Origin of the sequence: Novosphingobium sp. KA1 (assembly GCF_017309955.1) — a bacterium.
GTDB lineage: Bacteria > Pseudomonadota > Alphaproteobacteria > Sphingomonadales > Sphingomonadaceae > Novosphingobium.
The window spans coordinates 555427-613097 of record NZ_CP021247.1 but is presented as its reverse complement, the minus strand read 5'-3'; the positions used below and the strand labels follow the sequence as shown (position 1 = coordinate 613097).

Sequence of the window (57671 nt, the reverse complement as noted above, 5' to 3'; positions counted from 1 at the left end):
ACGCTGGATGCCTGGATGGCGCAGGACCCGTCCTTCGCGATCTATCAGGGCGCCCACCAGTTCGACGGCCGTCTGCCCGACTGGAGCGCTGCCGGCCTCAAGGCCCGGGCCGATTTCCTGCGCGGCGTGATCGCCGATGCCGGAAAGTTCACCGATCTTTCCGCCGCCGACCGGTTCGAGCGGGACTATCTGGTACAGGTTGCCAAGGGGCAGCTGTTCTGGCTGGTCGACGCCGACAAGCCGCATACCAATCCGGGCTACTACATCGAGAATGGCCTCGATCCCAACGTCTATGTCAGCCGTGACTATGCCGACAAGCCGACGCGGATGAAGGCGATGATCGCCTTTTTCAAGGCGGTGCCCAGGGCCGCGACGCAGATCCGCGGCAATCTCAAGACCGCTATGCCCGCCAGCTTCATCAAGCTGGGCACGGCCGGGTTTGCGGGTTTTGCCGAGTATTACCGGGGTGATGCCCGTGCGGCCTTTGCCGATGTGAAGGATGCAAGGCTCCAGGCCGAATTCAAGGCGAGTTCGGAAGCCGCCGCCACTGCCATGCAGGGGCTGGCCGATTGGCTGGCCAAGGCGACGCCGACGCAGGACTTCGCCATGGGCGCGGATCGTTTCTCGCGCATGTTGGCCGCGACCGAGGCGGTCGACGCGCCGCTGGACGAACTCGAAGCCGTTGGCCGCGCCGATCTCAAGCGCAACCAGGATCTGCTGAAGGCGGCCTGCGCCGACTATGCACCGGGCAAGGACATCCAGGGCTGCTTCGACAAGATGCGGGCCGACAAGCCGGAGGGCGGTCCGGTGCTGGCCGCGCGCAAGCAGATCCCCGATCTCACCGCTTTCGTGCGCCAGCATGACATCGTGACGATCCCCGGCACCGAACAGGCGAAAGTCGAGGAAAGCCCGCCCTACAACCGGCAGAACTCGGCCTATATCGATCCGGCGGGGCCGCTCGATAAGGGCATCGCCTCGGTCTATTACATTTCGCCGCCGGACCCCTCGTGGTCGCAGCAGATGCAGCAGGACTACATCCCGGGCAAGAACGACCTGCTGTTCACGTCCGTGCACGAAGTGATGCCGGGGCACTTCCTGCAGTTCCTCCATTCGAATCGCTCGCCTTCTTGGGTGGGCCGCCTGTTCGTCGGTTATGCCTTCGCCGAGGGCTGGGCGCACTATGCCGAGGAAATGATGTGGGATGCCGGCCTCGGGAATGGCGATGCCGGGGTCCACGTCGGCCAGCTGTCCAACGCACTGCTGCGCAATTGCCGTTATCTCTCGGCGATCGGCCTGCATGCGCGCGGCATGACGCAGGAGCAGTCGAAGCGCATGTTCATGACCGAATGCTACCAGGACGAGGGCACGGCCGAGCAGCAGGCTGCGCGCGGCACTTACGATCCGGCCTATCTCAACTACACGCTGGGCAAGCTGATGATCCGCAAGCTGCGCGACGACTGGACCGCCAAGCGCGGCGGCCGCGCCGGCTGGAAGGCGTTCCACGACGAATTCCTGAGCTACGGCGGCCCGCCGATCCCGCTGGTTCGCCAGGCGATGATGAAGGAAGACGCGCCGCACGCGGTGTTCTGATTAAAATGCTGGACCGGCGCCCCTGCCTCGCTGTAAGGGCGCCGGACTTGCTTTCGCGAGGGCCGGCTTAGCTCAGTTGGTAGAGCACCTGATTTGTAATCAGGGGGCCACGGGTTCGAATCCTGTAGCCGGCACCATCGCTTGTTCCCTTTCAGCTTCGTCCTATGCCGCCAGCATCGCCAGAAGGGCGAAGCTCGCCAGCCAGTGCTCGCCCATGTAGTCGCCCTCGATGTGTTCCAGCCCGGCGGCGAGGTGGGCTTCGGCGGCTTCACCGGCGATCTGTGCCAGTGCCGGGGTGGCCGAGGCGATTTCGCGCCAGGCCCAGCCGCGGCTCAGGTTGAGTCCGTCGAGATGGGCGATCTTGCCGTCGCTGCGGTCGCTGACATGGGCCGGGGTGAACAGCGAGGCCGGGCGGCGTTGGGCAAGGTTGGGCAGGAACTGCGCGAACCAGTCGGTGAAGGCGTCTTCACCCAGTGCGCGGCGCATCAGCAATGCTTCGCTGAGCGCCGAGGACAGGAATTCGTCGCCGCCGGGCTCCCAGGCCTGGCAGTCCGCATCGCCGGCGAACCAGGTTGCGGCCTTGGTGCGGATCTGGTCGGCCAGCGCAGGGTCGAACGCGTCGGCCCATTCCAGTGACAGCGCGAGCGCAAAGGCGCTGTTGAAGTGCGTGCCGGTACGGATCGGGTAGGTGAGGATCGTCAGGTAGTGGGCGAGCCGTGCTGCAAAGGCGCGGGCCAGCGGTTCGAGCCGCACCGCCCAGGGCTTGTCCGCATGACGACTTGCCTCGAGGTGCAGGTAGAGCAGCCAGGCCCAGCCGTAGGGGCGCTCGAAGCCGCCGGAAAGCGGGCGGTCGAGATAGGCCAGTTCGGCGGTGAGCTTGTCCTCGGTGAAAGTCTCGTCGGCACGGGCGATGGCCTGAGCGGCTTCGGGCAGGTCCGGGTGCAGGCGCGCGAGCGTGAGGATGGTCCACCAGCCGTGCACGCAGGAATGCCAGTCGTAGCTGCCGTGGAAGGCCGGATGCAGCACGCGCGGTGGCAGCACGTCGGCATCCGAGGACATCGTGTGGTCGAGCTTGTGCGGATATTCGCGGCCGACATGGCCCAGCGCGATGCGGATGAACCGGGCGGCGGTTTCAGGGGATGGGGTCACAGCAGGAATCCGGCGATGTAGAGGATGGCGATGTTGCAGGCGAGCAGGGGCAGGGCCGTGCCGACCTGGCGGCGGATCACCGCATGCTCGTCCTTCAGTTCGAGCAGGGCGGCGGGAACTATGTTGAAGTTGGCGGCCATCGGCGTCAGCAGCGTGCCGCAGAAACCCGCCAGCATGCCGACCGCGCCGACAACCGCCGGATCGCCGCCGTGGAGGCGGATGAGGATCGGCACGCCGACCGCGCTCGCCATCACCGGGAAGGCGGCAAAGGCATTGCCCATGACCACCGTGAACAGCGCCATGCCGAGGGCAAAGACGACAACCGCGAGGAATACGTTGCCGCTCGGCAGGATGCTCTGGGTAATGGCGCCGACCGCGGTGCCGACCCCGGCGGCGGTGAAGACGACGCCCAGTGCGGCAAGCATCTGCGGAAGCAGCGCGGCCCAGCCGATCGAGTCCATCAGGCGCCGGCCTTCCTCGACCGGCGCGGTGAGCGGCGGGCGCTGCCACAGCATCGTGACGGCCAGCGCGATCACGACGCCCAGCACCAGCAGGGCCAGCGTGATCCAGCGTGGATCGACCAGGCCGAGGCGCTCCAGCCCCGCGTAATTGAACAGCAGGGTGCCGCAAAACGCGGTCACCGGGACGATGAGGGCGGGCAGGAACAGGCGCGAGCCGAGCCGGGCGGCGCTGGCCTCGCGCTCGGCATTGCCGGTGGTGCGGGGGCTGCCGTGCCCGAGGCTGCGGGTTCCGGCGATGGCCACCAGCGCAAGGACCAGCAAGCCGTTGCCGAAGTCGCCGAGACGGTCGCCCAGCAGCAGGCTCGCCGCGATGAGCCCCCAGAACGCGCCGTTGCCCCAGCGCCTGGGATTGGTGCGGTCCCGCGCGCTGGCAAGGGCAAAGGCGGCAAAGACGATGCCGGCCAGCGCGTAGATCGTGCCGATGCCGATCATGCCTCGGTGTCCCGGGCAGCGGGGGCGGCGCGTAGGCGGCGGTCGAAGCGGTGCAGGCGGAAGGCGTGGATGGCAAAGGCGCAGATCGCGGTCGGGATCGCCCAGAGCGAGAGATGGATGGGCGCAATGTCGATGCCCTGGCTCTTGAGCACGCCCTGGATCAGCAGGATCGAGCCGATCGCGATGAACACGTCCTCTCCGAAGAACACGCCGACATTGTCGGTGGCGGCCGCCATGGCCTTGACCTCCTCGATGTCGTCTTCGGTAACCTCCGGGGCCTGCTTGCGCGCGGCCGCCTCGGCCATCGGGGCGACCAGCGGTCGTACGGTCTGCGCCGGGCCGGCGATCGAGGTCAGGCCGAGTGCCGCGAGGATCTGCCGGAACGCGAGATAGGATATGAGCAGCCGTCCCACGGTGGCGCCGCGCATGCCCTCGATCAGCGTGCGCGCGCGCTGCTGCAGGCCGAAGCGTTCGAGCAGGCCGATCACCGGCAGCACCACGTAGACGACGGTGACGAAGCGGTTGTCGTTGAAGCCCTTGCCGAGCAGCGCGATCACCTGGACGAGGCTCATGTGGCCCAGCAGGCCGGTAACCACGGCGGCAGCGGCCACGACAGCCAATGGATTGAATCGCAAAGCAAATCCTGCGATCACAACAAGAATTCCGGCCAGTGGCCCGTATTCGATCATCTGCCTGTCTGTTCCGGTTCCGATTGCGCCCGGACGAGAGGTCTAACGGCAAAGCGCAAACATGGAAGCATGGGGAAGATATTTTCGCGCAGGCCGGCGTCCATCGCGCAGCGCCGGCTCCCTATAATGAACTGCCGAAGGAACCCGTGGGGACGGGGCGTGTTTCCCATGGGCCCGGGCTGCGGCCAAGCCGGAGTGTCTAAGGCAGTTCCACTAGACCCGCGCAAACGTGTGGCTAGGCAAGACAATGGCAAGATTACACTATGACTGAAGTCCCCTCCGGTTCGCAATTCTCGTCAGGCGGCGTCCAGGGTGCCGATCGCGGGCGTCGGGCCCGAAGCCGGTTACGCGTGCGCCTGCCCGTTCGGGTGGTGACACGCACGCAGACCAAGGTGGGCATCCTTGCCGACCTGTCGCTGAGCGGCGCGAAGATCGCCACCGATGCATTGCTCAAGGTCGGGGGGGAAGTCCTGCTCGAATGGGGCAAGTTCGAGGCTTTCGGCGAAGTTGTGTGGACCCGCGGGCAATATTGCGGCGTGGCCTTCTTCGATCCGATTTCCGAGGGCATCCTGCTCGGCACACGCGCGCTGGACGATAATGCGCACCTGCCGCGCGATACCGACTTGCTGCGCCAGGCAGCGCGCAACTGGGTGCAGGGCGGCTCCAGCCTTTAACCCGCAAGATTCTTCAGACGTACAACAAAAAAACCCGCCGGATTGCGCCGGCGGGGTTTTTTGTTTCGGGATCAGGCGTCCTTCTTGCGGTTCGCCTTCTTGCGCTCGTGCGGATCGAGGATCGCCTTGCGCAGACGGACCGACTGCGGGGTCACTTCGACCATTTCGTCGTCGTCGATGTAGGCGATCGCCTGTTCCAGCGTCATGACCTTGGGGGGCGTGAGGCGGATGGCGTCGTCCTTGCCGGTCGAACGGAAGTTCGTCAGCTGCTTCGACTTCATCGGGTTCACTTCGAGATCGTCGGGCTTGGCGTTCTCGCCGATGATCATGCCCTCGTAGATCTTTTCCTGCGGCTTCACGAACAGGATGCCGCGATCTTCGAGGCTGTTCAGCGCGTAGCCGACGGCTTCACCGGTGCCGTTCGAGATCAGCACGCCGTTGAGGCGGCCTTCGATCGGGCCCTTGTGGCTGTCGTACTTCTCGAACAGGCGGTTCATGATGCCGGTGCCGCGGGTGTCCGAGAGGAACTCGCCGTGGTAGCCGATCAGACCGCGCGAGGGGGCCGAGAAAGTGATGCGGGTCTTGCCGGCGCCCGAAGGACGCATGTCGGTAAGCTCGGCCTTGCGGCGCTGCATCTTCTCGACGACGGTGCCCGAGAATTCGTCGTCCACGTCGATCACGACGGTTTCGTAAGGCTCGGTGCGGCCACCGTTCTCGTCGGTGCCGAACAGCACGCGCGGGCGGCTGATGCCCAGTTCGAAGCCTTCCCGGCGCATCGTCTCGATCACGACGCCCAGCTGCAGTTCGCCGCGGCCGGCAACTTCGAAGCTGTCCTTGTCGGCCGATTCGGTGACGCGGATGGCGACGTTGGTTTCCGCTTCGCGCATCAGGCGGTCGCGGATCATGCGGCTGGTCACCTTGTCGCCTTCACGGCCGGCGAGCGGCGAATCGTTGACCGCGAATCGCATCGCCAGGGTCGGCGGATCGATCGGCTGGGCCTTGATCGGCACGCTCACTTCGGGGGCGGCGATGGTGTTGGCGACGGTGGCCTTTTCGAGACCGGCCAGCGCGATGATGTCACCGGCGCGGGCTTCGTCGACCGGCACGCGGTCGAGGCCGCGGAAGGTCAGCACCTTGGAGGCGCGGCCCACTTCGATCACCTTGCCGTCGGCGTCGATGGCGCGGATCGGGTCGTTGACCTTGAGCGTGCCCGACTGGACGCGGCCGGTGAGGACGCGGCCCATGAAGTTGTCGCGGTCCAGCAGGGTGGCGAGGAACGAGAACGGCGCGTCGACGTCGAGGTTCGGCGCGGGGACGTGCTCGACGATCTTTTCGAACAGCGGGGTCAGCGTGCCTTCGCGCGCGTCCGGATCGTAGCTGGCGTAGCCGTTGCGGCCCGAGGCGTAGAGGGTCGGGAAGTCGAGCTGCTCGTCGTTGGCGTCGAGGCTGACGAAGAGGTCGAACACTTCGTCCAGCACTTCGGCGTGGCGGCCGTCGGGACGGTCGATCTTGTTGACGACGACGATCGGCTTGAGGCCGAGGCCGAGCGCCTTGCCGGTGACGAACTTGGTCTGCGGCATCGCGCCTTCCGACGAGTCGACCAGCAGGATCACGCCGTCGACCATCGAGAGGATGCGTTCCACTTCGGCGCCGAAGTCGGCGTGGCCGGGCGTGTCGACGATGTTGATGCGGTAGCCGTTCCACTCGATCGAGGTCGGCTTCGCAAGGATGGTGATCCCGCGTTCCTTTTCGAGGTCGTTCGAGTCCATGGCGCGTTCTTCGACGCGCTGGTTGTCACGGAAGGTGCCGGACTGGCGGAAAAGCTGGTCGACGAGGGTGGTCTTGCCGTGGTCGACGTGCGCAATGATTGCGATATTGCGCAAGGGAAGCGGGGCGGACATGCGTTGCCTATCGGTTCGAGGAGTTGGCCAGCAGCGCCTGCTGCGCCGCAAAATTGGCGCGCCCTTAACCGAAATGGTCTGTTTCGGCAAGCGGGGCGCGACGCGCCGACATGTGACATTCCCGTCACGCTGGCCGGAAAGTCTCCGAATCCGACTTTCGAGTGATTGTAAGCCTTGGGCAAACCGATAGAGTGGCGGCAACGAAAGAATAAGGCGGATCGGAACAGCGACAAGTTCCGGGCGTCGGTTGAGAGGAAGGCTGGGGTTCCCGCCAGAAGATCGGTCCGAAGATGTCGGACAGGTTCTGGCGGATCTTCTTCAGGCTTGCAAACATCAGGAGGAACCAGCCGTGTCCCACGACACGGCGGCGCGTTACCGGCATAAGTCCGGAACGTGAAAGCGGTTCGTGCGCTGCGGGGAGGAGACGCGCGGATTGCAGACTGACAAGGGGCGCGCAGCAATGTGCGCCCCATTTTGCTTGCCGCCACGATCCTGATGGGCAAGTATATCTTCCTGAATTTCAAGGGGGAATACATGCTTCAGAATATGATCCTGCCGTTCCGGCGCTTTGCCGATTTCAAGGGCAGGTCGGCGCGCGGCGAGTATTGGGCGTTCGCGCTTCTCAACTTTCTCGTGATGATGGTGCTGGGCGCGGTGTTCCTGGCCTTCGCATTCTCGTTTAATCTCTTCCAGGACATCGAGAACGGCGCCGGCCCTTCGGCCTTGTTCACCGCCAGCATGATCGTGCCGATGTCGATTCTGGGCATCTACTGGCTGGCGATCATCGTTCCGTCGCTGGCGGTGACGGTGCGTCGTTTCCATGACCGGGACATGAGCGGCTGGTGGTATCTGGGGTTCTTTCTCGCAGGCTTAATCCCGATGGTCGGCTGGATCGCCAGCATCGCCTCGCTGGTCATCATGTGCCTGCCTGGCACGCCCGGTCCCAACCGTTTCGGTGACGATCCCCTCGATCCCACCGGCGCCGACGTCTTTGCCTGAGGGCGCAAGCGAGGCGAAATAAAGGGAAGGCCCCGGGGTGGAATGATCCTCTCGGGGCCTTTTTTGTGGCCTATAGTTCCCTCAGCGCCCTTGCCGGTTTGGCCCGTAGCAGCGGCTGCGAACCGGCGAGGGCGAATGCCAGCACGAGGACAAGCCCGGCGCCCAGTACCGCCAGGATACGGGGCCAGTCGGGCAGCCAGTCGAATTCGAACAGCTTGACGATCACTGCCCAGGCCATAGCGCTGCCCAGAACTAGCGCGACCGTGGCCAGTACCAGCGACAGCAGACCATATTCGACCAGCTGGATCGTCAGCAGCTGGCCCCGGCTGGCGCCGAGCACGCGCAGGATCACGTTGTCGTACGTGCGGCTGGCCCGCGCGGCGGCGATGGCACCCAGCAGTACCGCCAGGCCTGCCAGCACCGCCACCGAGGCGGCGGCTAGGATCGCCACGCTCATCTGGTCGAGCAGGTCGCGCGCCTGGCCCAGCACGGTGCCGGTCTCGATCACCGAACTCGACGGGAACATGCGGGCGAGGCGCGGCAGCAACCGGGCGCCGTCGTGGCCCGGCGGCGCCTGGATGGTCGCGGCCAGCTTGTGCGGGGCATCGGCCAGCGTGTTGGGGGAGAACACCAGTACGAAGTTCAGCCCCATCGTGTCCCAGTCGATCCGGCGCAGCGCCGCCACTTTCGCGGTGCGTTCCACGCCGAGCAGGCTGACGGTCACATAGTCACCCACCTTGAGGCCAACCGACTGGGCGAATTTCTCGTCCAGCGAGACCAGCGGCTCGCCGCGCCAGATCGGCGGCCACCATTGGCCGGAGGTTACGGTGCTGCCTTCGGGAAGGTAGGCCGAATAGGTCAGGCCGCGTTCGCCCTTAAGCGCCCAGGCCTCGTCCGGGATGTCCTTCATGTCGGCGACGCGCGTCATGTGGTCCTTGGGGCCGAAGGCGAGGATGCGGCCGCGCAAGTTGGGGACGATGTGGGCCGTGGCGCCCGGAATCTCGCGCTCGACCAGATCGTGGAAGGCCTGGGCGCCGTCCTGCGGGATATCGAGCACGAAGTAGTCGGGCGCGCGGTCGGGCACGCTCTTGCGGATATTGGCGTCGAGGCTGGTCTGCACGCCCGCGATCAGCACGAACGCTGAAAGCCCGAAACCCAGCGCCGTCACCAGCGCGCCGGTCTGCGCGCCGGGGCGATGGAGATTGGCGAGCCCCGCCCGCAGCAGTGGGTCGCGCGGACGCGGCAGGCGCGCGGCCAGATGCCGGATGCCGCTGCCGAGCAGGGCCAGCAGGCCGAGCATGACCGAAGCGCCGCCCAGGAAGCCCGCCGTCACCAGCGGCTGTGCGGCATTGAGCATGGCCAGCGCGGCGATCGCGGCAAGGCCGAGTCCCACCGGCAGCGCCCATGCCATTCTTCGCGCCGCCAGCGGCGAGACGCGGGCGCGCATCAGCGCCATCGCCGGAAAACTGCGCGCGCGGGCCAGCGGCGGGGCGGCGAAGACCAACGCGACCAGCAGGCCATAGGCTGCCGCAGTCAGCAGGGCGAAGGGGGAGAATGTGAAACCCGCCTCCACCGGCAGCAAGGTGCCCAGCGCATGGGAGAGCAGCGGCGTCACCGCTACCCCCACGACGAGGCCGGCCAGGCTTCCCGCCAGCGCCGCCGCGCCGACCTGGAGGAGGTAGACACGGGCGATGTCACGGCTCGTCGCGCCCAGCACCTTGAGGGTGGCGATGCTGCTGCGCCGCGCTTCGAGGTAGGAGGACACTCCGCCGCCGATGCCGATCCCGGCAATCGCCAGCGCGGCAAGCCCCACCAGCGAGAGGAACTGGCCCATCCGGCTGACAAAGCGCTGCGTGGAAGGCGAGGCGGCCTTGCGGGTACGGGTTTCGAAAGCGGCATCGCCGAACTGATGCTTGAGTGTATCCACGACCGCGTCGGGATCGCGCGCGGGATCGGCGAACTTCACACGCACCGCGCTGCGATACATCGCGCCGGTGGCAGTCAACCCGGCGCGGTCGGGCAGGGACAGCGCCGTGATCGCGGTGTCGCCGAAGGAAAAGCCCTCGGAGAGCGTTTCGGGATCGCTGGCGATGATCCCGCCGACCTTCTGGGGCACTTCGGCCACCGTCACGGTGTCACCCGGCTTCACTTCGAGCCGCGCCGCGGTGCCCTCGGCCAGCCAGATCGTCCCCTCTGGCGGAGCGCCGACTTTGCGGCCGTCCTGCAGCGTCAGGCGGCCATAGAGCGGCCAGCCGGCATCCACCGATTTCAGCGCCACGGGCGCGGTAAGGTCTCCCTTGCGGACGATGGCCTGCAGGCGGTAGCCCCGCGAAACCGTGCCATAGGAGGCCAGCGCCTTCATCTCCGCCTCGGAGAGCGTGCGCTGCCATGTCCGCAGCTCAACGTCACCGCCCAGCACCTGCCGCCCGCGCGCGACCAGTTCGTGCTCGATCGATCCGGTGAGGCTGCCGATCGCCGCCAGCGCGCCGACGCCGAGGAACAGGCAGACCAGCAGCAGTCGCAGGCCCTTGAACCGTGCCGACAGGTCACGCCGGGCCAGCGTCCACGCGGTCCGCCAGGAGATCGTGCGTTCAGTCAGCAAGCGTGTCGCTCGCGATCCGGCCATCGGCCAGCGTCACCACGCGCTCGCAGCGGTGCGCGAGGCTTTTGTCGTGGGTGATGATCAGCAGGGTTGCCCCGGCTTCGGCGCGGCGGGCGAAGAGCAGGTCGACGATGGTATGGCCGGTCGCCGCATCGAGGTTGCCGGTCGGCTCGTCCGCGAAAACCAGCGAGGGGCGCGGCGCAAGCGCGCGGGCAATCGCCACGCGCTGCTGCTCGCCGCCCGAAAGCTGCGCCGGGTAATGGTGGAGGCGGTGGCCAAGCCCGACGGCGGCGAGTTCCGCCTCCGCCCGCTCACGCGCGCCGTCGATCCCGGCGAGTTCCAGCGGCGTCATCACGTTTTCCAGTGCGGTCATCGTCGGCAGCAAGTGGAAGGCCTGAAGCACCACGCCGATCCGGCCGCGCCGCGAACGGGCAAGAGCATCCTCGTCCATCGCCGAAAAGTTCTGTCCCGCGACATGCAGCGCGCCGGAGGAGGCCCGCTCCAGCCCGGACAGCACCGACATCAGCGACGACTTGCCCGAACCCGATGGCCCCAGCAGTGCCAGCGTCTGCCCCTGCGGCACCGCAAGGTCGATGCCTTTCAGGATTTCCACCGCACTGTCGCCGCTTCCTAACGTAAGCCGCAAGTCTTGCGCATGGACGGAGAGGGTGGCGGAGGGGGGCTGGGCAGGATCGGTCACGTACCCCATATGGGTGTGCAGCTTGCCGTTCCACAAGTCATTTCACCGGAGAAACCCTTGCGCGCCAAAGCGATCGTCCTTCTCGGGGCTGTGTCCATCCTGCCTCTCGCCCTGAGTGCCTGCGACAAGGGTGCCTCGCCTGCGTCCGAGCAGAGCACCAGCGCGCTTGACGCACCGCCATCGATCCCGGTGATGGGGCCGGAGCGGCCGATCCTGGCCTTCGGGGATTCGCTGCTGGCGGGCTATGGGCTGGAGGATGGCGAAAGCTACCCCGCGCGGCTGGAAAATGCCCTGCGGGCACGCGGGATCAACGCGCGGATCACCAACGCCGGTGTCTCGGGAGATACCACGGCGGCCGGGCTGGAGCGGCTGGACTTCACGCTCAAGAGCCAGCCGGTGAAGCCTGAACTGGCGATCATCAGCCTTGGCGGCAACGACATGCTGCGCTCGCTGCCGCCGGAACAGACGCGCCGGAACCTTGAGGCGATCCTGAAGCGGCTCAAGGACGAGGGCATCCGCGCCGTGCTGCTGGGGATGATGGCCGCGCCCAATCTGGGCAAGGACTATGCCGCGCAGTTCAACCCGATCTACCCGCAGCTTGCCCAGAAATACGGCGCCGTGCTGGTGCCGTTCTTCCTCCAGCCGGTGATCGACAAGCCGGACCTGCTGCAGAAGGACCACGTCCATCCCACCGCCATCGGGGTGGAGGAAATCGTCACGGCAACCGTCGACGACGTCGCGGATGCATTGCCTAAGAAGTCAGGGCCGAAGAAGTCCGGGCCGAAGCAGGCTGGTGCAGGCCGTTAATCCAGCCGTCGCACCGCGCCGCCGCTGACTTCCCATATCGCCGCTTCCGCGGCGATGGCCTCGAACGGGGCCAGTTCGGTGCCCGTCAGCCAGACTTGCGCCGATCCGGCGCGGAGGCGATCGAACAGGGCTTCGCGGCGCAGCGGGTCGAGGTGGGCGGCCACTTCGTCGAGCAGCAGCAGGCGCGGGCGTTGCTGCGTGCCGCCCTCCAGCAATTGCGAGTGCGCCAGCGTGATCGCGATCAGCATGGCTTTCTGCTCGCCGGTCGAGCATTCGGCGGCAGACTGGCCTTTGCCCGCCCCCTTGCCCGCCATCGTTACGAGCACTTCGTCGCGATGCGGGCCGGTTAGCGTACGCTGGGCGGCGCGTTCGCGGGGGCGGCCATCGCGCAAGGCGCGGGCGAGAGCTTCGGCCTCGATCGGTCCACCCGCCTGATAGGCCAGCGAGGGGCGTGCGAAAGGGGAGTCCGGCAGCGCGGCCAGTGTCCTTTCCAGCCGCTCCACCAGTTCGGCGCGGGCAGCGGCGACCATGGCACCGGCTTCGGAAAGCTGGCTCTCGATCGCGTCCAGCCAGCGCGGATCGGGGGCATATTCGCCCGAGAGCAGGCGGTTGCGTTCGCGCAGGGCGTTTTCGAGGCGGGTGGCGTGGCTGGCGTGGTCGGGGCGCATGGCCATGACCATCCGGTCAAGGAAGCGCCGCCGTGCCCCGGCGCCCTCGACAAAAAGGCGGTCCATCGCCGGGGTCAGCCAGCCGATCGAGAGCCATTCGGCCAGCCGCACTGCAGGAGCCTCGGCGCCGTTGACCTGCACCAGGCGCCGTCCGGGCCGCTCCGCCGTAACGCCGGTGCCGAGGCGAACGGGTTCGTTGCCGGGCACCATCAGCGATGCGCTGACCGCGAAGCCGCCGTCGAACTGCTGGCCCGGCACGTCGGCCAGCGCGGCGCGCCGCAGGCCCCGTCCCGGCGACAGCAGCGAGATCGCCTCCAGCACATTCGTCTTGCCCGCGCCGTTTTCGCCCACCAGCAGGTTGAACTGCGCCGTGCCGTCCACCGCGGTTTCGCGGTGGTTGCGGAAGCGGGACAGGAGGATGCGGTCGAGCATGGCTGCGGCGGACCTACCGGGGCCGACCGGTCATGCCAAGCCGTGTGGCCGGCTTATTCGCTGGTTGCAGCCGCGGCCTTGCGCGCCTTGGCGAAGGGGGAGAAGTCGACATTGCTGTCGTAGACGTCGACGCCCTCGCGCTTCTTGAGCCAGCCGACCACGACGTAAGTCACCGGGGTCAGTACCACTTCCCAGCCGGTCTTGATCGCCCACTGGGTGATTGCAAGGAAAGCGATGGAATGCGGCGTGAAGCCCGCGACGCCGAGGAAGGCGAGGGGGTAGAACAGCGCGCTGTCCACGCCTTCGCCAAGCACGGTGGAGCCGATGGTGCGTGTCCACAAGTGCTTGCCCTGGGTCATGATCTTCATGCGGGCAAGGACAAAGGAATTGACAAACTCACCCGCCCAGAACGCGCAGACCGAGGCGAAGACAATGCGCGGCGTCTGGCCGAAGATCGAGTAATAGGCGGCCTGGTTCGGTGCCGTCACCTGCTTGCCCTCGACGGTGTAGGTGGCCGAGGCAAGCGCCCATTCGGCATTGGCGGGGATGTTCACCACCACCACGCTCATCAGCACCATGAACAGCAGCGCGAAGAAGCCCGCCCAGATGCAACGGCGGGCATTGGCATAGCCGTAGACTTCGGTCAGCACGTCGCCGATGATGTAGGACACCGGGAAGAACAGCACGCCCGCGCCGAACGTGATCGGCCCGAACACGGGGAAGGTGACTTCCGCCTGCTTGGCGGCGCCGATCAGGTTGGAGAGCAGCAGGATCACCACGAAGGCGACCATCACGTAGTCGAAATAGCGGAAATGGCGCCGGGCGCCGGCCATGCCGTCGATACGGGAGAGATGTTCTTCGCTCATCGCTGCCATGCGTAACCCGCCGGCAACGTTCGGCAAAGCACAAGTTGATGGGGATCGATCGGATGTGCGGTTTGCGTGAGCGCAGAACCGCGCTATGGGGAGCCCCGCAGACTTAGCGCGCGCCCGTAGCTCAGCTGGATAGAGCACGAGCCTTCTAAGCTTGGGGTCGCAGGTTCGAACCCTGCCGGGCGCGCCAACTTCTCCCCCATCATCACCGCTAACTGCCTGTGCGAACGCGGTTGCCGCGCGGCTGCGGGCTTGCGGGCGGTGGGAAGGCGTGGAGGCCGGCGTTGCAATGGGCGTCGATCCGTATACGATATATGCAACTACGGAGTGGCGGCGCGCGGTTCGGGATGCGCCGTCCGATCAGGCGGGGAACGTGCCTCCAATGCGCAAATTCATGCAGGGCTGTGCTGTCGGCAGTCTCATTATCGCTCTGACGGCCCCGGCCCATGGGCAAACCACGCCTGAAACCGGCCCGGCGGAATGGGAGCAGCCCGAAGTCATCCGTCAGGGCGCGGAGCCCATGCACACGACGTTCGACGGCTTTGAAACCCGCGCCGGGGCGCTTTCGCGCGACGTTTCGAAGTCGCGCTACCATCTCTCGCTCGATGGCGACTGGAAGTTCCACCTCTCGCCCAGTCCGGAGGCGCGCCCGGTCGATTTCTACAAGCCCGGCTTCGATGTAAGCGGGTGGGGGACGATGAAAGTCCCCGGCATTCTCCAGGCCGAAGGGCACGGCCGCCCGGTCTTTGTCGGCAGCGGTTACCCGTTTCCGCGCAACCAGCCGTGGATCGCGCATGACCTCAACGAAGTCGGCTCTTACCGCCGCGAGTTCACCGTCCCGGCAAACTGGTCGGGCCGCAAGCTGCTGCTGACGGTCGGCGCGGCGGGCGCGGCCTATTACATCTGGGTCAACGGGCAGCGTGTCGGCTATTCGGAGGATTCCAAGCTTCCCGCCGAGTTCGACGTGACGCGCCATGTCCATGCGGGCACGAATACCGTCGCCATCGAACTCTACCGCTTTGCCGATGGCAGCTATCTGGAAGATCAGGATTTCTGGCGCGTCAACGGTATCGAGCGCAGCGTCACGCTCTACGCGGCGCCTGCCACCCATATCCGCGACCTCACCGTCGATGCGGGGCTGGAGAACGACTACCGCGACGGCAAGCTGGACCTCAAGGTCGACCTTTCCGGCAAGCCTGCGGCCATGCGTGTACGGGCAACCGTGCTGGACGGCCAGCGCGAGGTCCTGAAGCGCGAAGGCTCTGCGAACGGCGGCACGGTTTCGCTGGCGGCTTCGCTTGCCGCCGTGCGCTCGTGGTCGGCAGAAGACCCGCAGCTCTATACGCTGCTGGTCGAACTGCTGGACGCGAACGGCAAGCTGGTGGAGGCGACCAGCCGCCGCATCGGCTTCCGCACCGTCGAGATCGCCGGCGGCGAAGTGCGCGTGAACGGAAAGCGGGTGATGATCCGCGGCGTCAACCGCCACGAGCACGATCCCAAGACCTTCCACGTCGTTTCCGAAGCGACGATGCGCCGCGACGTCGAGTTGATGAAGGCGGCCAACGTCAATGCCGTGCGCACATCGCACTATCCCAACGATCCGCGCTTCTATGACCTTGCCGACGAATACGGCCTCTACGTCATGGACGAGGCCAATATCGAGAGCCACGGCTATCTCAGTCTCTCGCAGGAACATGGCAACGATCCCAAGTACTTGCTGGCCACCGATCCCACGTGGCAGGCCGCGCACCTCGACCGGGTGGAGCGCATGGTCCAGCGCGACCGCAACCACCCCTCGATCATCTTCTGGTCGCTCGGCAACGAAAGCGGTGTCGGCCCCAATTTCGAGGCGGCGGGCAAGTGGGTGCGGGCCAACGATCCCACCCGGCTGATCAACTTCCTCGGCTGGAGCATGAGCAACTGGCGCCACCCGACCAACAGCTACGTCGATATCTTCGCGCCGATGTACGACGACGTGCCCAAGATGATCGATTACGCCAAGGATCCGGCCTTCACCCAGCCGCTGATCCTGTGCGAATACGCGCATTCGATGGGCAACAGCCTGGGCGATCTTCAGGGCTATTGGGACGCCATGCGCGCCTATCCCAAGCTGCAGGGCGGCTTCATCTGGGACTGGGTGGACCAGACCATGGAGCTTAAGGACAAAGAGGGCCGCTCCTACTGGGGGCAGGGCCTCGACTACGATCCCGATCCCAGGGCGCCGGGCGTCCACGGCGACGACAGCCCGGTGGGCGACGGGGTGATCCAGTCCGATCGCACGCCCGATCCCGAATACTACGAACTGGCCAAGGTCCAGGCGCCGATCGCCTTTACGCACGACGCCAGCGGCTACCGCGTGGTCAACCGCCACGACCATATCGACCTCTCGCGCTTCACGCTCGATTGGACGGTGATGGAGGACGGCAGAGAAGCCTCTAGAGGTACCCTGACGACCCCTAACGTGCCTTCAGGCGCCTCGGCGCCGCTGACGGTGCCGATCCCGGCGGCGAAGAACCCCTCGGCCGAACGCATCCTGGTCCTGCGTGCCCGCGCCAGGGCCGGAGCGGTGCCGACACAGCCTGCCGGCCATGTCGTCGGCTGGGAGCAGTTCGCACTTTCCGCCCCCGCCGTGGTGCCGGTCGCGGCCGCTACCGTCGCGCCCGCCGAGACCGCCTCGACCCTTCGCCTCGCCGCGGGCGATGCGGTGCTGGAGATCGACAAGGCCACCGGCCTCGTCACCCGCTACGAACGCGGCGGCACCTTGCTGCTGACCGGCGGCGCGCCCAACTTCTGGCGCGCGCCCACCGATAACGATGTGGGCTCCGGCGTGCCCAGGAGCCATGCCATGTGGCAGTACTTCTCCGAGCACCGCCGTGTCGAGCGCATCGAGCGGGACGGCAATGCCATCGTTGTCCACCACGACATGGGCGTCGGCTCGGTGAAGACCGAGACGCGCTGGACGATGGCCGCCGATGGATCGGTGGGCGTCACCGTCCATTTCGAACCCTTGCGCGATACCTTGCCCGATCCGCTGCGTGTGGGTCTCGCTTTCGAGACACCCGCCATGCTCGACCAGGTTCGCTGGTTCGGGCGCGGGCCGCAGGAGACCTATGCCGATCGCAAGACCGGCGGCCTGATCGCGCAGTGGCAGGGCACCGTGGCCGAGCAGTTCCACGACTACGCACGCCCGCAGGAATCCGGCAACAAGACCGATGTGCGCTGGATCGAACTGACGGGCGCCAGGACGGGCGCGAAAGCTGGCCTGCGCGTTACCGGCGCGCAGCCGCTTTCGGTCAATGCGCTGGCGTTCCCTTATGCCGATCTGGCGATGAAGCCGCCCTCGCAGGCGCATAGCTCGGACATTCGCCCGCACGGCAACGGCACGTTGCTGATCGATGCGGCGCAGGCGGGCGTGGGCGGCGATACCGGCTGGAACCTCGATGGCCGGGCCCACATGCCCTACCGCATCGCGCTCAAGCCGCTGACTTATGCCTTCACCATCGGTGCGGCGCGGTGAGACGAAGTCCGGCCGGGCATCGTCCCGGCCGGACTTGGTACCTTCAGAACGTGACGGTGAAGGCGCCGACCACGCGGGCTTTTGACAGCCTGCCGAGCTTGTCGAGGTCGGTGTCGTAATAACGCAGGTCGACCGAGGCGCCGGGCAGGACCTGATAGCTCAGGCCCGCATTCCAGGTCGTGTAGTCGCTCAGGCGGTCGATCTGCTGGCGCGCGGCGGCTGCCGAGATCGAGAGCTTGTCCATCACCGGCGCGGAGGCGCCCAGTTCGACATAGGTGGCGTTCTCGCCGGTCCCGAAATAGTCCCAGGTGTGATACCCCGCGAGGCTGACCGAGGCCGGGCCGACCTTGCCCGACAGCGCCGCCTTCACCTCGAAGGTGTCGATGTCGACAGGCGCATCGACATAGCCGTAGCGCACGAAGCCGACATCGAGCGACACCCCGCCGCCCAGTCTGGCGACATAGCCGCCCCACATGTCCCATTCCTGCTTGATGCCGGCAAAGCGCACGTTCTCGGTCTCGGCGCCGAGATAGAAGCCCTTGTAGCCGAGGTTGACGACGGCAAACACCGCCGGGTCGTTGTCCGACTGGCTGACGCCGCGCCAGACGTAGTCGGTCGTGCCCTTGAGCGTGACGCTGACCGAGAGATCGGATGCCGGCTTGGTCGTGGCGCTTTGGGGCGTGGCGCTTTGGGGAGCGGGGGGGGCGCGGCACCGTCGGTGCCGGCTGCGGCATCCTGCGCCGAGGCGCCCGGAGCGCAGGCAAGACTGGAGAGGGCCGCGGCAAGGCACGCCGCGGCAATCTGGCGGTTCGTCATGTTCGGATAGTCCTTCCCTGTGGCGTGAAGCTCTTACGGCCGCACGCCTTGTCGTGTCGAAAATGCGCGGTTACGGAAAATGCCCGACGCGGGCGCTTGGGAGAGAGCGCATGGCGCGCCCGCGCCGGGCTGGTGCGACCCCGCAGGGTAACGCGGTATTCAAGGCCGCTGCCCGCTTTCGGGGCAGCGGCAAGGCGATCAGAAGAAGCCGAGCTTCTTGGGATTGTAGGACACCAGCAGGTTCTTGGTCTGCTGGTAGTGGTCGAGCATCATCTTGTGCGTCTCGCGGCCGATGCCGGACTGCTTGTAGCCGCCGAAGGCCGCATGGGCGGGATAGGCGTGGTAGCAGTTGGTCCACACGCGCCCGGCCTGGATGGCGCGGCCGAAGCGGTAGCAGGTGTTGATGTCGCGGCTCCACACGCCGGCGCCGAGGCCGAACATCGTGTCGTTGGCGATTTCCAGCGCCTCTTCCTGCGTCCTGAAGGTGGTGGTGGAGACGACCGGGCCGAAGATCTCCTCCTGGAAGATCCGCATCTTGTTGTGGCCCTTGAACACGGTGGGCTGCACGTAGAAACCGCCAGACAGGTCGCCGCCGAGCTGGGCGGCACCGCCGCCGATCAGCACCTCGGCGCCTTCCTCGCGGCCGATGTCGAGGTAGCGCAGGATCTTCTGCTGCTGTTCCTGCGAGGCCTGGGCGCCGATCATGGTCTCCATGTCGAGCGGGCTGCCCTGCTTGATTGCCGCCACGCGCTTCAGCGCCTTTTCCATGAACCGGTCGTAGATCGATTCCTGGATCAGCGCGCGGCTGGGGCAGGTGCAGACTTCGCCCTGGTTGAGCGCGAACATCACGAAGCCCTCGATCGCCTTGTCGAAGAAGTCGTCATCCTGCGCGCAGACGTCCTCGAAGAAGATGTTCGGGCTCTTGCCGCCCAGTTCCAGCGTCACCGGGATCAGGTTCTCGCTGGCGTACTGCATGATCAGGCGGCCGGTCGAGGTCTCGCCGGTGAAGGCGATCTTGGCGATGCGCTTGGAGCTGGCGAGCGGCTTGCCCGCCTCGATGCCGAAACCGTTGACGATGTTGAGCACGCCCGGCGGCAGGATGTCGGCCACCAGTTCGGCCAGCACCAGGATCGAGGCCGGGGTCTGCTCGGCGGGCTTGAGCACCACGCAGTTGCCGGCGGCAAGGGCGGGGGCCAGCTTCCACGCGGCCATCAGGATCGGGAAGTTCCAGGGGATGATCTGGCCGACGACACCCAGCGGCTCGTGGATGTGATAGGCCATGGTGTCATGGTCGATCTCGCCGATCGAGCCTTCCTGCGAGCGGATGCAGCCCGCGAAGTAGCGGAAGTGGTCGATCGCGAGGGGAATGTCGGCAAGCGTGGTCTCGCGGATCGGCTTGCCGTTGTCCCAGGTCTCGGCGGCGGCCAGCTTGGCCAGGTTCTGTTCCAGGCGATCGGCGACGCGCAGCAGGATCAGCGAGCGGTCGGCGGGCGAAGTGCGCCCCCAGGCGTCCTTGGCGGCATGGGCGGCGTCGAGCGCCAGTTCGATGTCGTCGGCATCCGAGCGCGCGACGCGGCAGACCGGCAGGCCGGTGATCGGGCTGACATTGTCGAAATAGCGGCCGGCGACGGGGGCGACCCACTTGCCGCCGATGAAGTTGTCGTAGCTGGCGGCGAAGGGTGACACCAGCACCGAGGGCCGTTCGGAGACGTTCGTGTCGGACATGGTCTTGATCCTCTCTATGTGGTCCGGGCGGGTTACCCGTCCTTGGCTTGAAGAGTGTCAGTTTCCGGGGCGTCCAGACAGGGGGGCGTCGCAAGCCGCCGGGCCGGGTGTATCGCGGGTGAGACGGTCGCGCGGCTCGCCGTTACAATCGCGAAACACGCTGCCGGAACCGGCGTCGGGGCCCGGAAATCCGCCATTTCGCGGCGGCCGGGCAGGGCTGTCGTACCAGCAGGATGGGCGGCCTGTGCTGCCGGGGCAGGGGGATTGGCGCGCGATTGGCAGCGGGATTGATCTGGGGATCGGCAGGGAGACATCGCCGTCGCTGCCCGCCGCTGCGCCGGTTATTGCCCCGGCGCGATGCCCACGCGCTCCATGCGGCGGTACATGGTGGCGCGGCCGATCCCGAGGTCGCGGGCGGCGCGGGTGACGTTGCCGCCCGAACGCGCCAGCGCCTGGCGCAGGATCGCGCGCTCGCTGTCGTCGAAACTGCTGGACGAATCGCCCATCACGTCGGCCAGCGGGCGCGGGCGGTCGAACGGGTTGGTGCCGAGCCGCAGGCTGAGGCGCGCGGCGCGGGTGGCGCCGATCACCAGGTCGTCGCGGTCGACCGCCAGCAGCGAGATCCCGCGTCCGCGCGGCACGCTGCCCTGGCGGTCGGGGCTGTAGACGATGCGGGCGTCGGCATACCGCATGCAGAAGTAGTCGCGCTCGATCTGGCGGGCGGCGTCCTGCACCAGCGCGGCGATCATCGTCGCCATTGCCTCGCCGTGGTCGGCGCGCGCGCTCGAGACGTCGAGCGCGGCGACCAGCCGTCCCTCGGGATCGAAGACCGGGGCGTCCATGCAGCTGACGCCGATGTTGCGGCTGGCGAAATGCTCGCCGCGCAGGATCGTCACCGGGCGCTGCTCGACAAGGCAGGTGCCGATGCCGTTGGTGCCCTCGGCCGCCTCGCCCCACTGGCCGCCGGGGGCCAGGCCGATCGAATCGAACAGGGCCACGTCGCTGGCGCCGGTCCGCGCCTCGATTACCACGCCGTCGATGTTGGAGAGGATGACGCAGCATCCCGTGCGGCCGACGCTGCCGAACAGATGGTCGAGCGCGGGGGTGGCCGCGGCGATCAGTTCACCGCTGTTTTCGCGCAGGGCGGTGAGCGAGGTGCCGCCGATTCGCTCGCCCTTGCGCGAGGCGGCGGGGTCGAGACCGTGATGCAGCGCGGAGCGGCACCAGGATGCGGCCACGGCGGACACCGCCGCGGCATTGCCCTGCTGCACGGTGTGCATGACCTGATCGCTGTGATTCAGCTTGTCGCTGGCCATTCTCAGTCGTCCTTCTCCGCCGTCATGACCCGCCGCTTCACAGAGCCGCAAGGTATCGATTCAGGCGCGGTGATCCTGCTATCGATTGCAGTCCGGACGCAATTCCGGGCGAGTCCGGATAGAGGCGGGAATGTCCCATTCATGAGACGTTCGATCCAGTAAAAAGTGGGCGGCGGGATGGCCTTTTGCGCCGGGCCGCGCGGCAGAATATGCCGTTTCGAAGTGCATTCGTTTGCGATCAATTTGACGCTGGGCGCACATAATCTTGAGTGGGCAAAATTGACCTCGCACCGCGTTGACACGCGAAAAATTTCAAATACGGTCGAGCAACAGAAACGAAATAATATTACAAAATAATATTTCCAGGGGTCGATGTCCGAAGGAAACACGCAGGACCAACTTTATGAGGGGGCTGGTCAATGTTCTTCGGGAATTCGCGTGCCTATATCGGCGTTGATTACGCATTGATGAAATCGTTTTTGGTGCTTTTCAAATAGACATAGAAAAATTTCAGGGAACGTGGTCGCATCTTAGTGTGTCCATGAGGCGGAGCCTTGCTCCGGGCGACCTGCTGCGGCCGTGATGCCGGCAGCAGGAGCGTCATCCTGCATGACCAGGACCTCGCCATGAGGTGATCGCCGTCTCGGCGTGCCCGATGGGATGTCGCCATGGCGCGATCGTCCGGGCCGCCTGCGGGGATACCGTTTCCCGATCGAACAGATTTCGCGGCGTTTTCGCCCGAGCACGTACTGGCCGCCCGCAGGGGCCGGGCCCGGCGCTGCTTGCGTGCACGCCCTTTCCGGACAGCCCAGGTGCTGTTGGCCGGCTGCCGGGTGCGTTTCGGCGGCTGCGGGAAAGTGCGCCCGTCATCGGGGAGGAGCCGACCGCGAGACACAGGGAGAGGCCGTAACCGTGGACATGAACCAGGCAAGGGGGCCTAGATGAAGTACAGGGTATCCGTATCGGCATCGGCGCTGGCAGCGGCGCTTATCATGGGGTCCGCCCCGGCACTGGCGGACGAGCCGGTCGAGGGAGAGGCGAGCGAAGCGGCAGACACCGCCACCGGCGCGATCATCGTCACCGGCACACGCACGATCGGCATGAAGGCTACCGAAAGCCCGGCGCCGATCCAGATCATGACCAGCGAGGCGCTGGGGCGGACCGGCCAGCCGGACCTGGTCCAGAGCCTCGCGCAGAACCTTCCCTCGATCCAGGCGCAGGCCTTCGGCAGCGATCTCCAGGCGCACAACCTGCAGATGAAGCTGCGCGGCCTGTCGCCCAACCACACCCTGATCCTGATCAACGGCAAGCGCCGCCACGGCACGGCCAACGTCTCGATCGCCGGCGGTCCCTACGGGGGCAGCGCGGCGCCGGACATGAGCTTCATCCCGACCGATGCGATCGGCCATATCGAAGTGCTCCAGGACGGTGCTGCCGCGCAGTACGGCACCGACGCCATCGCCGGCGTCATCAACATCATCCTCAAGGATTCCGACCACGGCGGCATGCTCAGCGGCACGGCCGGCCAGTACATGGACCAGGGCGGCGATACCTACAGCGTCTCGGGCAATGTCGGCTTCGCGCCGATCGAGAATTCGCACGTCAATGTGACCGTGCAGAAAAAGAAGAAGGGCTTCAGCTTCCGCGGCGACGTCGACCCGCGCGTCTACGGCAGCAATTCGGTGGCGACCGGCAACCTCACCAAGTATCCCGACCTCGTCAACGCATCCAACTACCCCTACGTCAACCGCATCGCCGGCGATCCCGAGATCGAACAGACCACCGCGATGTACGATGCAGGCTGGGAATCGGGCGATTTCGAGGTCTACAGCTTCGGCAGCTACGGCCACAAATACGCCCGCGCCTACGAGAACTACCGCACCCCCGGCATCGTCGTCTCGGCCGCCGGCGTGCCGCTGTTCCCGACCGGCTTCGCCCCGCTCGAAGCGGTGCGTGAGACGGACTATTCGTTCACCGGCGGCGTCAAGGGCATGTTCGGGGACCTCGGTTTCGACCTCGCCTCGACTTATGGCGACGACGTGGTCAAGGTCTATGTCGAGAACTCGGCCAACGCCACGCTCTACAAGGACACCGGCTTCACCCCGACCGAGTTCCACAACGGCGACTTCAAGGCCTCGCAGTGGAGCAACACGCTCGACCTGACCTATCCGCTCGACATCGGTCTGGCCGAGCCAGTGAACATCGCCGGCGGCCTCGAATGGCGGCGCGAGACTTACGGCATCGTCGCGGGCGATCCGGCTTCCTACTACGGGTCGGGCGCGCAATCGTTCTTCGGCTACGGTCCCAACAATGCGGGCAATTACCACCGCACCAACTTCTCCCAATACCTCGACATTTCCCTGAAGCCCACGCCCGAGTGGCTGGTCGACGGCGCCGTGCGTCACGAGCACTACAGCGACTTCGGCGATACCACCGTGTTCAAGCTGACCTCGCGCTACGACATTTCCGACATGTTCGCGGTGCGCGGCACGGTTTCGACCGGCTTCCGTGCGCCGACCCTGGCGGAAGGTTTCTATTCGGGCATCAACGTGGCGCCGAACGGCGTGGCGGGCGTGCTTCCGGCCAACTCGGCGGCGGCCGCCTCGCTCGGCTTCGGCGGTCTCAAGCCTGAAAAGTCGACCAACTTCAGCGCCGGCGTGGTCTTCACGCCCAGCTCGCGGGTCAGCGTCACCATCGATGCCTACTGGATCGAGATCCGCGACCGCATCATGATTTCCAGCTCGTTCTACGGCTTCAACGGCCAGTATTGCCCCCAGGGCTACTCGGGCTCGAATGCCAGCAGCTGCGTGCCCTACACGGCCGACAACTACAATCTCTACAACCAGCAGGCGGTCTACGACGCGGTTTCCACGGCGCTTGGCGGCGAGATCCCGAGCTACGTGCTGACCGACGTCAACGGCAACCGCAACACCAGCGGCACCGTGGCCGTGCAGACTTTCGTCAACGGCGCCGACATGCGCACCCGCGGCGTGGACTTCATGGCCTCCTACGACATGCCGACCGGCATCGGCATGGTGAACTGGACCCTCTCGGCCAACTACAACGAGAACAAGGTCAAGAAGATCGCCAGCCTGCCCGATGCGCTCTACACCAGCACCGTCAATCCCGCGCGCTCGGCGCTGATCAGCAGCTACAGCGTCGCCACGCTGGAGCACAGCACCCCCAAGGTCCGTGCGACGCTGGGGGCGTACTGGGAATCGAGCCTGTTCTCGGTGAACCTGCGCGAAAGCTACTATTCGAAGGTCTATGCGCTGGAAACCGCGCCGGGCGGCAGCCCGATCGCGGGGCAGGACCTCAAGGTGCCGGTCAAGTCGGCGTTCATCACCGACCTCGAACTGGGCCTGAAGGCGACCGAGAGCATCAAGCTCTCGATCGGCGCGAACAACCTGTTCAACAAGTATCCGACCAAGCGCTCCTACGAAAATATCCGTGCCGCGCAATTGGCTTCAGGGTCAAGTTCTTATGCGTCCAACGTATATCCCACCATTTCGCCCTACGGTATCAATGGTGGATACTACTATGGCCGCGTCACCGTGAAATTCTGATCGATACCATCTGAAGGGTGCTGCGTCCGCCCCCGGATGCAGCACCCATCTATTTCGAGTTTTCAGGGAGTTGCGCTTGTGATGCTATCTGAAATGGGCTGGCTGATCCCCGCGGTCGGACTGCTGGTGGCCGGCCTTGTCGCCGGGTTCGCCGGCGGCGTGTTCGGGATCGGTGGCGGCTTCATTGTAGTCCCCGCACTTTTGCTGATGCTGCCGCTGCTGGGCGGCGACCATGCACAATACGCGCATGTCGCCATCGGCACTTCGGCGGCGACCATCATCGTCACCTCGATCCGCTCGGTCATGAGCCATGCCAAGCGCGGATCGGTCGATTTCGAGATCCTCAAGTCCTGGGCGCCCTGGGTGATCCTGGGCGACGGTGTCGGCGTGCTGCTGGCCAGCCATGTCGACGGCAAGGTGCTCACCATGGTGTTCGCCTCGGGCGTGCTGCTGATGAGCCTCAATTTCCTGGTCCCGCGCGTGGGCGACAAGGTGATCACCGACCAGATGCCCTCGGGCATGCTGCGGGTCGGCATTGCCGGCGGCCTCGGCACGTTTTCCTCGCTGCTGGGCATCGGCGGCGGCACCATCGCGATCATGGTGATGACGCTGTGCGGCCGCTCGATCCACAAGGCGGTGGGCACGGCGTCCGGCGTGGGTACGCTGATCGCCATTCCCAGCGCCATCGGCTTTGCCATCATCGGCCTGCACGACAAGGGCCTGCCCTGGGGCTCGCTCGGCTTCGTCAACCTGCCGGCGACGCTCGCCATCGCCTCGATGTCGGTCCTGACCGCGCCGCTCGGCGTGGCCGCCGCGCACTGGCTGGAGCCGCGCATGCTGAAGCGGATCTTCGGCGTCTACCTGATCGTGATCTCCATGGTCATGTTCCACAATGCTCTGAAAATCTGACGGAAAAACCACCTGTTTCGCGAAGGAGTTTGAAAGATGCAGCTTGAGCAAGACATGCTGGCCGAGCGTATCGGCGGTGAAGAGGTAACGCAGGATCTGCTGGCGCGCGGTTATTCGCGCCGCAACCTGGGCAGGATCGCGGCGCTGCTGGGCGGCGGCATGGCGGCGATGCAGGTCATGCCGGCCAGCGCGCAGCAGGCCGCCAAGGCGGTGGCGGGCGCGGTGCGCATCGGCGCCAACGAGTGCTGGACCGGTCCGTTCCCGGCCGGCGCGCAGGCGGCCATGGCGATCGTCTCGCAGGGCAACCGCTACGAGCCCAATGACGACCACGCCAAGCTTTTTGCGGCGGTCGCCCAGGTCGAGGGCATTCCGGTGGACCACGTGGTCGCCTGGCCGGGGTCGAGCGACCCGCTCAGCCGCACCGCGATCACCTTCGCCTCGCCCTCGCGCGGGATCGTCACCGCCGACCCGACCTACGAATCGATCTGGCGCACCGGTGCCTGGATCGGCGCCAAGGTCACCAAGGTGCCGCTCACCTCGGACTATCGCCATGACGTGAAGGCCATGCTGGCCGCCGATCCCAACGCCGGGCTCTACTACATCTGCTCGCCCAACAACCCGACCGGCACGCTGACGCCGATTGCCGACATCGTCTGGCTGGCCGAGAACAAGCCCAAGGACGCGGTGCTGCTGGTGGACGAGGCGTACATCCACTTCGCCGGCACCGAAAACGCCGCCAAGCTCGCCGCCTCGCGCGACGATGTGCTGGTGATGCGCACGTTCTCCAAGCTGTTCGGCATGGCGGGCATGCGCCTTGGCCTGACGCTCGGGTCCAAGGCGCTGCACGAGAAGATGATGCGCTATGACGGCGGGCAGGTCACCTCGATGCTGCCGATGACGGCGGTGGCCTGCGGCACCGCCTCGCTGACGCTGGCCGACCAGATCAAGGCCCGCCGCGACCAGATGATCGCCGCGCGCGAGGCCAGCATCGCCCATGTCGAGAAGCGCGGTCTCAAGGTGCTGCCGGGCAGCCATGCGAACATGTTCATGGTCGACTGGGGCGGCAAGCCGCCCAAGGCGATGATGGAGGCGCTGCTGGCGCAAGGCGTGCAGATCGGCCGTTCGTGGAGCGCCTATCCGACGATGTCGCGCGTGACGGTGGGCTCGGCGGAAGAAATGCAGAAGTTCCGCCTCGCACTCGACAAGGTGCTGATGGCCTGATCGCCGGCATCGCCCCTGCCGCGCCGGTTCATGGGGGCATGGACCGGATGGCGGCAGGGCGATCGCCCGTCAGGTTGGACCCGGTACGCTCCGCAAGGGGAGGGGCGTGCCGGGTCCGTTTTTTTGGGGGCAGGGCGGACTTTCCGGGTAGGCCCCATTGCGGACATCAACTGTGTGTGTGATCTTCAATTCGTGAAGTCATATTTCCCCCTCCCATTCCTGTTCTTCCTCGCTGCTTGTGACAGTACCGAAGGTATTCCGATCCTCCCCGCCAAGAGTGATGTCGATCGAATTGAGCAACGTATTTCCCAAATTGCCTGTGTCGGCGATTTATCTCACTGGGAAAGGCAGTATCAATTATTGCAAGATTTGAAGAGCAGGTCAGCTACGCGAGGGAAGGTATACCCAGGTATCATTTCTTTCAGGCTCAGACGAGGTGATTATACTTACCCTATTAAGCCGGTTCGTGTCAGATTAACCGTAATGGAAGGATTTCTCGGCGGTATCGATGACAGGCCGGGCTACTGGGCGGACGGCCAGTTCGATACAGCCTCAGGTGAACTCACATTCAACGGATGCAGTTACTCCAAAGGCGGTTAAGGCAGCTAACCACCTAAAGTCGTCGTTCCCGCGAAGGCGGGAACCCCGCTGTTCCCTTTCAAGGGTGGAGTTTTGCCTCCAGATAGCGGGGCCCCGGCCTTCGCGGGGGCGACGAGACATGGGAGAGGCGTTGGATGGGCAACTTTCCACCCAAAGTCGCCCCCGCCACCCGCTCAGGCTGAGCTTGTCGAAGCCCCCGAGACGGGGCGGAAGGCTTCCCATCCCTCGACAGGCTCAGGATGAGCGGGGTGGGTGGGGCAGAGGTTCGCCTTCCCCCCACATTCCTGCGGTCTGAGGCATTGCGTGGCCGAAGGCCCTTTCGCCGTCCTCAACAATGAGAGCGCAACGTGAAGAGCAGGGCGCAAGGTGGACGCTCCGAGGGTCCGGGGGATCATCCCCCGGAATCTGCCCTTTTCTTCTGAACCGTTCTGCCTCAGCCCGGCAGGCTTCCCGTCTGGCGCAGCGCCTCGCCCAGCGCGAGGGCGGCGGCGGTGGCGAGGTTCAGGGAGCGGACTTCGGCGCGCAGCGGGATGCGCACCCGCTCGTCGCAGATGTCGGAGACCGATTGCGGCACGCCCGCGCTTTCCTTGCCGAACAGCAGGATGTCGTCGGCTCTATATTCGAACGCATAGGCCGACCGGGTGGTCTTGGTGGTGAACAGCACCAGCCTGCTGGAACCCACGGTGGCGCGGAAGGCCTCGAAGTCGGCGTGGCGGGTGACCGAGACGTGGTCGATATAGTCCATCGCGGTGCGGCGCACGCGCTTGTCGTCCCATTCGAAGCCCATCGGCTCGATCAGGTCCACGGTCGCGCCAAGGCAGGCGCCGAGGCGCATGACGGCGCCGACGTTTCCGGCGATTTCGGGTTCGAACAGGGCAATACGCATGGCCGCTGCTTGGCGGCGTCGGGCGTGGCTTGCAAGTCTGCTTGCGCGAAATCCTGCCCCGTTTCCGCTTGCCAAGGTCCAGTAATGCCCTTTTATATGATTAAAGAGATAGGGCGTTTTCTAACCAGGTGGAATCACCTGGTGACTCGGAAAACGCGACAAACAAACGATAAGTAGAGCGGCCTTCGGTTTGGACCGAACGGATCACGCTCTGAAATAGTGAGGATGCCGCGACTGTCATGCCCGTAGACCCGCAGGAAAACCGCGACGCGCTGGGGCGCAATCTTACGTATGGGCTGCTTGACCGTCTGGGCTCCCAGATCGTCGGCGGCACCTGGACGGGGCGTTCGTTTCCCACCGAAATGGAACTGTCGCAGCAGCACGGGGTCAGCCGCTCGGTCACGCGTGAGGCCGTGAAGATGCTCACTGCCAAGGGCCTCGTTACCGCGCGGCCGCGGCAGGGCACCTCGATCCTGCCGGTCAGCCAGTGGAACCTGTTCGATACCGACGTGCTGCGCTGGATGCTGGAGCGGCGCTTTTCCATCGACCTGCTCAGGCAGTTCAGCCAGCTGCGCGTCGCCATCGAACCTGCCGCAGCGGCGCTGGCGGCGCAGGCGGCCAGCGAAGAGGGGCGGGCGCTGATCGAGGCGGGCTTCGCCCGCATGCAGGCCGCCGAGGCCGGGCAGGACGATGTGCTGGAGGCGGACGTCGCCTTCCATGTCGCCATTCTCAAGGCCTCGGGCAATCCGTTCTTCGGGCAGTTCCGCGACGTGGTTTCCACCGCGCTCAAGACCTCGATCCACTACACCAACCGCATCGTCGGGCGCAGCGCCGACCTCGATGCGCACGAGGGGGTGATGCGCGCGATCCTCGCCCGCGACCCGCACCTGGCCCGCGCGCGGATGGAAAAGATCATCGTCGATGTCCTCGGCGCCATCCACCACAACGAAAGCGCGGGCTGATGGGTGGGCAGGGCGGTTGACCGTCCTGAACATATATATCATACAAATAAGCGAAGAGTGGGGAGCCTGAACTGCATGGGCCCGGTCACGCGCGTGATCGGGCGGGCTCCCGACTGTGCCGAGAACAGCTGCCTCAGCGACACGTAAGAGAGCCCCTGAAAGACATGACCGACACCCCCCAAATCGTCCGGCCCCGGATTCTGACGACCGACCGCCGCAAGGCCATGGCGCTTGGCGCAGCCGGTCTGGCGGCGACGACGCTGCAGCAGATTGCGTGCGCGCGAACGGAAGCGGTCGCCGCTGCCGCTGCGGCCGGTCCGCGCCGTACCTGGCTGCTCGACCGGGGCTGGCGCTTCCACATGGGCCATGCGGCCGACATGGCCAAGGATTTCGACTGGGGCATCAACCAGCGCACGTATGCCAAGCCCGGCCTTGTCACCTCTCCGGCAGCCGTCGCCGATTTCGACGAGAGCGGCTGGTCGCCCGTCTCGGTGCCGCACGACTGGGCGGTGGACCTGCCTTTTGCGCCGCCCGCCGCGCCCGCGCCGGAAGACAAGGCCGATGCCGTCGCCGCGCATGGCTTCAAGGCGATCGGCCGCGCCTTCCCGGAAAACAGCGTGGGCTGGTATCGCCTGCGTCTGCCTGTCGGTGCGGCGGACAAGGGCCGCGCGGTCTGGCTTGAGTTCGACGGCGTGTTCCGCGCCTGCAAGGTCTTCGTCAACGGCTTCGAGGCGGGCGGCAGCGAGAGCGGCTACGCGCCGTTCAAGGTCGATATCGCCGATTTCCTCGACTACGAGGGCGGGCCGAACCAACTGGCCCTGCGCGTCGATGCCTCGCTGGGCGAGGGGTGGTTCTACGAAGGCGCGGGCATCTATCGCAACGTTCACCTGGTCAGCGCCGATGCCGCCCACGTGCCGCAGTGGGGCACCTGCGTGCGCAGCGAGATCGACGCCGCGGGTGCCCGGGTTTCGCTGGCGACGACGCTTGCCAACCAGTCCGAGGGCACGCTGGCGGTAACGCTGCGCCAGACGGTCCGCGACGGTGCAGGCCGCGAGGTCGCGCGCGCGGCGGAGCGGCAGGTGGAACTGGCGCCGCTCGGCCGGACCGAGACCGCGCAGGAGACCCATATCGCCGCGCCGCAGCTGTGGTCGCCCGCAAGCCCGGTGCTCTACACGCTCATCACCGAAGTTCTGCGTGACGGCGCGGTGACGGACCGCACCGAGACGCCCTTCGGCATTCGCACCGTCACCTTCGATGCGGTGAAGGGCTTCACCATCAACGGCCAGAACGTGAAGCTGATGGGCGTGTGCAACCATCAGGACCACGCCGGGGTCGGCAGTGCGATCCCCGATGCGCTGCACGCATGGCGGGTCGACCGCTCGATCGAGATGGGCGTCAATTCCTGGCGCAGCGCGCACAATCCGGCGGCGCAGGCACTGCTCGACATCTGCGACCGCAAGGGCATGATGATGATCGCGGAAACGCGGCTCAACACCACCAACCCGGAAGCGATGGACGAGCTGGAGCGGATGATCCTCTCCTCGCGCAACCACCCCAGCGTGATCCTGTGGTCGGTGGGTAACGAGGAAGGCCATCAGGGCAGCGAGCGTGGCCGCCGCATCTCGGCCGAACTGGTCGCGCGCTGCAAGGCGCTCGATCCCACGCGCCTCACCACCCAGGCGATGGATCAGGGCTGGGACGGCGGCGCCGCCGAGGCGGTGGACGTCGTCGGCTTCAACTACCGCACCGACAAGATCCCGGCCTGGCACCAGCGCCACCCGAACAAGCCGGTGATCGGCACCGAGACGGGCAGCACCGTTTCCACCCGCGGCGCCTACGAGAACGACGCCGCGCGCCATATCGTCAAGGCCTACGACACCGAGCACCCCTGGTGGGCCTCCACCGCCGAGGAATGGTGGACCATCGTTGCCAACGCGCCCTATATCGCCGGCGGCTTCATCTGGACCGGCTTCGACTACCGCGGCGAGCCCACGCCCTATCCGGCGTTCCCCAGCGTTGCGAGCTACTTCGGCGCGATGGACAGCTGCGGCTTCGCCAAGGACAACTACTATTATTACCGCGCCTGGTGGCGGCCGGACCAGCCGCTGGTGCACTTGCTGCCGCACTGGAACTGGGCGGGCCGCGAAGGCCAGCCGATCCCGGTCTGGGCGCACGGCAACTGCGAGGAGATCGAACTCCTGCTCAATGGCAAGAGCCTTGGCCGCAAGACCATGCCGCGTAACGGTCACCTCGAATGGCAGGTGGCTTACGCCCCCGGCAAGCTGGAGGCGCGTGGCTACAACGGCGGCAAGCTCGCCGCGCAGGACATGCGGGTGACGGCAGGCGCTCCGGCCCGGCTGCGCGTGACGGCCGACCGCAAGCGCTATACCGCCGCGATTGCCGATGCGGCGATGCTGCGGATCGAGGTGCTCGACAAGGCGGGCAATGTGGTGCCGACCGCCGACAGTGCGCTGACGTTCGCGGTGTCCGGCCCGGGCACAATCATCGGCCTCGGCAACGGCAATCCGACCTCGACCGAGCCGGACAAGGGCTCGACGCGCAAGGCGTTCAACGGGCTCGCGCAGGCCATCGTGCAGGGCACCGGCGATAGCGGGGCGGTGCGCGTCACCGTCTCGGGCGCGGGGCTGGCCAGCGCGGCCATCGACCTCAGCTTCCATTCCTGAAGGACATGCATTCCATGAAAGCCATCCGCGCCGCGCTTGCGGCTGCCACCCTGTTGTCGGCTGCTCAGGCCCCTGCGGCTGAAAAGGCGGCCGACAAGCTCTACCTCGGTGCCGACTTGTCCTTCGCCAATGAGATGGAGGACTGCGGCGCGGTCTTCCGTCAGAAGGGCAAGCCGGTCGATCCCTTCGTGCTGCTGAAGCAGAAGGGCGGCAACATCATGCGCGTGCGCATCTGGAACGACCCCGAGTGGACGCACTATTCGAACTACGAGGACGTGCTCAAGACCGTGCGCCGCGCCCATGCGGCGGGCCTCGAAGTGCTGCTGGACTTCCACTATTCGGACGACTGGGCCGACGGCGACAAGCAGATCGTCCCCAAGGCCTGGGCGGGCATGACCACCGAGCAGCAAATCGCCGCGGTGCATGATTACACGCGCGAGGTGCTGGCCAGGCTCGATGCGGCGGGCCAGCTGCCCGAACTGGTGCAGGTCGGCAACGAGACCAATCCCGAGGTCATGGGCGGGGTCAAGGCCAAGGCGATCGACTGGAAGCGCAATGCCAGCCTGCTGAACGCGGGTGTTGCCGCCGTGCGCGAGACATCGAAGGCCACCGGCAAGCCGATCAAGGTCATGCTCCACATCGCCCAGCCCGAGAACGTGCTGCCCTGGTTCGACGACGCCACGGCGGCGGGCGTGCTCGATTACGACATCATCGGCATCAGCTATTATTCGAAGTGGTCGACCTACAACCTGTCGGGCCTCGCCAAGGTGATTGCGGCCGCGCACCAGCGCTACGGCGCCGATGTCATGGTGGTGGAGACCGCCTATCCCTTCACCGAGGAAAGCGCCGATGCCTCGACCAACCTGCTGGGCACGGATTCGCTGATCCCCGGCTATCCGGCGACCCCCAAGGGCCAGCTCAAGTACCTTGAGGACCTGACGCAGACGGTGGTGGATGCGGGCGGCAACGGTGTTGTCTACTGGGCGCCGGACTGGGTCTCGACCCAGTGCAAGACCCGCTGGGGCACCGGCTCCAACTGGGAAAACGCCGCCTGGTTCGACCTCAAGCGCCATGAAGTGCTGCCGGCGATGGACTTCCTGTCGAAGTCGTACGCCAAGACGGCGAAGTAACCAGCCTTCAAGCAGTTAGCCGGGAAGGCCGCCGGGAAGGGGGCAGGCTGATACACGCAAAAACGGGAAGGGTGTCCCGGGGGACAACCCTTCCCGTTCCTGTTGCCTTCCCGTCTCGGTGGCGGGTCGGAAGTGTTTAGAAGCGGTAGCCGATGCCGACCACGCCGGCGTCACGGCCGCCGAAGTTCGATTCGTATTCGGTGCGCTGGTATTCGGCCGAGATGTAGGTCTTCGGCGTCACCGAGTATTCCAGACCGCCGCCGTAGCGCACGCCTTCCAGCGAGTAGTTGCCGCCGGCCACCGGCTCGAAGCGGGTGTTGGTGTAGCCGACCTTGGCAAAGGCGAGGACCTTCGGGGTGACCACGTAGCCGGCGCGCACCGAGGCGGTGAGATCGCGGCTGACGTCGGTCGCGGCGCTGTCGGTGGTGGCGTCGCCGAGGGTCACTTCGGGGCCGATGGTGATGCGGGGGGCAACGCCGATGTCGTAGCCGGCGTTGACGCCGTACGAGAAGCCTTCATCGCCCTGGATCTTGTCGAAACCCATGGTGATTCCGGCGCGCGGGCCCGTGAAAGGCTCGCCGTCCTGCGCAAAGGCGGGGACCGAAGCCGAAGCAGCGAGAGCGGCGGCAGCCGAAAGAACGATGTACTTCATAAGATTCCTCATAATTCCATTATAAATATAGATCCAAAGGGCGGCGTTCATCGACCAGTAAATCGAGTATTACTCGACCTGCGGTGCTTTGCTTGGTTCGTTTCTGCCATGTTGCTCGGACATTTCGGGGGGGTGATATGTTTGTCGAGCAACCCCTTGGGATGAATTTGCTATGGTCGTTCAAGGGTGTACTCAAAATTAATGGGCCGTAATGTCGGCGTTCACAAATGTGACAGCTTCGTCATGGCGCCGGCCGGTTCGTGGCGATTTTGGGGCAGCGGCCGGGCGGGCGGGGCGCTGCGCAGGCCCTTGTGCGCCCTGCCGGAAGGGCCTGGAATCGCCGTTTCATCGGGTTTTCAGCAGGCCTGCTGCGGCTTGTGCCCAGGATGCGCGGGCTGCGCGTGATGGGGCGCCGCAAGGTGATGATTTTGCGCCACAAGGTTACACTTTTGCACAAACCGGCGGCACTTTTGCCAAGGCAGCAGGCACGAAAAAAGGGGCGCCGGGAGGAGTTGGCGCCCCTTTTCGAGGTTACGGCCCGTATGGGCGGGCCGGTTATAGGGCCGCGATGGAGGCGCGGCCCGATCTGGAAGATCAGTACTTGAAGGTGATGTCCGCCAGATAGCTGCGGCCATACTTCTCGTAGCGGGCGATCTGGTCGGGGTCGTTGTTCCAGTAGAAGCGGGCGACCTGGTTGGTCAGGTTGTTCGCCTGGAAGCGGACCGAGATGCTCTTGTTGATCGCGTAGGACACGCTGGCGCCCAGCGTCGTCTCGGATTCGAGGCGGGTCAGCTGCGAGGCATCCCAGCCGTAGATCACGGTGAACGGGCTGTGGTGCTTGAGTGCGACGCGGGCGTCGATGCCGTGGCCCGAATACCAGAGGTCGAACTCGCCGGTGAACTTGGTGAGGCCCACCGCCGGGAACGGATTGCTGGCCGGCGCCAGCTCCTTCATGTTCGAATCGACGTAGCTGGCATTGGCGTAGAGGCCGAAGTTGTCGATCCCGAGGAAGTAGAACGGCGTCTGGATCGTGCCTTCGACACCGGCGACATGGCCGCCCTTGCCGTTGCCCGGCGAGGTGACGGTGTAGGTCTCGCCGCCGATGACCTGCTGCGTCTGGGTATAGCCGACGTTGCTCGACACGTCCTTGTAGTAGCCGGCGACGGCGATCATCGCATCCTTGTGGAAGTACCACTCGAGGCTGAGGTCACCCTGCGTCGCCATCAGCGGCTTCAGGTAGGGGTTGCCGCCCGAGGCGGTGTTGGTCGGCGGATAGTTGCTGAGCGCGAGGCTGGCGCGCAGCTCGTCGAGCGGCGGACGCGAGATCACGCGGGCGGCGCCGGCACGCAGCTTGAGCGTGTCGGTCAGGTCGAAGTTGAGGTTGAGGCTGGGCAGCGCGCGGAAGTACTTGCTGTTGTCGTTGACCGGCGAATACTCGGTCACGTTCTGCGTGCCGTCCCAGTAGGTGCGGCCCGAGAAGGCGTTCGAGTGGGTCGCCACGTTGACGAAGCGCACGCCGAGGTTGCCGGTGAAGAAGGACCCCGCGAAGTCCGACATCAGGTAGCCTTCGAAGTTGTCCTCCTTGACGCGCCAGTACTTCGACTTGTCCTGCACGGGCGTGCCGATGGTGAGGTACTCGGCGGCCAGCGTCTTGTAGTTGCCCCAGACGAGCGTGGGCACGTCGAAGCCGTGGACGTCGAAGGCGGTGAGGTACGAGGAATCGATCGTGCCGCTGCCCGAGACCGAGGCGCTGTAGGCATCGTAGCTCTTCACGCGGTTCGAATAGCGCAGGCCCGCGCCGAAGCCGGTGAAGAAGCCGCTGTCGAGATGGCGGTAGATGTCGACCTGACCGGCGCCGAGGTCGTCCTTGAGGCGCTGCGGGCCGTCATACTGGCCGCCCGAGACGACCTGGTTCGAAAGGTCGGCGGTGTTCGCGCTGACCGAGACGCTGGGCACCTGGTTACGGCCGGTGGCGAACGTCGTGCTTTCGGGCCACATGTCGACGTAGAGCGCGCCCCACGAATTGTCGCGGCGTGCGCGCGAGTACGAGGCGTCGAACTTCACGGTCCAGTCGCCGTCGTCGTACTTGGCGTTGAGGCCGGTGACGAAGAGGTTCTTGTCCTCGGTGTACTTGGCGATCGCGTTGGTGACCGACGAGTAGTTGTTCAGCGTCGCGCCGGTGATCGTGTTGCCCGAAAGGGTGTAGCTGCCGTCCTGGTAGATGTCGCCGGGGGCGCCGATGGTGCCGCCCCAGTCGCCCCAGCCGTTCGAGCGGCCGTACCACTGCTGCGCCTGGTTCTCGTCGATCTTCACCTTGGAGTAGAGAACGTCGAGGTTGATGTCCCAGTCGGTGGTCGGCTTCCACTGGATCGCGCCGGTGGTGGACCAGCGGGTTTCCTTTAGCGCCTTGATCTCGGTCTGCGCGCCCCAGGGGGCGTTGACCGGCTCGCCGTTCAGCGTGGGGGCCGAGGCGCCGTTGACGTCGTAGGTGTTGTAGCCCCAGCCCTGGAACGAGTTGTAGCCGTTCTTCTGGTGCTGGAAGGTGCCGCCCACGACAACCGCGAGATTGTCGGTCAGGTGGCCGATGTACTGGGCGCTGCCGCGCGAACCCCAGCCGGAATAGCCCGGAATGTCCTTGCCGCCGTCGTTGTAGAGCGCGCCGGCGCGCACGGTGAGGGCAGGGCCCTGGTAATCGAGCGGGCGCACGGTGCGGATGTCGATGGTGGCCGCGACGCCGCCCGAGATCACGTTGGCGGCCTGCGACTTGTAGACGGTCACGCCCGAGACGATTTCGGACGGGTAGATTTCCCAGCGGACGTTGCGGTCGGGCTCGGACGAGGCGACCTCGCGGCCGTTGATGAGGCCGAGCACGAGGCGCGGGCCAAGCCCGCGCACGGCCGCCTGACTGGCGTTGCCGCGATCGCGCGTGGCGGTGACGCCGGGCAGGCGGGCCAGCGAATCGGCGATGGTGACGTCGGGCAGGGCACCGATGTCCTTCGCGCTGATCTGCTCGGTGACGACGGTCTGCGCGCGCTTGGCGTTGAGCGCGTCCCGCAGCGAGGCGCGCAGGCCGGTGACAACGATGGCGTCGTTTTCGGCGGTGCTCTGGTCGGCTGCTGCAGTGTCGGTCGATTGTGCAAATGCCGGCTGCGAAAGCGCCTGCACGCCAAGTGCGATGGCGAGCGCGCTGGACGCACGGAATGCGGTGCGAAGCTTCAGGTCCACGTATCCCTCCCAATAAGCAGATGTCTTATTTATCGGACAATTATATTTGTCGGACATGAAAGTCAACGCGCAGCCATCGGAAGCGCCGGGAATCGCGGTAAATGGCGGATTGCCGAGGGTATCGGGAGAGGCGCTGTTTTAAGGTAGCGCTATCAGTCTGCCGGGGCCTTGATTCGCAGCGCAGCGACAGCCGCGACGAGCAGCGTTGCGGCGGCAAAGGCCATCGTCCAGATCGGCTCGTGCGGGAAAAAAGCCTTCATGATCGAGCCCATCACGGTTGCCACCAGCAGCTGCGGAAGCACCACAAAGACGTTGAAAAGACCCATGTAAATGCCGAGTTTCGCCTGCGGCAGGCTGCTCGCGAGGATGGCGTAGGGCATGGCGAGAATGGACGCCCAGGCAATGCCGATGCCGATCTCGGCCAGCACCAGCAGGTGGGGGTCGCGCAGCACCAGGAACAGGGCAAAGCCGAGGGCGCCAAAGGTCAGGCACAGGGCATGGGTGCGGGCCTTGCCGATGCGCCGGGCGAGCCATGGCAGCAGGGCCAGTGCGGCCACGGCGGCGACGCCGTTATAGACGGAGAAAAGCACGCCCACCCAGTTGCCCGCCTGCTGATAGGCGGCGCTGGCGGGATCGGCCGAGCCGAAGTGGTACTGCGCGACCACCGGGGTCGTGTTGATCCACATGATGAAAAGCGCCGACCAGCTGAAGAACTGCACGAAGGCGAGGCGCTTCATGATCGGCGGCATGCCGGCAAAATCGCCGACGATCCCGGCCAGCATCGAGGCGCTGCGGCCCGCGCGGGCGAGCAGGATCGCGGCGATCACCGCAAGGCCGTAGCCCGCGAGCAATCCGCCGAGCAGGTAGACTTCCTTTTCCAGATGCCACGCCCAGACCCCCAGCGCCACCGCTGCACCGGCGGCGATCCAGGCGAGGCCGCCAAGCGGGCTGCGCGCGGCAAGCGCCTCGGCGGTGGGGGCGTGGAAGGGGTCCTCGTCCTCGAAAGCGGCGAGTTCGTGCGGGGCATATTCGCGGGTGCTCAGCACCGTCCACAGCACGGCGGCAAACAGCGCGGCGCCGCCCGCCCAGAAGCTGAAGCGCACGGTATCGGGAATGCCGCCGGGGGCGGCGACGTTGCTGACGCCGAGATGGTCGAGGACATAGGGAAACAGCGAGCCGACCACCGCGCCCACGCCGATGAAGGCGGTCTGCACGGCGTAACCTGCGGTGTGCTGGTCTTTCCGCAGCATGTCGCCGACAAAGGCGCGGAACGGCTCCATCGAGACGTTGAGGCTGGCATCCAGCATCCACAGCAGCAGCGCCGCCATGAGGAGGCCGCTGCTTTCCGGCATGACCAGCAGCGCCAGCGTCGCCAGCAGCGCGCCGCCGAGGAAATAGGGGCGCCGCCGTCCGAGCCGCCCGAGCCACGTTCTGTCGGACAAATGGCCGACCACCGGCTGTACCAGCAGGCCGGTCAGCGGGGCGGCGATCCACAGCGCGGGAAGATCGTCGATCGCGGAGCCGAGCGACTGGAACACGCGGCTCATGTTGGCGTTCTGGAGCGCAAAACCGATCTGGATGCCAAAGAAGCCGAAGCTGATGTTCCACAGGCCCGCCCAGCCTTGCCGCGGCTTTTCAGCCCTGATCGCGCCCGAAACCGCCTGATCCATCACGTCCTTTTCCCTGATTCCGCAAGGCATCGCGGCCCGGCGTTTGTGTGACGCCGGGCCTCGCATGGGGCGCGCGCTTGGGCAAGATGCATACGAATGCCATGGCGCGGTGGAGCACGGTTCGGTCGTGGTCGGCGCGTCTCTCGTGACGGCCCCCCGTGACGGCCAGCTTCATGGTCCGTCCGGTTGGCGGACCGTCAGGATCCGGCGGGCGCCATGCCCAGATAGGCGACCCGTTCGCCGCGCCGCGCCGCGTCGATGGCCGAGTTCATCTGCGGCTCGGCGCCGGCAACGGCCTCGCGGCGGCAATTCCGGATCGCGGGTTCGGGGTTGTAGGCGAGTTGCGGTTCGGCGGTGTAGATGCGCCGGCACATCTTGGCGCTGCCCATGCGGACCCGGTGGACCATGACGGCCTGGTCGCCGCTCTGGTCGAGACGGAGATCGGAAATGTCGATGCGGGCGCGATAGGGCGGTTCGTGCAGGGTTCCCTCGAAGCTCAGCCAGGCCGGAAGGCTGCCATAGGGGCCGCGGACGACGGTCGTGAGTGTTTCTTCCGAAGCCGGCGCTGCGCCGGGCATCAGCACCGCGAGTGCTGCCGAGCATGCAAGCAATCTGAAAGCCATTGCGGTTCTCCTCATCTCTCGCATGGAAGCAAGGATGACGCGACCGACCGTCTTCCAGAGACCTGTCTGGAAGAACGTGAATGAAATCATGTCGTTCTGAAAGGGTTTTGGATTCCGAATCGCGTCGGAACTTCCATTGCTTTGCGATAGCATTGCGGGGTAATTATGACAATATTGGTAAAATTGCCATGGAATTTTATTTGTATAAATTACATTATTTTTGTCAAAAATTTATCAATTGAATCGTGATTGGTATTTTGTGATTTCCGAATATGTCGATTTCTGGAAGTCGTGTTCTCAAGGTATTGAAGTATCGGCATCATTCTTGGTCGGCGTGCGGTGTCGGTCTGGAAATGCGTGGGGGAGAGGGAGGGGGGGAGAGCTTCAGCGGGCAGGCAGGGTGCTCGCGCGCGCGATCAGGCGCGAAGGCAGGGTGGGGGCGGGCAGGGGGGTGTCCTCGATCTGCGCGACCAGTGTCTCGACCAGCCGCTCGCCCGCGCCCTTGAGGTCCTGCATCACCGTCGTCAGCGGCGGATTGGTCATGCTGGCGGCGGGTAGGTCGTCGAAGCCCATCACCGCGACGTCGCCCGGAATCGTGCGACCGGCTGCGGCCAGCGCCCGCATCGCGCCGATGGCGATGAGGTCGCTGGCGGCAAATACCGCGTCGAACCCGGCGCCGCTGTCGAGGATGTCCTGCATGGCGCGCTGGCCGAGTTCCTCGTGGCTGATCGCATCGCGCTGGAGCATGGGATCGCAGGCAAGGCCGGCCTCGGCCATGGCGGTGCACAGGCCGCGGTAGCGGTCGGCGAATTCGGGGTAGTGCTCGTCCGCCTGGCCGAGAAAGGCGATGCGCCGGCGGCCGAGGCCGATCAGGTGCTCGCCCGCCAGCTTGCCCGCGCCGAAATTGTCCGAGCCCACCGTGGCGCCGATAGTGCGATCGTCCACCGAACCCCAGCGCACGAAGTGCGTGCCTTGCCTGACCAGCTGTTCGAGGCGGCTTTCGTAGAGCGTGTAGTCGCCGTAGCCCAGCAGGATCAGCCCGTCGGCGCGGTGGCTGTCCTGATAGCGCACGTGCCAGTCGTCCTCCATCTTCTGGAACGAGATGAGCAGGTCCAGCCCGCGATTCGCGCATTGCCGGGTGATCGATGCCAGCATGGCGAGGAAGAAGGGGTTGATCTTCGAATCGTCGGGCGTCTGCTCCTCGAAGAACAGCAGCGCGATGGTGTTGGCACGCTGCGAGCGCAGCGACGAGGCGTTCTTGTCGACCGAGTAGTTCAGCTCCCGCGCGATGGCCTCGATGCGGGCGCGGGTGGCGGCGCTGACTGACTTCGATCCGCGCAGCGCGCGGCTCACCGTGGGCTGCGAGACCCCGGCGCGATAGGCGATGTCGAAGCTCGTCGGCCTGTTGCTCGGCTTGCGTCCCATCTGTCTTCCCCTTCCGTAAATGCCCGGAATTCCGGCCGCTTGCGCCTGTTCATGAGGGTGGCAGAACGGCAACGCCGCGTGGCCTACCGGCACTTGCGTATACGTATGCCATATTATGCATTCACCTGTCCCGTCCTAAGCAGGGGGAGAGCGGAAGCGTCGCGGTGGACAACCACCGGGCCTTCCACGGCGCTTGGGGATGCACATTTGCCCCGATCCGCCGGTCACTTTGGAGGAGGACACAGATGTTGCTTCACGACCCTATCTCGCGCCCGAAGACCGTGTCTTCGCTGGCTTTCTCGTCGGGCCCGAAGACGGTGTCTTCGCTGGCGCTCGCCATCGCCCTGGTCGCCGCGCCGCATGTCGCTCTTGCGCAGGAAGCCGGGGACGTGACGTCCGACGCCGAGGCCCAGTCGATCGTCGTTACCGGTTTTCGTGCCAGCCTTGAATCGGCGGTCAACAAGAAGAAGGGCGCCGAGCAGATCGTCGAATCGGTCTCGGCCGAGGACATCGGCAAGCTGCCCGACGCCTCGATCGCCGAATCCATCGCCCGCCTGCCGGGCCTGACCTCGCAGCGCGTCAACGGCCGCTCCAACGCGATCTCGATCCGCGGTTTCGCGCCGGACTTCTCGACCACGCTGCTGAACGGGCGCGAGCAGACCTCGACCGGCGACAACCGCGCGGTCGAGTACGACCAGTATCCCTCCGAGGTGATCAACGCGGTCAACGTCTACAAGACGCCGATGGCGAGCCTGGTCGGCCAGGGCCTGTCGGGCACCGTCGACATGCGCACGATCCGTCCGCTCGATGCCGGCAAGCGCATCGTCACCGTGGGCGCGCGCGGCGTCTATGCCGACCTCGGCAAGCTCAACAAGGGCTCGGACGACAAGGGTTACCGCATCAACGGCATGTACGTCGACCAGTTCGCGAACGACACCCTCGGCGTGGCGCTGGGCGCCAGCTACAACAGCGAGCCCTACCAGGTGCAGGAGTTCAACGCCTGGGGCTATGCCGACACGGCCGACGGCAACAAGGTGATCGGCGGCTCGAAGTCGTACAACACCTCGAGCAAGCTCAAGCGCCTCGGCCTCAACGGCACCCTGCAGTGGCGCCCGAGCCCCAACTTCACCTCGACCGTCGATGCCTTCTATTCGAACTTCAAGGACAACCAGATCAAGCGCGGCATCGAACTGCCGCTCTACTGGTCCTCGGCCACGCTCGATCCCGGCTACACGGTCGAGGACGGGCTGGTCAGCGCGGGCAGCTTCTCCGACGTCAAGGGCGTGCTGCGCAACGACGTGTTCCAGCGCCACGCCAAGCTCTATTCGTTCGGCTGGAACAACACCTGGAAGGGGGACAATGGCTGGAGCGCGATGGTCGATGCCAGCTATTCGAAGACCGACCGCAACGAACTGAACGTCGAGAGCTATTCGGGCACCGGCCGCGCCGGTACCGGCGCCACCGACACGATCGGCTTCACCAGCGCCGCCAAGGGCACGACCTTCACCCACGACATTGATTATGGCGACTGGAGCCAGATCCTGCTGACCAGCCCGCAAGGCTGGGGCGGCACCCAGATCGGCACCGACGGCACCGCGATCTACGGCGGGCAGGACGGCTACTACAACAACCGCAAGATCAAGGACGAGCTCTGGCAGTTCCGCAGCGAGGTGACGAAGGAGCTGGAATCCTCGTTCTTCAGCTCGATCCAGGCGGGCATGAACTACACCAACCATTCCAAGACGCTGACGCCGGAGGAATATTTCCTCGGCCTTGCCGCCAATACCGACGGCACCGTCAGCGTGGAAGTGCCCGAGCAGTACCGGCTCGGCACCACCAACCTCAAGTACCTCGGGCTGGGCAATGTCATCAGCTACAACCCGCTCGCGCTGATTCGCGACGGCATCTACAACCTCGTGCCGAACCCCACCGGCGACGTGGTCTCGAAGGGCTATGCGATCCGCGAGAAGCTGATGACGGCCTATCTCCAGGCCAACATCCGCTCGCAGATCGGCGCTTCGGAACTGACCGGCAACATCGGCGTGCAGGCGATCTGGACCGACCAGAACTCGACCGGCGGCAGCGCCGCGCCGAACATCGATCCGGCCACCGGGCTGCAGGTGGTCAATGCCAATGGCTCGCCCGCCTACATCTACGCGGTGCGCCGTTCGAGCACGGACTATCTCGACGTGCTGCCCAGCCTCAACCTCTCGCTGCGCATGCCCAGCGACTTCGTGGTGCGCTTTGCCGCCGCGCGCGAGATCATCCGCCCGCGTCTCGACGACATGCGCGCCTCGCTGGAATATGGCTATACCTTCACCAATGGCGTGGCGCAGGTGACCGGCTCCTCGGGCAACCCGGACCTGCGTCCCTGGCGCGCCAACGCGCTCGACCTGACCTTCGAGAAATACTTCGCCGCCAAGGGCTACATCGCCGCGCAGTTCTTCTTCAAGGACCTCAAGAGCTACGTCTACAACCAGGACGTGGTGATCGACAGCTCGACGCTGGCGCTGCCCGATCCGGGCGCGGGCTACACGATCTCGCCGACGGCGGTGATCAACATCCCGGTCAACGGGCAGGGCGGCAAGCTCTACGGCGTGGAAGTGGCGGGCACGATCCCGTTCGACGCCTTCACCTCGGCGCTTGAAGGCTTCGGCGTGACCGGCTCGGTGGCCTATACCCAGTCGAAGATCCACCCGACCCCGGGCGAACCGGCCTCGGCGCTGCCGGGCTATTCGAAGTGGGTCGCCAACGGCACCGCCTTCTTCGAGAAGTGGGGCTTCAACGCCCGCGCCTCGGTGCGTTATCGTTCGACCTTCATCGGTGAAGTCTCGGGCTTCGCGGCCAACCGCGTGCGCCGCCGCGCCCAGCCGGAAACGATCGTCGATGCGCAGATCGGCTATGACTTCCAGCCGGGCAGTTCGCTCGAAGGGCTCTCGCTCTACATTCAGGGCCAGAACCTCACCAATGCGCCGTTCGTGACGACCAATCCGGGCGATAACCGCCAGATCATCGACTACCAGCGCTACGGCGCGCGCTATCTGGCGGGCTTCACGTATAAGTTCTGAGGCCAGTTATCGGTGCCGTGCGGGGAACCTCCTCCTCTCCGGCGGCATCGCAATGGGCGGAACCGGGAAGTCCCTCTCCCTCCATTCCCGGTTCCGCTTCCCCCGAACGGGTTTCGGGGCGACGATGACGAAAACGTCGGGACGAAAAACATCGGAGAGTGCCTGAGATGAACCGCCTGCTTCCTTCTCTCCTGACCCTGGCTGCATCGCTTGCCGCCCCATCCGCGATGGCTGGACCGCTGGAAGACCTGCGCGCCCGCACGCCGGAGCAGGAAGTGATCTACTTCGTCCTGCCCGACCGCTTCGAGAACGGCGACCCGTCGAACGATGCGGGCGGAATGAAGGGCGACAGGCTCACCACCGGCTTCGATCCCGCCGACAAGGCGTTCTACCACGGCGGCGACCTCAAGGGGCTGACGCAGCGGCTGGGCTATATCCAGAACCTTGGCGCGACGGCGATCTGGGTGGGGCCGATCTTCAGGAACAAGCCGGTGCAGGGGCCGAAAGGCAATGAAAGCGCGGGCTATCACGGCTACTGGATCACCGACTTCACCCATGTCGATCCGCACTTCGGCACGGATGCGGACTTCAAGGCGCTGGTCGATGCTGCCCATGCGCGGGGGATGAAGGTCTACATGGACATCATCGTCAACCACACGGCGGACGTGATCCAGTACAAGGAGGGCAAGGCCGAGGGCTATCCCTACCGCTCGAAGGCGGACTACCCGTTCTCGCGCAAAGGTGGCGTGGCCGGAGCGCCGATCAATCCCGGTTTTGCCGGTGACGGCGATGCCGGCGCCGCGAACTGGGCGCGGATGACCGATCCCTCCTTCGCCTATACCCCCTATGTGCCGAGGGGCGAGGAGCGGGTGAAAGTGCCCGCCTGGCTCAACGAGCCGATCTATTACCACAACCGCGGCAACACCGACTGGAAGGGCGAAAGCGCGCAGTACGGCGACTTTGTCGGGCTGGACGACCTTGCCACCGAGAACCCGCGCGTGGTCGAGGGCATGATCGCGATCTATGGTGACTGGATCGACAGGTACGGCGTCGACGGTTTCCGCATCGATACCGCCAAGCATGTGAACCCGCAGTTCTGGCGCGCGTTTGTCCCCGCCATGAAGGCGCGGGCGGCGGCCAAGGGTATCCCGAACTTCCACGTGTTCGGCGAAGTGATGACCGGCGACTACGACCCGGCGCTGCTGGCGAGCTGGACGCGCAATGCGGGCCTTCCCGGCGTGCTCGACTTCGCCTTCATGCACGCGGTGCTGAAGGCGGCGGGCGGCGGCAGCAGCGAGGAACTGGCGCGCCTGCCCGAGGATGATGGGCTCTACGAAGGCGGCGCCGGGGCGGCGATGCAATTGCCGACGTTCCTGGGCAATCACGACGCCGGCCGCGCGGCGATGTTCCTGAAGGCCGCGAACCCGGCGATGGGCGCGGACGAACTGCTCAGGCGCGACGAACTGGCCCATGCCATGCTGCTCACCCTGCGCGGCGTGCCGACGATCTATTACGGCGACGAGCAGGGCTTTACAGGGGCGGGCGGCGACCAGCTTTCGCGGCAGGACATGTTCGCCAGCAAAGTGGCGATCTACAACGGCGAGGCGCTGGTCGGCACGGCCAAGACCACGGCCACCGAAAGCTTCGATCCCGCCCATCCGCTCTACCGCCTGATCGCGCAGCTTGCCGCCTTGCGCGTGAAGACCCCGGCGCTCACCGAGGGCCGTTCGGTCACCCGCGCGGCATCGGACAAGCCCGGCCTCATCGCCGTCTCCCGCTTCGATCCCGAGACCGGGCGCGAGGTGCTGCTGGCCTTCAACACCTCGACCGCGCCGGTTTCAGCAGCTGTTGCCGTCGATCCGGCCTCGCTCGCGTTCGAGACGCTGGCGGGCACGGCCTGCGCCGCCACGGCCGGCGCGCCCGGCTCGGTGCGCGTAGACCTGCCGCCGCTCGGCTTTGCGGTCTGCGCGGCCAAACCCTGATCCACTCCCCCCGGAAACGACCATGACCCAGACAGCCCCGTGGTGGCGCGGCGCCGCCATCTACCAGATCTATCCCCGCAGCTTCGCGGACGCCAATGGCGACGGCATCGGCGACTTGCCCGGCATCGCCGCCCGGCTGGACCATGTCGCCAGCCTCGGCGTGGAGGCGGTGTGGATCTCGCCCTTCTATGCCTCGCCGATGGCCGATTTCGGCTATGACATCTCCGATTACTGCGCTGTCGATCCGATCTTCGGCACGCTGGCCGATTTCGACGCGGTGATCGCGCGGGCCCGCGAACTGGGGCTGAAGATCATCGTCGATCAGGTCTATGCCCATACCTCCGACAAGCACGCCTGGTTCGTGGAGAGCCGCTCCAGCCGCGATAACCCGCGCGCGGACTGGTACGTCTGGGCCGATCCCAAGGCGGACGGCACGCCGCCCAACAACTGGCAGTCGATCTTCGGCGGCCCCGCATGGCGCTGGGATGCGCGGCGCGGGCAGTATTACATGCACAACTTCCTGGCCGAGCAGCCGCAGCTCAATTGCCACAGCCCGGAGGTGCAGGACGCGCTGCTGGGCGTCGCGAAGTTCTGGCTGGACCGGGGCGTTTCGGGCTTCCGCATCGATGCGCTCAACCACGCGATGCACGACCCGCTGCTGCGCGACAATCCGCCCGCGCCGCAGGATGGCAAGCTGCGCACGCGGCCCTACGACTTCCAGATCCAGCGCTACAACCAGTCGCACCCGGATCTCCTGGCCTTCATCGAGCGGCTGCAGGCGCTGATCGCCTCTTATCCCGATACTTATTCGCTGGCCGAAGTCGGCGGGCTCAATGCCGGGGTGGAGATGAAGGCCTTCACTGAGGGCCCCGCGCGGCTGAACAGCGCCTATGGCTTCGACTTCCTCTATGCCGAGAGCCTGACCCCCGCGCGCGTCGCCGCCACGCAGGAATTCTGGGCTGATGAACCGGGCCCAAATACGGACGGCGGCTGGCCCAGCTGGGCTTTCGAAAACCACGACGCCCCGCGCGCCGTCTCGCGCTGGTGTGCACCGGAGCACCGCGACGCCTTTGCGCGGATGAAGGCGATGCTGCTGCTGTCGCTCAGGGGCAACCCGATCGTCTATCAGGGCGAGGAACTCGGTCTGGAGCAGGACGAGGTGCCGTTCGAACTGCTTCAGGACCCCGAGGCCATCGCCAACTGGCCGCTCACCCTCTCGCGCGACGGCGTGCGCACACCGCTGCCGTGGCAGGCGCAGGACGAGCATGGCGGCTTCACCAGTGGCCACCCGTGGCTGCCGCTTTCCGAAGCAAACCTGGCCCGCGCCATCGACCGGCAGGAGGCCGATCCTGCCTCGCTGCTGCACCTGACGCGCCGCCTGATCCACTTGCGCCGAGACGATGCGGCGCTGCGGCGGGGCACGTGCGAGGTGCTGCTGGCCGACGAGACGCGGCTGGTGCTGCGCCGCGCGGCGGAGGGGCGCTCGGTGCTGGCCGTGTTCAACATCGGCGAGCGTGATGCGGCCTGGCCGCAGGATGTGCCGATAGCGGGCAAAGTGCTCGCCGCCGTCAACGAGGCGGCGCCAGGGCTGCTCCCCGCATGGGCCGCGATCTGGATCGAGGAATGACCTTGCCCGGAACGGTCGGCGATCGGGATCGGGCCATGACTACCCACCATCGTCGCCCCCGCGCAGGCGGGGGCCCCGCTTCCTTCTGCGACCTCCCGTTTGGCCGCAAGGAAAGCGGGATCCCCGCCTTCGCGGGGATGACGGGATTTTTTTGAGCGGGCTGGTCGGTCCGCATCCGTACACGTTTCAAAAGGAGATCGGGCATGAAGCCTTTCCGCCTGCTGGCCCCCGCCAGCGTTCTTGGAGCCGGCATCCTCGCCGCCGCTCTCACGCCGCTTGCCGTGCATGCGCAGGAGGCGCACCCCAGCGTCACCGCCGCCTCGCCCGATGGCTCCATCGTGCTCACCGTCAGCACCGACAACGACAGCCGCCCCACCTGGTCGCTGTCGCGCAAGGGCAAGCTGCTGATCGCGCCGAGCAAGCTGGGCTTCGTGCTGACCGACGGGGTCAACATGGTGCGCGGCTTCGCCATCTCCGGCAGCGAGACCGGCAGTGAGGACGATACCTGGCAGCAGCCCTGGGGTGAGCGCCGCTATGTGCGCGATCACTATAACGAGGTGACCGTCCACTTCCGCCAGTCCGCCGCGCAAGGCAGCCGGTTGATGGACGTGCATTTCCGCCTGTTCGATAACGGCGTGGGTTTCCGCTACGAACTTCCCGAGCAGCCGGCGATGAAGACGATGAAGATCGCCGACGAGACCACCGAGTTCGCCATCGTGCCCAAGGGCGAGGCATGGTGGATCCCCGGCGGCGAGTGGAACCGCTACGAGCAGGTCTACCAGAAGACCGCGATCGACGCCGTTTCCACCGCGCATACGCCGATCACCATGAAGCTGGAGGACGGCACTCACTTGTCGTTCCACGAAGCGGCGCTGGTCGATTATGCCGGGTACTGGTTCAAGCGGGCCGATGGGCAGACCTTCCGCACCACGCTCTCGCCCTCGTCACGCGGTGCGCGGGTGGTGCGCGATCTGCCGTTCAACACGCCCTGGCGCACGATCCGTATTGCCGACAATGCGGCCGGCCTTGTCGAGAACGATCTGGAACTCAACCTCAACGAACCCAACAAGCTGGGCGATGTCAGCTGGGTCAGGCCGATGCGCTATATCGGCATCTGGTGGGGCATGATCCGCGGCGACTGGACTTGGGCGACCGGCCCGCAGCACGGCGCCACCACCGCGCGTGCCAAGCAGTATATCGACTATGCCGCGCGCCACAATTTCGGCGGCGTGCTGATCGAGGGCTGGAACAAGGGCTGGGACGGCGACTGGTTCGGTCACGGCGATTTCAGCTTCACCGAGGCGACGCCGGACTTCGATATCAAGGCAGTGACCGACTATGCCCGGAAGAAAGGCGTGGTGCTGATCGGCCACCACGAGACCGGCGGCAATATCGCCATCTACGAAAAGCAGATGGACGCGGGCTTCGCGCTCTACGAGAAGCTGGGCGTCACTTCGGTGAAGACCGGCTACGTCGCGGATGGTGGCGGCATCATTGCCGATACCTGGCATTACGGCGAAAAGCCGGGCGAAACGCATATGGAATGGCATGATGGCCAGCGTCAGGTGAACCACCATCTGGACGTGGTGAAGCTGGCCGCGCAGCACCACATCGCCATCGACGCGCATGAACCGGTCAAGGATACCGGCCTGCGCCGTACTTATCCCAACTGGGTCAGCCGCGAAGGCGCGCGGGGCATGGAGTACAACGCCTGGGGTGCCTTCGCCAATGGGCCGGACCATGAGCCGACGCTGGTCTATACGCGGATGCTCTCCGGCCCGATGGACTTCACGCCCGGCGTGCTGAGCCTTGAAGGCGCGCATCACGATCCGCTGGCCTCCACGCTCGCCAAGCAGCTCGGGCTCTATCTCGCGATCTATTCGCCGATCCAGATGGCGGCGGACTTCGTGGAGAACCTCGACAAGTATCCGCGCGAGATGGAGTTCATCAGCCATGTCCCCACCGACTGGGCCGAAAGCCACCTGATCGCCGGTGAAGTGGGCGACTATGCGATCTTTGCGCGCAAGGACCGCAACAGCCCCGAATGGTTCGTCGGCGGCGTCAACGACGCGGCGGCCCGCACTGTCACGCTCTCGTTCGACTTCCTTGAACCCGGCAAGACCTACAAGGCGACGATCTGGAAGGACGGGGAGGGCGCGACCTATCTCACCGAGGCCCGCCACAAGATCGCCTACGAAACGCGCAGCGTGAAGAAGGGCGACACCTACACGCTCTGGCTGGCCCCGGGCGGCGGCGCGGCGATGCGGCTGGTGCCGGGGAAGTAGACGGGCCCGGCGCCCGCAGATCAACGCGGTGGGGGGCGGTGCTGCCCAGAAGATGCCCATTCGGGCGTTTTCTGGGCAGAATCTCGGAGGCGCGGGCAGCGGTGCGGGGATTTTCCATGCGGATCGCCGCGATCTTGACGGATAGGGGCGATTGCAGGCGGGGGCTTTTGCCGCGCGCCGGTTGTGCTTAGACAGGCGGGCATGAACCGTCTTCTCGCCCGCCTGAACATCGATCCCTATCTGCTGCTGCTGGTCTCGACCGTGGGGCTCGCCTCGATCTTCCCGGCGCGCGGCGCCTGGGCGGGGATCGCCGGAGGCGCGGCGGATGCGGGCATCGCGCTGCTGTTCTTCCTCCACGGCGCCAAGCTCTCGCGCGAGGCGATCATCGACGGCGCCAAGGCATGGAAGCTGCACCTGACGGTCGCCTGCCTGACCTTTGTGCTATTCCCCATTGTCGGCCTCGGCGTCAGCGCCATTCCGGGGCTGGAACCCTCGCTGGCGATGGGCCTGCTGTTCCTGACCCTGCTGCCCTCGACCGTGCAGTCCTCCATCGCCTTTACCGCGATAGCCGGGGGCAACGTGGCGGCGGCGGTGTGCAGCGCCTCGTTCTCCAACCTGGCGGGCATCTTCATCACCCCGGTGCTGACGGCGCTGTTCATCACCGGCAAGACCCAGGGCTTCTCGACCGATCCGATCATCACCATCGCCGTCCAGTTGCTGCTGCCGTTCATCGCCGGACACTTGCTGCGCCCGTGGATCGGCGGTTTCGTCAGCCGTCACAAGAAACTGCTGGGCTACACCGACCGGGGCTCGATCCTGCTGGTGGTCTATACCGCCTTTGGCGCCGCGGTGCTGGAAGGGCTGTGGCACAAGGTGGCGCTGGCCGAGCTTGGCCTGATCGCGGCGCTGTCGCTGGGCATCCTGGCGGTCATCATGGTGGCGGGCAATGTCATGGGGCGCCTGCTCGGCTTCAACCACGAGGACCGCATCGTCATCCTGTTCTGCGGCTCGAAAAAGAGCCTCGCCACCGGGGTGCCGCTGGCAGGCGTGCTGTTCGCGCCGGCGCAAGTGGGCGCGATCATCCTGCCGCTGATGTTCTTCCACCAGATCCAGCTGATGGTCTGCGCGGTGCTGGCCCGCCGGCTGGCCGCGCAGGCCGAGGCGCAAGCGGCGGCCCCCGCCCGCGCGGAACTTGCCAAAGCGCCTTGATCCTGGCTCTGAAAGTAAGCTTGAAGTAATGTTGGGGCGGGAATTTTGCTTTTTCGCCAATATATTGTGCGGTGTTCTGAGTAAATTCCAGGGTCTTTTCTTGCGATTAACAAAATGTAAACCCTGTCTCGGTACAATGCGGCTATGGCCCGCTCTTCATCCCCCAGGCAGGCATCGCGCCGTGCTGTTTCGCTGACTGCGCAGTGCCGCACGCAAAGCGGCCTGCGCGATCGCGGCGAAATTTCCGACATTTCCGCCAGCGGTTGCTGCGTGCGGGTATCGGGGCTCTATTTCCGCGTTGGTGCCCGCGTGGTCATCCGCCCGCAAGGGCTGGAAGGGCTGACCGGCGTGGTGCGCTGGGTCGAGGGTGATTATGCCGGGGTCGAGTTCGACCGCGAGATCTACCAGCCGGTGGTCGACCATCTGGTCCGGCTCCATGGGGTGACCACGGTCGTGCCGGGCTGAGAGTCCGTGTGAAAATTCGCCAAACGCGGATTTTGCAGCACCGGCCCGCTCGCACCTTTCCCAGGCGCAATCCAGGCTGCTTCGCCGCGGCGGTATTTGCGCGCGGCCGGGGCGAAGTGTCTCGCCCGCCGGGCCGCAGTGCCTAGGCTGCTTTCCCAGACAAAGCATCCGGCCACGGGCCGGCGAGTCGGGAGAGAGACATGGCACCTGATGCCGATGCGGCCGTTCACGAGGCCCCGAACCATCCGCTGGCACGGCGGATGGGCGTCATTGCGGGCATTTCGCATAACCTGGTGATCGGCACGATCATGGGCGCGTTCAGCATCATGCTGGCCCCGGCCGAGCAGAGGCTGGGCGTCAGCGCGGAAGCCGCCGCCGCCGGTATTCCGCTGGTGCTGGTCGGCTCCTCGCTGCTGGCGCCGTTCGTCGGCGTGCTGGTCGCGCGGTTCTCGCTGCGCCTGCTGATGCTGCTGGGCGCGCTGCTGGGCGCGGCGGGTTTTGCCATGCTGGCGCTGACGCATAGCTATGCGCTCTATCTGGCCGCCTATGCGCTGCTGCTGGGCCCGGCGATGATCCTTGCCGGCTCGATCGCCCCGGCCACGCTGGTGACGCGCTGGTTCGCCCGCAACCGGGGGCTGGCGCTGGGGCTTGTCCATCTGCCGGTCGTCATCGCGATCACGCCCTGGCTGGTGGAGCGGGGCCTGCGCGTGTTCACGCCGACGACGATCTATCTCGGCATCGCTGCCGCCATTGCCGGGATCCTGGTGCCGGCCAGCCTGCTGGCGATCGACCATCCTCCCGGCGGCGAGAGCAAGGCACCGGTCGCGGCGGGCAAGCGCACGTCGGACGGCTCGCTGAGCGTCGCCCAACTGCTGTCGCGCCCGCGCTTCTGGGCACTGTGCCTGGCGGCCGTCGCCAGCATGGCCAGTTCGGTCATGCTCGGCTCGCTGCTGGTGCCGATGGGCCAGTCCTGGGGCTTTTCCCGCGGGGAATCGGCATTGCTGCAATCGGGCATGTCGCTGGTCGGCATCGCCGGTTCGGTGCTGTTCGGCTGGGTGGCGGACCGGCTGGGCGGGGGACGCGCGCTGGCGCTCATCGGCTGCAATTGCGCGGTGCTCTGGTCCGTGCTGCTGCTGCACCCGCCTTTTGCGCTGACTGGCGTGGTCATCGGCCTGATCGGCCTGCACGGGGCAGGGGCGATCCCGGGGCTGGGGCGCGGGCTTTCCGATGCCTTCGGGCAAGCCAGCTACAGCCGTGGTTTTGGCCTCAACACGCTGATCGGCCTGCCGTTCATCGCGGTTTCGGTGATCGGTTCGGCCAAGGTCTTCTCGCTGACACGGAGCTACGACGGCGCGATCATGGCGATGGCGGGCTTTTTTGTCGTGGCCATGCTGCTGGGCCTGTATGCTGCCGGAGGGCGCCTGGCGCGCCCTGATACGGCGGCCGCAGCGCCCGCCTAACCGCGCTGCGCGGTCGCTCTGGGCTGTCCGTCCACCGGATAGCCGAGGTCGGCCGGGATCGTCAGCCATTCGGCGCCGTCGCGGATCTCGATGCGCGGATGGATGCGGCGGACCGGGTGGCGGGCGATGTCTTCCAGCGCCTCCTCGTGGCTGGCAAAGCGGGCGAGGCGTTCGAGATTGCGGCGGGTCGGGAAGATCACCGAGATCTCGCCGCGATCCGCCATGGCGAGGGCCTCGGCGGCGCTGATCCAGAACAGGCGGGTGTTCTCGGTGGCATCCACCTCGATCTCGACGGCGCCGGTGCCAAGGTCGATCACGAAGAAGCGGGTGTCGAACGCGCCTTCCCATGGCGGGCACCAATGCGCGTAGAGCGCCAGGCGCTGGGGGGCGAGATGCCAGCCGAAGTGCTTGAGCACCGGCGCCAGGCTGCCCTGTTCCAGCAGCATCGCCCGTGCCCCGGCAGCCTCGGCGGCGGAAACCGGCGTTGTCGTGGCGACCATCAGGCCGGTCTCTTCCAGCGTCTCGCGAATGGCGGCGATGCGGGCGGCGGCGATTTCCTCGGCCTCGCCGGGCAGGATCATGCGGGCCAGTTCGCGGTCGGCCGCGTCCACCCGGCCGCCCGGGAACACCGCCGCGCCGCCCGCGAAACGCATTTCCTTGGCGCGCTGGACCATCAGCAATTCCGGCGGGCCAGCGACGGCGGCCCGGAAAATCACCAGGGTGGCGGCGGGAATGACCCTCGGGCCATCGGCGGGCATCGGCTGGTCGCTCGGGGGCTGGTCGCTCGGGCGCGCGCTCTGGGGCGCGCTCAGGGGCGAACTCGGGTGTGGGCCGCTTGTGGACGAAGCGTTCGGCGGTGTCGTGGTCATCGCCCGATCATGGCGGGGCCGGGCGGGGTGGCAAGCCGAATTGTCGGCAAAGGCGGCAAACCGGCAATTCGTCGCCGGGGCGGCAGGCCGGACCGGCGCCGGATCGCCGCCGGATCGCAGCGCATCGGCGCCAATTGTCGGTTCTCTTTACAATCATTGACGATTCGTTGCCTTGCGAATCATACGAATGGCGGAATTCCGGGATATTTGGAATTTGGCACGACTTGTGCTTATATAGCTGCGTACCCCGAGTATGTCTCGACTGAGACGGGGCCGAAAGTCTCCCGGCCCCGTCTCCCCGAGCTGCCTCCCCCGAAATCACCGGAATTCCTGCTCTCGCAGCGCGGCGAAGCGATGCCGTGCGCGTGCAAGGAGGCTTGCGGCGCGCATGCAAAAACGCCCGGAGGTTTCCCTCCGGGCGTCTTGCGTTTTGTCGTGGCCGGTTCTCAGCCCTGGGTGGCGAGACCCGCGTCGATGAAGAGCTGCGACAGCTCGCCGGCCTCGAACATCTCCATCATGATGTCGCTGCCGCCGACGAATTCGCCCTTCACGTAAAGCTGCGGGATCGTCGGCCAGTCCGAGAAGGACTTGATGCCCTGGCGGATTTCCATGTCCTGCAGCACGTCGACGCTCTCGTAAGGGGCGCCGAGGCGCTCGAGAATGGCGACCGCGCGGCTGGAGAAACCGCACTGCGGGAACAGCGGCGTGCCCTTCATGAACAGGACGATGTCGTTATTGTTTACAATCTCGCCGATGCGGGCGTTGACGTCGGACATTTTTCGAAACCTTCAGAAACGGACCGACGTCAGTTGGGAACGGCGGTGGTAAGTTGCAAGGCGTGGAGGACGCCGCCCATGCGGCCGCCCAGTGCTTCGTAGACCATTTTGTGCTGCGCGACGCGCGGTTTTCCGGCAAAGGCGGCACTGGTCACGCGGGCGGCGTAATGGTCGCCGTCGCCGGCAAGATCGGTGATCTCGACCTGGGCGTCGGGCAGGGCCTCACGGATGAGAGCCTCGATCTCGGGGGCGGACATGGCCATCGTCGGAGATCCTCAGCCCAGGAAAGCGCGGCGGGCTTCGACCTGCTTGGCCTCGAGCGCGCTGCGCACTTCGGCTTCGCTGGTGTCCACGCCGGCGGCGGTGATGTCGCCGATGAGCTTGCGGATCACGTCCTCGTCGCCGGCTTCCTCGAAGTCGGCCTGGACCACGGCTTTTGCATAAGCTTCGGTTTCGGCGTGGGAAAGTCCCATGCGCTCGGCCGCCCATTCGCCCAGGAGGCGGTTGCGGCGGGCCTGGATGCGGAACTGGATATCGGCGTCATGCACGAACTTGGCCTCCTCAGCCCGTTCACGATCCTGGAAAGTCGTCATCTTGCACCCTCTGTCAATACAAGTGTCCATACACTGGGCCGCACGGATTAGCACGTGCCGATAGGGCGGGGATTGATCCTGTTCAATCCCGTTTCACAGAATGAATCGCAAAAGCATGGCAGGGCTGCTGCCGAAAACGATAGCGGCCCGCTCTCCGGTGGGAGAGCGGGCCGCTATCCGATTGCCGGGCGCTGCGGGCAGAAACCCGTCAGGCCGCGGTTGCGGGCGTCCTGGCGAGGAACGGCAGATCCGTCTTGGCCTTGGCCTCGTAGACCGAGATCGCATCGCCCTGCGCCATGGTCAGGCCGATCTCGTCGAGCCCTTCGAGCAGGCAGTGCTTGCGGAAGGCATCGATCTCGAAGGTCCAGCGGTCCTGGAACGGCGTCGTCACCGACTGGGTTTCGAGGTCGACGTCGATCGGATGCTCGCGCGCGACTTCCATCAGGCGGTCGATCGCGTCCTGCGGCAGCGCCACGGTGAGGATGCCGTTCTTGAAGGCATTGCCCGAGAAGATGTCCGAGAAGCTCGGCGCGATCACGCAGGAGACGCCCATGTCGAGCAGCGCCCAGGCGGCGTGCTCGCGGCTCGATCCGCAGCCGAAGTTGTCACCCGCGATCAGGATCGGGGCGCCCGCATATTCGGGATCGGTGAAGACGTTGCCGGGCTCCTTCTTGACCGCCTCGAAGGCGCCCTTGCCAAGGCCTTCGCGGGTGATCGTCTTGAGCCAGTGGGCGGGGATGACAACGTCGGTATCGACGTTCTTGCGGCCGAACGGGATGGCCCGCCCGGCGACGTGGGAAATCGCGTCCATCAATCGGTCTCGGTGGCTTTTTCGGGGTGCAGCGCCTTTTCGTTGCTGCGGGCCTTGCGGCGCTTCACGAAGAGCAGGGCCGCGGCAATGGCGGCCGAACCGATGGCGGCACCGGCAGCGATGGCGGCCTTGCCGGCCAGATCCTTGGTTTCTTCGGTCATCTCGTGATCATCCCATCAGTTCGCGGACGTCGGTGAGCTTGCCGGTCACCGCGGCGGCGGCGGCCATGGCGGGGCTCATCAGGTGGGTGCGGCTGCCAGGGCCCTGGCGGCCGGTGAAGTTGCGGTTGCTGGTGGAGGCGCAGCGCTCGCCCGCGGGAACCTTGTCGGGGTTCATCGCGAGGCAGGCCGAGCAGCCCGGCTCGCGCCATTCGAGGCCGGCGTCGATGATGATCTTGTCGAGCCCTTCGGCTTCCGCCTGCGCTTTCACGAGGCCCGAACCGGGGACAACGATCGCCCACTTGACGTTGTCGGCCTTGTGGCGGCCCTTGAGCACTTCGGCCGCGGCGCGGATGTCCTCGATGCGGCTGTTGGTGCACGAGCCGATGAAGACGTTCTGCACTTCCACGTCGGTCAGCTTCGTACCCGGCGTCAGGCCCATGTAGTCGAGGCTGACCTTGACCGCCTCGCGCTTGGAGGCATCGGCGAAGTCTTCCGGCGCCGGCACGCTGCCGCCGATGGCCGAGGTATCCTCGGGGCTGGTGCCCCAGGTGACGGTAGGCTGGATGTCCTCGGCGCGAATCTTGACGGACTTGTCGTAGGTCGCGCCTTCATCGGTGGCGAGGCTCCGCCACCAGGCCAGGGCCTTGTCCCAGTCCTCGCCCACGGGGGCGTAGGGGCGGCCCTTGACGTAGGCGAAAGTCGTCTCGTCCGGCGCGATCAGGCCGGCGCGGGCGCCGCCCTCGATGGCCATGTTGCACACGGTCAGGCGGCCTTCGACGGTCATTTCCTCGAAGACATTGCCGCAGAACTCGATCACGTGGCCGGTGCCGCCGGCCGTGCCGATCACGCCGATCACGTGGAGGACAACGTCCTTGGAGGTGACGCCGGCGCCGAGCTTGCCCTCGACGCGCACTTCCATGGTTTTCGAGCGCTTGAGCAGCAGGGTCTGCGTGGCGAGCACGTGCTCCACCTCGCTGGTGCCGATGCCGAAGGCGAGGGCGCCGAGGCCGCCGTGGCAGGCCGTGTGGCTGTCACCGCAGACGATCGTGGCGCCGGGCAGCGAGAAGCCCTGTTCGGGGCCGACGACGTGGACGATGCCCTGTTCGGCATCGGTCGAATCGATGTAGCGGATGCCGAATTCGGGCGCGTTCTTCTGCAGCGCGGCCAGCTGCTGGGCACCTTCGGGGTCGGTGATCGGCAGGATATGGCCTGCCGCATCCTTGCGGGCGGTGGTGGGCAGGTTGTGGTCCGGCACCGCAAGCGTAAGGTCGGGGCGGCGCACCGGGCGTCCGGCGACACGAAGGCTTTCGAAGGCCTGCGGGCTGGTGACCTCGTGGACGAGGTGCCGGTCGATGTAGATGAGGCTGGTGCCGTCATCGCGCGTGTCGATGACGTGGGCGTC

Annotated in this window: 44 protein-coding genes and 2 tRNA genes (2 of these 46 only partly in view); 22 read left to right on the top strand and 24 right to left on the bottom strand. The window is 66.0% G+C overall.

Annotated elements, in window-relative coordinates:
• Together CA833_RS03050 and CA833_RS03045 are read left to right on the top strand one after the other, a co-directional pair.
• On the top strand, positions 1–1590 hold the 3' portion of the coding sequence (locus CA833_RS03050) for a DUF885 domain-containing protein (RefSeq protein ID WP_207079205.1). Its footprint begins 132 nt before the window's first position; only the last 1590 of its 1722 coding nucleotides appear in the window; its start codon lies beyond the left edge, outside the window; its stop codon occupies positions 1588–1590.
• Positions 1591–1651: 61 nt separating this feature from the next.
• Positions 1652–1727 (top strand) — tRNA-Thr (locus tag CA833_RS03045).
• Between the two features lie 25 nt (positions 1728–1752).
• On the opposite strand, the gene CA833_RS03040 is transcribed toward CA833_RS03045, so the two are convergent.
• From CA833_RS03040 to CA833_RS03030, 3 genes are read right to left on the bottom strand one after another with little or no spacing between them, the layout of a single operon-like run.
• Positions 1753–2748: a DUF2891 domain-containing protein gene (locus tag CA833_RS03040; RefSeq protein ID WP_207079923.1), complete on the bottom strand. Its 996-nt coding sequence runs from the start codon at positions 2746–2748 to the stop codon at positions 1753–1755.
• A complete protein-coding gene (locus CA833_RS03035; protein ID WP_207079204.1) occupies positions 2736–3692 on the bottom strand; it encodes a DUF979 domain-containing protein in 957 nt (318 codons plus the stop codon). Before CA833_RS03035 ends, CA833_RS03040 begins: the two co-directional genes overlap by 13 nt.
• Entirely contained in the window at positions 3689–4381 is a 693-nt protein-coding gene (locus tag CA833_RS03030; protein WP_207079203.1) for a DUF969 domain-containing protein, read from the bottom strand. The genes CA833_RS03035 and CA833_RS03030 overlap by 4 nt, the downstream gene beginning before the upstream one ends.
• 263 nt (positions 4382–4644) lie before the next feature.
• Between CA833_RS03030 and CA833_RS03025 the strand changes: the two genes are divergently transcribed.
• Complete coding sequence (locus tag CA833_RS03025) at positions 4645–5055, top strand: PilZ domain-containing protein (RefSeq protein ID WP_207079202.1); 411 nt, start codon at positions 4645–4647, stop codon at positions 5053–5055.
• Between the two features lie 71 nt (positions 5056–5126).
• Here CA833_RS03025 and typA read toward each other — a convergent pair whose 3' ends face one another.
• Entirely contained in the window at positions 5127–6956 is a 1830-nt protein-coding gene (typA, locus tag CA833_RS03020; protein ID WP_142632339.1) for a translational GTPase TypA, read from the bottom strand.
• Between the two features lie 534 nt (positions 6957–7490).
• Here typA and CA833_RS03015 point away from each other — a divergent pair.
• Positions 7491–7955, top strand: a complete 465-nt coding sequence (locus CA833_RS03015; RefSeq protein WP_142637387.1) for a DUF805 domain-containing protein — start codon at positions 7491–7493, stop codon at positions 7953–7955.
• 70 nt (positions 7956–8025) lie between these two features.
• Here the strand turns inward: CA833_RS03015 and CA833_RS03010 are convergent, their stop codons facing one another.
• Positions 8026–10554 carry an ABC transporter permease gene (locus tag CA833_RS03010; RefSeq protein ID WP_242526358.1) on the bottom strand — a complete coding sequence of 843 codons (2529 nt, stop codon included), beginning with the start codon at positions 10552–10554 and terminating at the stop codon, positions 8026–8028.
• Complete coding sequence (locus tag CA833_RS03005) at positions 10547–11266, bottom strand: ABC transporter ATP-binding protein (RefSeq protein ID WP_207079200.1); 720 nt, start codon at positions 11264–11266, stop codon at positions 10547–10549. The genes CA833_RS03010 and CA833_RS03005 overlap by 8 nt, the downstream gene beginning before the upstream one ends.
• Positions 11267–11347: 81 nt before the next feature.
• Between CA833_RS03005 and CA833_RS03000 the strand changes: the two genes are divergently transcribed.
• Positions 11348–12064 carry an arylesterase gene (locus CA833_RS03000; protein ID WP_370584537.1) on the top strand — a complete coding sequence of 239 codons (717 nt, stop codon included), beginning with the start codon at positions 11348–11350 and terminating at the stop codon, positions 12062–12064.
• Here CA833_RS03000 and recF read toward each other — a convergent pair.
• Both recF and CA833_RS02990 read right to left on the bottom strand, forming a co-directional pair.
• Entirely contained in the window at positions 12061–13164 is a 1104-nt protein-coding gene (gene recF / locus CA833_RS02995; RefSeq protein WP_207079198.1) for a DNA replication/repair protein RecF, read from the bottom strand. The genes CA833_RS03000 and recF overlap by 4 nt on opposite strands.
• A gap of 53 nt (positions 13165–13217) precedes the next feature.
• Positions 13218–14030: a queuosine precursor transporter gene (locus tag CA833_RS02990; protein WP_207079197.1), complete on the bottom strand. Its 813-nt coding sequence runs from the start codon at positions 14028–14030 to the stop codon at positions 13218–13220.
• A gap of 119 nt (positions 14031–14149) precedes the next feature.
• Between CA833_RS02990 and CA833_RS02985 the strand changes: the two genes are divergently transcribed.
• Positions 14150–14226: transfer RNA gene (locus tag CA833_RS02985), tRNA-Arg, on the top strand.
• A gap of 192 nt (positions 14227–14418) precedes the next feature.
• A complete protein-coding gene (locus CA833_RS02980) occupies positions 14419–17553 on the top strand; it encodes a glycoside hydrolase family 2 TIM barrel-domain containing protein (RefSeq protein ID WP_242526239.1) in 3135 nt (1044 codons plus the stop codon).
• Between the two features lie 43 nt (positions 17554–17596).
• Here the strand turns inward: CA833_RS02980 and CA833_RS02975 are convergent, their stop codons facing one another.
• The 3 genes from CA833_RS02975 to CA833_RS02965 form a co-directional block, all read right to left on the bottom strand.
• Positions 17597–18343 carry a TorF family putative porin gene (locus CA833_RS02975; RefSeq protein WP_207079196.1) on the bottom strand — a complete coding sequence of 249 codons (747 nt, stop codon included), beginning with the start codon at positions 18341–18343 and terminating at the stop codon, positions 17597–17599.
• A 224-nt stretch (positions 18344–18567) separates the two neighbouring features.
• On the bottom strand, positions 18568–20094 hold the full coding sequence (adh, locus tag CA833_RS02970; protein ID WP_207079195.1) for an aldehyde dehydrogenase: 1527 nt from the start codon (positions 20092–20094) through the stop codon (positions 18568–18570).
• Between the two features lie 341 nt (positions 20095–20435).
• Entirely contained in the window at positions 20436–21410 is a 975-nt protein-coding gene (locus tag CA833_RS02965; protein WP_207079194.1) for a helix-turn-helix domain-containing protein, read from the bottom strand.
• A 941-nt stretch (positions 21411–22351) separates the two neighbouring features.
• Between CA833_RS02965 and CA833_RS02960 the strand changes: the two genes are divergently transcribed.
• The 4 genes from CA833_RS02960 to CA833_RS02945 all read left to right on the top strand — a co-directional run bounded on the left by CA833_RS02960 (position 22352) and on the right by CA833_RS02945 (position 27706).
• Entirely contained in the window at positions 22352–24976 is a 2625-nt protein-coding gene (locus CA833_RS02960; protein ID WP_207079193.1) for a TonB-dependent siderophore receptor, read from the top strand.
• An 81-nt stretch (positions 24977–25057) separates the two neighbouring features.
• Complete coding sequence (locus tag CA833_RS02955) at positions 25058–25885, top strand: sulfite exporter TauE/SafE family protein (RefSeq protein WP_207079921.1); 828 nt, start codon at positions 25058–25060, stop codon at positions 25883–25885.
• 36 nt (positions 25886–25921) lie between these two features.
• Positions 25922–27106, top strand: a complete 1185-nt coding sequence (locus CA833_RS02950) for a pyridoxal phosphate-dependent aminotransferase (RefSeq protein ID WP_142632349.1) — start codon at positions 25922–25924, stop codon at positions 27104–27106.
• A 192-nt stretch (positions 27107–27298) separates the two neighbouring features.
• On the top strand, positions 27299–27706 hold the full coding sequence (locus CA833_RS02945) for a hypothetical protein (protein ID WP_207079192.1): 408 nt from the start codon (positions 27299–27301) through the stop codon (positions 27704–27706).
• A gap of 433 nt (positions 27707–28139) precedes the next feature.
• Here the strand turns inward: CA833_RS02945 and CA833_RS02940 are convergent, their stop codons facing one another.
• A complete protein-coding gene (locus CA833_RS02940) occupies positions 28140–28592 on the bottom strand; it encodes a tRNA (cytidine(34)-2'-O)-methyltransferase (RefSeq protein ID WP_207079191.1) in 453 nt (150 codons plus the stop codon).
• 239 nt (positions 28593–28831) lie between these two features.
• Between CA833_RS02940 and CA833_RS02935 the strand changes: the two genes are divergently transcribed.
• The 3 genes from CA833_RS02935 (at position 28832) to CA833_RS02925 (ending at position 33368) form a co-directional block, all read left to right on the top strand.
• Positions 28832–29554, top strand: coding sequence for a FadR/GntR family transcriptional regulator (locus CA833_RS02935; protein WP_142632352.1), 723 nt, complete (start codon positions 28832–28834; stop codon positions 29552–29554).
• Positions 29555–29718: 164 nt separating this feature from the next.
• On the top strand, positions 29719–32238 hold the full coding sequence (gene galA / locus CA833_RS02930; protein ID WP_242526238.1) for a beta-galactosidase GalA: 2520 nt from the start codon (positions 29719–29721) through the stop codon (positions 32236–32238).
• Positions 32239–32252: 14 nt separating this feature from the next.
• Positions 32253–33368 carry a glycosyl hydrolase 53 family protein gene (locus tag CA833_RS02925; RefSeq protein ID WP_242526237.1) on the top strand — a complete coding sequence of 372 codons (1116 nt, stop codon included), beginning with the start codon at positions 32253–32255 and terminating at the stop codon, positions 33366–33368.
• Between the two features lie 136 nt (positions 33369–33504).
• Here the strand turns inward: CA833_RS02925 and CA833_RS02920 are convergent, their stop codons facing one another.
• The 5 genes from CA833_RS02920 to CA833_RS02900 form a co-directional block, all read right to left on the bottom strand.
• On the bottom strand, positions 33505–34020 hold the full coding sequence (locus CA833_RS02920) for a porin family protein (protein ID WP_142632355.1): 516 nt from the start codon (positions 34018–34020) through the stop codon (positions 33505–33507).
• A gap of 594 nt (positions 34021–34614) precedes the next feature.
• Positions 34615–37245: a TonB-dependent receptor gene (locus CA833_RS02915; RefSeq protein ID WP_207079190.1), complete on the bottom strand. Its 2631-nt coding sequence runs from the start codon at positions 37243–37245 to the stop codon at positions 34615–34617.
• Between the two features lie 152 nt (positions 37246–37397).
• Positions 37398–38915 (bottom strand): MFS transporter, encoded by a 1518-nt coding sequence (locus CA833_RS02910; protein ID WP_207079918.1) that lies wholly within the window; start codon positions 38913–38915, stop codon positions 37398–37400.
• A gap of 197 nt (positions 38916–39112) precedes the next feature.
• Positions 39113–39538: a hypothetical protein gene (locus CA833_RS02905; protein ID WP_207079189.1), complete on the bottom strand. Its 426-nt coding sequence runs from the start codon at positions 39536–39538 to the stop codon at positions 39113–39115.
• A gap of 384 nt (positions 39539–39922) precedes the next feature.
• On the bottom strand, positions 39923–40963 hold the full coding sequence (locus tag CA833_RS02900; protein ID WP_142632359.1) for a LacI family DNA-binding transcriptional regulator: 1041 nt from the start codon (positions 40961–40963) through the stop codon (positions 39923–39925).
• 326 nt (positions 40964–41289) lie between these two features.
• Between CA833_RS02900 and CA833_RS02895 the strand changes: the two genes are divergently transcribed.
• The 7 genes from CA833_RS02895 to CA833_RS02865 all read left to right on the top strand — a co-directional run bounded on the left by CA833_RS02895 (position 41290) and on the right by CA833_RS02865 (position 53059).
• Positions 41290–44031, top strand: a complete 2742-nt coding sequence (locus CA833_RS02895) for a TonB-dependent receptor (RefSeq protein ID WP_242526356.1) — start codon at positions 41290–41292, stop codon at positions 44029–44031.
• Positions 44032–44198: 167 nt separating this feature from the next.
• Positions 44199–46013 carry an alpha-amylase family glycosyl hydrolase gene (locus CA833_RS02890; protein WP_207079187.1) on the top strand — a complete coding sequence of 605 codons (1815 nt, stop codon included), beginning with the start codon at positions 44199–44201 and terminating at the stop codon, positions 46011–46013.
• Between the two features lie 22 nt (positions 46014–46035).
• Positions 46036–47640 (top strand): alpha-amylase family glycosyl hydrolase, encoded by a 1605-nt coding sequence (locus tag CA833_RS02885; protein WP_207079186.1) that lies wholly within the window; start codon positions 46036–46038, stop codon positions 47638–47640.
• Positions 47641–47843: 203 nt separating this feature from the next.
• Entirely contained in the window at positions 47844–49925 is a 2082-nt protein-coding gene (locus CA833_RS02880) for a glycoside hydrolase family 97 protein (RefSeq protein ID WP_207079185.1), read from the top strand.
• A gap of 201 nt (positions 49926–50126) precedes the next feature.
• Positions 50127–51134 carry a bile acid:sodium symporter family protein gene (locus CA833_RS02875; protein WP_207079184.1) on the top strand — a complete coding sequence of 336 codons (1008 nt, stop codon included), beginning with the start codon at positions 50127–50129 and terminating at the stop codon, positions 51132–51134.
• Between the two features lie 144 nt (positions 51135–51278).
• Positions 51279–51599 carry a PilZ domain-containing protein gene (locus tag CA833_RS02870; RefSeq protein ID WP_142632364.1) on the top strand — a complete coding sequence of 107 codons (321 nt, stop codon included), beginning with the start codon at positions 51279–51281 and terminating at the stop codon, positions 51597–51599.
• 200 nt (positions 51600–51799) lie between these two features.
• Positions 51800–53059 carry an MFS transporter gene (locus tag CA833_RS02865; protein WP_142632365.1) on the top strand — a complete coding sequence of 420 codons (1260 nt, stop codon included), beginning with the start codon at positions 51800–51802 and terminating at the stop codon, positions 53057–53059.
• On the opposite strand, the gene CA833_RS02860 is transcribed toward CA833_RS02865, so the two are convergent.
• Positions 53056–53817 carry an NUDIX domain-containing protein gene (locus CA833_RS02860; protein WP_207079917.1) on the bottom strand — a complete coding sequence of 254 codons (762 nt, stop codon included), beginning with the start codon at positions 53815–53817 and terminating at the stop codon, positions 53056–53058. The two genes, CA833_RS02865 and CA833_RS02860, sit on opposite strands and share 4 nt — an antisense overlap.
• Between CA833_RS02860 and CA833_RS02855 the strand changes: the two genes are divergently transcribed.
• Complete coding sequence (locus CA833_RS02855; protein ID WP_207080170.1) at positions 53792–54088, top strand: hypothetical protein; 297 nt, start codon at positions 53792–53794, stop codon at positions 54086–54088. The two genes, CA833_RS02860 and CA833_RS02855, sit on opposite strands and share 26 nt — an antisense overlap.
• A gap of 286 nt (positions 54089–54374) precedes the next feature.
• Here the strand turns inward: CA833_RS02855 and grxD are convergent, their stop codons facing one another.
• From grxD to leuC, 6 genes are all read right to left on the bottom strand, one after another.
• The gene (grxD, locus tag CA833_RS02850) at positions 54375–54704 is read right to left on the bottom strand and encodes a Grx4 family monothiol glutaredoxin (protein ID WP_207079183.1); all 330 of its coding nucleotides are present in this window, start codon (positions 54702–54704) and stop codon (positions 54375–54377) included.
• 29 nt (positions 54705–54733) lie between these two features.
• Positions 54734–54967 carry a BolA/IbaG family iron-sulfur metabolism protein gene (locus CA833_RS02845; protein ID WP_142632367.1) on the bottom strand — a complete coding sequence of 78 codons (234 nt, stop codon included), beginning with the start codon at positions 54965–54967 and terminating at the stop codon, positions 54734–54736.
• Positions 54968–54979: 12 nt separating this feature from the next.
• Positions 54980–55297 (bottom strand): DUF1476 domain-containing protein, encoded by a 318-nt coding sequence (locus CA833_RS02840; RefSeq protein WP_142632368.1) that lies wholly within the window; start codon positions 55295–55297, stop codon positions 54980–54982.
• Positions 55298–55505: 208 nt separating this feature from the next.
• Complete coding sequence (leuD, locus tag CA833_RS02835) at positions 55506–56108, bottom strand: 3-isopropylmalate dehydratase small subunit (RefSeq protein ID WP_207079182.1); 603 nt, start codon at positions 56106–56108, stop codon at positions 55506–55508.
• Positions 56108–56269, bottom strand: coding sequence for a hypothetical protein (locus CA833_RS02830; protein WP_185928683.1), 162 nt, complete (start codon positions 56267–56269; stop codon positions 56108–56110). Before CA833_RS02830 ends, leuD begins: the two co-directional genes overlap by 1 nt.
• 7 nt (positions 56270–56276) lie before the next feature.
• Positions 56277–57671, bottom strand: the 3' portion of a protein-coding gene (leuC, locus tag CA833_RS02825; protein WP_207079181.1) for a 3-isopropylmalate dehydratase large subunit. The gene runs 39 nt beyond the window's last position; 1395 of the gene's 1434 nt are visible here — the last part of the coding sequence; its start codon lies off the right edge, out of view — the gene reads right to left on this strand; it ends in the stop codon at positions 56277–56279.

Bases quoted from the DNA above. Each gene is read 5' to 3' on its own strand.
- CA833_RS02905 (WP_207079189.1), bottom strand. From the start codon at position 39,538: ATGGCTTTCAGATTGCTTGCATGCTCGGCAGCACTCGCGGTGCTGATG.
- CA833_RS02900 (WP_142632359.1), bottom strand. From the start codon at position 40,963: ATGGGACGCAAGCCGAGCAACAGGCCGACGAGCTTCGACATCGCCTAT.
- CA833_RS02870 (WP_142632364.1), top strand. From the start codon at position 51,279: ATGGCCCGCTCTTCATCCCCCAGGCAGGCATCGCGCCGTGCTGTTTCG.
- adh (WP_207079195.1), bottom strand. From the start codon at position 20,094: ATGTCCGACACGAACGTCTCCGAACGGCCCTCGGTGCTGGTGTCACCC.
- CA833_RS02885 (WP_207079186.1), top strand. From the start codon at position 46,036: ATGACCCAGACAGCCCCGTGGTGGCGCGGCGCCGCCATCTACCAGATC.
- CA833_RS03035 (WP_207079204.1), bottom strand. From the start codon at position 3,692: ATGATCGGCATCGGCACGATCTACGCGCTGGCCGGCATCGTCTTTGCC.
- CA833_RS02875 (WP_207079184.1), top strand. From the start codon at position 50,127: ATGAACCGTCTTCTCGCCCGCCTGAACATCGATCCCTATCTGCTGCTG.
- CA833_RS03015 (WP_142637387.1), top strand. From the start codon at position 7,491: ATGCTTCAGAATATGATCCTGCCGTTCCGGCGCTTTGCCGATTTCAAG.
- CA833_RS02840 (WP_142632368.1), bottom strand. From the start codon at position 55,297: ATGACGACTTTCCAGGATCGTGAACGGGCTGAGGAGGCCAAGTTCGTG.
- CA833_RS02890 (WP_207079187.1), top strand. From the start codon at position 44,199: ATGAACCGCCTGCTTCCTTCTCTCCTGACCCTGGCTGCATCGCTTGCC.
- leuD (WP_207079182.1), bottom strand. From the start codon at position 56,108: ATGGACGCGATTTCCCACGTCGCCGGGCGGGCCATCCCGTTCGGCCGC.
- CA833_RS02830 (WP_185928683.1), bottom strand. From the start codon at position 56,269: ATGACCGAAGAAACCAAGGATCTGGCCGGCAAGGCCGCCATCGCTGCC.
- CA833_RS02940 (WP_207079191.1), bottom strand. From the start codon at position 28,592: ATGCGTATTGCCCTGTTCGAACCCGAAATCGCCGGAAACGTCGGCGCC.
- CA833_RS02860 (WP_207079917.1), bottom strand. From the start codon at position 53,817: ATGCCCGCCGATGGCCCGAGGGTCATTCCCGCCGCCACCCTGGTGATT.
- typA (WP_142632339.1), bottom strand. From the start codon at position 6,956: ATGTCCGCCCCGCTTCCCTTGCGCAATATCGCAATCATTGCGCACGTC.
- CA833_RS03030 (WP_207079203.1), bottom strand. From the start codon at position 4,381: ATGATCGAATACGGGCCACTGGCCGGAATTCTTGTTGTGATCGCAGGA.
- CA833_RS02920 (WP_142632355.1), bottom strand. From the start codon at position 34,020: ATGAAGTACATCGTTCTTTCGGCTGCCGCCGCTCTCGCTGCTTCGGCT.
- recF (WP_207079198.1), bottom strand. From the start codon at position 13,164: ATGCTCGACCGCATCCTCCTGTCCCGCTTCCGCAACCACCGCGAAACC.
- CA833_RS02845 (WP_142632367.1), bottom strand. From the start codon at position 54,967: ATGGCCATGTCCGCCCCCGAGATCGAGGCTCTCATCCGTGAGGCCCTG.
- CA833_RS02950 (WP_142632349.1), top strand. From the start codon at position 25,922: ATGCAGCTTGAGCAAGACATGCTGGCCGAGCGTATCGGCGGTGAAGAG.
- CA833_RS02965 (WP_207079194.1), bottom strand. From the start codon at position 21,410: ATGGCCAGCGACAAGCTGAATCACAGCGATCAGGTCATGCACACCGTG.
- CA833_RS02980 (WP_242526239.1), top strand. From the start codon at position 14,419: ATGCGCAAATTCATGCAGGGCTGTGCTGTCGGCAGTCTCATTATCGCT.
- CA833_RS02855 (WP_207080170.1), top strand. From the start codon at position 53,792: ATGACCCTCGGGCCATCGGCGGGCATCGGCTGGTCGCTCGGGGGCTGG.
- CA833_RS02960 (WP_207079193.1), top strand. From the start codon at position 22,352: ATGAAGTACAGGGTATCCGTATCGGCATCGGCGCTGGCAGCGGCGCTT.
- CA833_RS02910 (WP_207079918.1), bottom strand. From the start codon at position 38,915: ATGGATCAGGCGGTTTCGGGCGCGATCAGGGCTGAAAAGCCGCGGCAA.
- grxD (WP_207079183.1), bottom strand. From the start codon at position 54,704: ATGTCCGACGTCAACGCCCGCATCGGCGAGATTGTAAACAATAACGAC.
- CA833_RS03025 (WP_207079202.1), top strand. From the start codon at position 4,645: ATGACTGAAGTCCCCTCCGGTTCGCAATTCTCGTCAGGCGGCGTCCAG.
- CA833_RS02935 (WP_142632352.1), top strand. From the start codon at position 28,832: ATGCCCGTAGACCCGCAGGAAAACCGCGACGCGCTGGGGCGCAATCTT.
- galA (WP_242526238.1), top strand. From the start codon at position 29,719: ATGACCGACACCCCCCAAATCGTCCGGCCCCGGATTCTGACGACCGAC.
- CA833_RS02955 (WP_207079921.1), top strand. From the start codon at position 25,058: ATGCTATCTGAAATGGGCTGGCTGATCCCCGCGGTCGGACTGCTGGTG.
- CA833_RS03005 (WP_207079200.1), bottom strand. From the start codon at position 11,266: ATGGGGTACGTGACCGATCCTGCCCAGCCCCCCTCCGCCACCCTCTCC.
- CA833_RS02880 (WP_207079185.1), top strand. From the start codon at position 47,844: ATGAAGCCTTTCCGCCTGCTGGCCCCCGCCAGCGTTCTTGGAGCCGGC.
- CA833_RS02990 (WP_207079197.1), bottom strand. From the start codon at position 14,030: ATGAGCGAAGAACATCTCTCCCGTATCGACGGCATGGCCGGCGCCCGG.
- CA833_RS02925 (WP_242526237.1), top strand. From the start codon at position 32,253: ATGAAAGCCATCCGCGCCGCGCTTGCGGCTGCCACCCTGTTGTCGGCT.
- CA833_RS02865 (WP_142632365.1), top strand. From the start codon at position 51,800: ATGGCACCTGATGCCGATGCGGCCGTTCACGAGGCCCCGAACCATCCG.